Source organism: Streptomyces sp. Mut1 (assembly GCF_030719295.1).
GTDB classification, from domain to species: Bacteria; Actinomycetota; Actinomycetes; order Streptomycetales; family Streptomycetaceae; genus Streptomyces; species Streptomyces castrisilvae.
The window spans coordinates 172,555-230,225 of record NZ_CP120998.1; the positions used below are offsets into that span (position 1 = coordinate 172,555).

General features: G+C 73.6%; 11 protein-coding genes and 1 pseudogene (2 of these 12 only partly in view). 5 read left to right on the forward strand and 7 right to left on the reverse strand.

Annotation, left to right across the window (positions count from 1 at the left end):
* The 7 genes and pseudogenes from P8A18_RS33660 to P8A18_RS33685 all read right to left on the reverse strand — a co-directional run.
* Positions 1 to 1,100, reverse strand: partial view of a type I polyketide synthase gene (locus P8A18_RS33660; protein ID WP_511101562.1) — the 5' portion only. Its footprint begins 5,266 nt before the window's first position; 1,100 of the gene's 6,366 nt are visible here — the first part of the coding sequence; the start codon lies at positions 1,098 to 1,100; the stop codon falls past the left edge of the window.
* A 159-nt stretch (positions 1,101 to 1,259) separates the two neighbouring features.
* A pseudogene (locus P8A18_RS34495) lies at positions 1,260 to 3,833 on the reverse strand (type I polyketide synthase); the annotation flags it as partial.
* A 41-nt stretch (positions 3,834 to 3,874) separates the two neighbouring features.
* Positions 3,875 to 27,814 carry a type I polyketide synthase gene (locus P8A18_RS33665; protein WP_306061535.1) on the reverse strand — a complete coding sequence of 7,980 codons (23,940 nt, stop codon included), beginning with the start codon at positions 27,812 to 27,814 and terminating at the stop codon, positions 3,875 to 3,877.
* 56 nt (positions 27,815 to 27,870) lie between these two features.
* The gene (locus tag P8A18_RS33670) at positions 27,871 to 41,748 is read right to left on the reverse strand and encodes a type I polyketide synthase (RefSeq protein ID WP_306061537.1); all 13,878 of its coding nucleotides are present in this window, start codon (positions 41,746 to 41,748) and stop codon (positions 27,871 to 27,873) included.
* Position 41,749: 1 nt separating this feature from the next.
* Complete coding sequence (locus P8A18_RS33675; RefSeq protein ID WP_306061712.1) at positions 41,750 to 51,685, reverse strand: type I polyketide synthase; 9,936 nt, start codon at positions 51,683 to 51,685, stop codon at positions 41,750 to 41,752.
* 137 nt (positions 51,686 to 51,822) lie between these two features.
* Positions 51,823 to 52,068 (reverse strand): DUF5988 family protein, encoded by a 246-nt coding sequence (locus P8A18_RS33680; protein ID WP_306061539.1) that lies wholly within the window; start codon positions 52,066 to 52,068, stop codon positions 51,823 to 51,825.
* 58 nt (positions 52,069 to 52,126) lie between these two features.
* Positions 52,127 to 53,512, reverse strand: a complete 1,386-nt coding sequence (locus P8A18_RS33685) for an NDP-hexose 2,3-dehydratase family protein (RefSeq protein ID WP_306061541.1) — start codon at positions 53,510 to 53,512, stop codon at positions 52,127 to 52,129.
* 372 nt (positions 53,513 to 53,884) lie between these two features.
* On the opposite strand from P8A18_RS33685, the gene P8A18_RS33690 reads away from it, so the two are divergent.
* The 5 genes from P8A18_RS33690 to P8A18_RS33710 all read left to right on the forward strand — a co-directional run.
* Positions 53,885 to 54,892, forward strand: coding sequence for an ATP-binding cassette domain-containing protein (locus tag P8A18_RS33690; protein ID WP_306061543.1), 1,008 nt, complete (start codon positions 53,885 to 53,887; stop codon positions 54,890 to 54,892).
* A complete protein-coding gene (locus tag P8A18_RS33695) occupies positions 54,889 to 55,695 on the forward strand; it encodes an ABC transporter permease (RefSeq protein ID WP_018554531.1) in 807 nt (268 codons plus the stop codon). The genes P8A18_RS33690 and P8A18_RS33695 overlap by 4 nt, the downstream gene beginning before the upstream one ends.
* A gap of 33 nt (positions 55,696 to 55,728) precedes the next feature.
* A complete protein-coding gene (locus P8A18_RS33700; protein WP_306061546.1) occupies positions 55,729 to 56,943 on the forward strand; it encodes an aminotransferase class I/II-fold pyridoxal phosphate-dependent enzyme in 1,215 nt (404 codons plus the stop codon).
* Between the two features lie 62 nt (positions 56,944 to 57,005).
* On the forward strand, positions 57,006 to 57,449 hold the full coding sequence (locus P8A18_RS33705; RefSeq protein ID WP_306061548.1) for a sugar 3,4-ketoisomerase: 444 nt from the start codon (positions 57,006 to 57,008) through the stop codon (positions 57,447 to 57,449).
* A gap of 29 nt (positions 57,450 to 57,478) precedes the next feature.
* Positions 57,479 to 57,671 carry the 5' portion of a DegT/DnrJ/EryC1/StrS family aminotransferase gene (locus P8A18_RS33710; RefSeq protein WP_306061714.1) on the forward strand. It continues 887 nt past the right edge of the window, so the window shows 193 of its 1,080 coding nt (coding positions 1-193); its start codon is at positions 57,479 to 57,481; the stop codon falls past the right edge of the window.

Genomic DNA, 57,671 nt, shown 5'->3' on the forward strand with positions numbered 1-57,671 from the left:
GCACCACCCCACACACCAGCAGCCGACGAGAACAACACGAACGCGTCCAGCTCACGACCCAACGACGCGTGATGGAGATTCCAGGCCCCTGTCGCCTTGGCGTCCCAGACCCCAGCCACCCGCTCCGGAGTCAGACCGTCAACCACACCGTCGTCCAGAACCCCGGCCGTATGCACCACAGCCGAGACGTCGAACCGCTCGAAGAGGCCCTCCACCTCCGCCCGCACGGCCACATCACAGGCCACCACGTCGACCTCGGCACCCAGGGCCTGAAGTCCCTCCCGCAGCTCCTGCGCGCCCTCCGCCTCCGGGCCGCGCCGGCTCACGAGCACGACGCGCTCGGCACCGCGCTCCACCGCCCAACGCGCCACCCGGGCGCCCAACGCACCCGTACCACCCGTGACCAGCACCGTTCCGGCGGGCGACCACGCCGCGTCGCCGGACCGCGCGGGCGCCAGACGACGACCGAGCACCGCCCCGGCCCGCACCGCGACCTCGTCCTCATCCCCACAACCACCGGCCAGCACCTCAAGCAACCGGCCGACAGCGCCCTGCGCCACCTGATCCGGAACGTCAACGAGACCACCCCAACGCCCCGGCTCCTCCAACGCGACAACCCGGCCCAGACCCCACACACCAGCCCGCACCGGACGCGTAACCACATCACCAGGACCCACCGACACCGCACCCGACGTCACCCACCACACCGGGCAAGCAACCCCCGCGTCACCCAACGCCTGCACGAGGACAGCCGACGCGGCAACGCCACCCGACCCCGACTCCTCCTGGCCCAGGAACGACACCACACGCGCGTAATCCGCGGACTCCCCGAGCCGAGCCGCCAGCGCCGAACGGTCCAGATCCGCCGCGCCCAACTCCAGCCGGGCGACCTGCCCACCCCGCCCCGCCAGCTCCTCAGCAAGCGCATCCGCCCACGACGCCTCCTCAGCACCAGCCGGCTCAACAATCAACCAGTCGCCCGACACATCGGCACCGGCGGCGCCGACAGCCCCCAACGGGGTCCAGGACACCTCATAGGTCAGGCCGTCCCCGGGTTCCCGTTCCTGCCGCTGGGGCTTGGCCCCTTCGGGGTTCTGCATCCAGTAGCGGTCCCGGGCGAAGGGGTACGTCGGCAGGTCGGTGCGCTGTGCGTCCGTGGCGGCGTAGAAGTGGTGCCAGTCGACCGGGTGGCCGTCGGCCCACAGCTGGGCCAGGGCGCGCACCGGCGTATCGGACTCGGGCCGCTTCCGGTTCAGCGCCGCCACGGTGAGGGCGTCGCCCTCGCACGTCTCATCGATGGCACCGGTCAGCGTGGCGTCCGGGCCCAGCTCCAGGAACCGGGTGACGCCCAGGGACTTCAGGTGGGTGATGGCGTCGGCGAAGCGGACCGTGCCCCGGACCTGATCCGTCCAGTACGAGGCGGTGAACCCGGTGACCGGCTCACCCGTCAGCGTGGAGACGATCGGGATGTGCGGGGCGTCGTACGTCAGCTTGCCCGCAGCGGCCGCGAATTCGGCGAGCATCGGGTCCATCAGCGCCGAGTGGAACGCGTGGCTGACCTCCAGCCAGCGCCCCTGGCGGTCGGCGAGCTGAGCGGCCACCGCCTCGACGGCCTCGCGCGTACCGGAGACGACGACCTGACCGGGGGCGTTCACCGCCGCCACCGAGGCACCCTCCACCAACAGCGGAGTCACCTCGTCCGGCGTCGCCCGTACCGCCCACATCGCCCCGCCCGCCGGCAGCGCCCGCATCAAACCCGCACGCGCCGACACCAGCCCGCACGCATCCGCCAGCGAGAAGACCCCCGCCACATGCGCGGCAGCCAGCTCACCCACCGAGTGACCGACCAGATAATCCGGCCGCACCCCCCACGACTCCACCAGCCGGAACAACGCCACCTCGACCGCGAACAACGCCGGCTGCGCCCAACCCGTGTTCTTCAACGCCTCCGCATCACCGAACATCACCTCACGCAGGCCCTCGAAATGCCCACACACCTCATCCAGCGCCGCCGCGAACACCGGGAACGCCTCCGCCAGCTCCCGGCCCATCCCGACCCGCTGACCACCCTGACCCGAGAACACGAACGCCAGCCGCCTCCGGCCGCGTCCGCCCCGGCCCGCGGCCGTGCCCCGGACCACGCGGCCGGCGGTCGCGTTGCCGGTGGCGAGGGCGGTCAGGTCGGCGAGGGCCGATTCCGCGTCGGGGGCCAGGACCACGGCCCGGTGTTCGAACGCGGCGCGGCCCGTGGCCAGGGTGTGGCCGACGTCCTGGAGGCGGGTGTGCGGGTGGGCGGTCAGGGAGGTGCGGAGGCGGGCCGCGAGTTCGGGGAGGGCTTCCGGCTGACGGGTGGACAGCGGCCAGGGCAGGACCGGCGGGGTCACTGTGTCCGTGCCTGCGCCTGTGCCTGTGCCCGTGTCCGTGCCCGTGTCGGCGTCCGTGCCGGCCCGTTCCCGCTCCGCCGGGGCGGGGGCCTCCTCCAGGATGACGTGGGCGTTCGTACCGCTGATGCCGAAGGACGAGATGCCCGCCCTGCGCGGGCGTTCGCCGCGCGGCCAGTTCCTGGCCTCCGTCAGGAGTTCGACCCCGCCCTCCGACCAGTCCACGTGGGTCGAGGGCTTCTCCGCGTACAGGGTCTTCGGGAGCGTCTCGTTCCGCATCGCGAGGACCATCTTCATGACACCCGCGACACCGGCAGCGGCCTGCGTGTGCCCGATGTTCGACTTCACCGAGCCCAGCCACAACGGCTGGTCCGCAGGACGCTTCTGCCCGTACGTGGCAAGGAGTGCCTGCGCCTCGATCGGGTCGCCCAGCTTGGTGCCCGTGCCGTGCGCCTCCACCGCGTCCACGTCCGTCGGCGCGAGGTGGGCGTTGTCCAGCGCCGACCGGATGACCTGCTGCTGCGAGGGACCGTTCGGGACGGTGAGGCCGTTGGACGCGCCGTCCTGGTTGACGGCTGTGCCGCGCACCACCGCCAGGACGCGGTGTCCGTCGCGGACGGCGTCGGACAGGCGGCCCAGGACCAGCAGGCCGGCGCCCTCGGACCAGCCGGTGCCGTCGGCGTCGTCGGAGAACGCCTTGCAGCGGCTGTCGGCCGACAGGCCCTGCTGGCGGCTGAACTCCAGGAACATGCCGGGCGTCGACATCACGGTGACGCCCCCGACGAGGGCGAGGGAGCATTCGCCGGAGCGCAGCGACTGGACGGCCATGTGGAGCGCGACCAGGGAGGAGGAGCAGGCCGTGTCGACGGTGACGGCGGGGCCCTTGAGGCCGAGGGTGTAGGCGATGCGGCCGGAGGCGACGGCCATGGAGTTGCCGGTGAGGAGGTAGCCCTCGACGCCCTGCGGGAGTTCGGTCAGGTGTGATCCGTAGCCGGTGGAGGCCGCGCCGACGAAGACGCCGGTGTCGCTGTTCTTCAGGCCGGTGGGGTCGATGCCGGCGTGTTCGAAGGCCTCCCAGGAGGTCTGGAGCAGCATCCGCTGCTGCGGGTCCATCGCGAGGGCTTCGCGCGGACTGAGGCCGAAGAAGGCGGGGTCGAACTCGGTGGCGTCGTAGGTGAAGCCGCCTTCGCGGGCGTGGCTGGTGCCCGGCAGGCTGGAGTCGGGTCCGAAGAGCCGTTCCAGGTCCCAGTCCCGGTCGACGGGGAAGGTGGACATGCCGTCGCCCGCCCGGTCGAGGAGCTGCCACAGCTCCTGCGGGGAGCGGACGCCGCCGGGCAGCCGGCAGCCCATGCCGATGATGGCGATCGGTTCGGTGCTCGCCGCCTCGATCTCCCGCAGTCTGCGGTGTGCCTGGCGGAGGTCGCCGGTGACCTTCTTGAGGTAGCCGAGCAGTTTCTCCTGCTCGCCGTCGGCGCTGACAACCCGGTTCTCGCTCAAGACGTCCCACCAAATTCGCCGTCGATCATTTTGAAGAGTTCGTCAGCCGTCGCCGACTCGAGTGCGTCGGTCTCGTCGTCACCCGTGGGTTCGCCGATCGCCACCGCCGTCACCGTCGCTGTCCCGCTCGCGGCAGCCCATTTCTCCGCCAGGGCCCGCAGGCGTCGCTGCACCGAGTCGTCCCCGGTCGCGGCGGCACCGGAGCCGGCCAGCCGGTCCAGGGTCTGTTCCAGCCGCTCGATCTCGTCCAGGGCCGTGGAACCGTCCGCGACCGGGCCCGGCGCACCGGCCGTGTCGTCGTCCGGGCCGCCGTCGGGGACGAGTTCGGCCAGCAGGTACTCCACGAGCGCGGCCGGTGTCGGGTAGTCGAAGACCAGCGTCGCGGGCAGCCGGGTGCCGGTCATGACGCCCATCCGGTTGCGCAGTTCGATGGCCGTCAGGGAGTCGAAGCCGAGGAAGGCCTCTTCCGGTTCGATGTCGTCGGCCGAGCCGTGGCCGAGGACCGCGGCCGCCTGTCCGCAGACCAGGTCGAGCAGATGGTCGGCGCGGTCGGCCGCGGGCAGGGCCCGCAGCCGGCCCGCGAGTGCGGCGCCCGGTTCGGGGGCGGCCGCGGCTGCGGCCTGGGTGCGCCGGGGTGCGGCGCTGCCCGCGAGGTGGCGCAGCATCGGCGGTACGGGCCCGGCGGTGAACGCCTGCGGTGAGGTGTCCAGCCGCATCGGAAGCAGGGCGGCCTCGTCGGCGGTCAGCGCGAAGTCGAGCAGGGCGAGCCCCGCCTGCGCGTCGAGCGGCCGGAGCCCGGCCTTCGCCATGCGGGCGATGTCGTTGTCCGTGAGGTGCCCGGTCATGCCCCGGTCGGCTATCCACGGCCCCCAGGCCAGCGCCACGGCGGGGACTCCGCGGTGGCGTGCCCAGCGGGCGAACTCGTCGAGGAAGGCGTTCGCGGCGGCGTAGTTGGCCTGGCCCGCACCGCCCAGGGTGCCGGCCGCGCCCGAGAAGAGGACGAAGGCGGCGAGGTCGCTGTCCTTCGTCAGCTCGTACAGGTTGAGCGCGGCGTCCGCCTTGGGGCGCAGGGTGGTGTCCAGCCGTTCGGGGGTGAGGAAGGGGATGACCCCGTCGTCCACCACTCCGGCGACGTGCACGACCGCGGTGAGCGGGTGCTCCTTCTCGACGGTGGCGAGGGTACGGGCCAGCGCGTCCCGGTCGGCGGCGTCGCACGCCTCGATCCTGACCCGGGCGCCGAGCTTCTCCAGCTCGGCGACAAGGCCCTCGGCGCCCTCGGCCCGCGCTCCCCTGCGGCTGGTGAGCAGCAGGTTGCGCACTCCGTACCGTTCGACCAGGTGGCGGGCCACATAGTGGCCGAGGCCCCCGGTGCCTCCGGTGACGAGCACGGTGCCGTCCGGGTCGGGGCGGCTGGGCAGGGTGAGGACCACCTTGCCGATGTGCCGGGCCTGGCTGACGTGCCGGTACGCCTCCGGCGCGCGGCGCACGTCCCAGGTGGCCAGGGGCAGCGGGCGCAGCGCGCCCTCCCCGATGAGCCGCAGCACCTCGACGAGCATCTCGCCGATGCGTTCGGGTCCGGCCTCGATGAGGTCGAAGGCCGCGTAGGCCACGCCCGGGTGCGCCTCGGTGAGGCTTTCGGGGGTGCGGACGTCGGTCTTGCCCATTTCGAGGAACCTGCCACCGCCGCCGAGCAGCCGCAGCGAGGCGTCCACGTATTCGCGGGCCAGCGAGTTCAGTACGACGTCGATGCCGTCCGTCCCCGCCGTCGTACGGAAGTGCTCCTCGAAGTCCAGGTCGCGGGAGGAGGCGAGGTGGGCGTCGTCGATGCCGAGGGAGCGCAGCGTGTCGTGCTTGGCCGGTCCCGCCGTGCCGAACACCTCGGCCCCGAGGTGCCGGGCGAGCTGTGCGGCGGCCATGCCGACACCGCCGGCGGCGGCGTGCACGAGGACCGACTCACCGGGCTTGAGCCCTGCCAGGTCGACCAGTGCGTAGTAGGCGGTCAGGAAGACCACCGGCACGGAGGCGGCCTGCTCGAAGGTCCAGTCCTCGGGCATCCGGGCGATCATGCGCCGGTCGGCGACCGAGACCGGCCCGAATGCCTTGCCGAACATGCCGAGTACGCGGTCTCCCGGGGCGAACCCGGTGATTCCCGGGCCCACTTCGGTGATCACGCCGGCGCCCTCGACGCCCATCGGCCCGGGTTCCCCGGGGTACATGTCGAGCGCGTTCAGTACGTCCCGGAAGTTGAGCCCGGCCGCGCGCACGGCCACCCGGACCTGGTCCGGGCCGAGCGGTTCCAGCAGCTCGGGGTCGGCGGCGAGGGTCAGGTTGCCCAGGCTGCCGCGTCCGGTGCTGTCGAGCCGCCAGGCCTCCGTGTCCGCCGGGGGCAGCAGGGTGTCGTCCGGGGCGGGGCGCACGAGCCGGGCGGCCCGTATCGCGCCGTCGCGGATCACGACCTGCGACTCGTCGGATTCGGCGAGCGCGGCGAACAGGCCGGCTGCCGTGCCGGCGGTCAGCGTGTCCCGGTCGAGGTCGGCGAGCACGAACCGGCCCGGCTCCTCCGACTGTGCCGAGCGGACCAGCCCCCACGCGGCGGCGGCCGCCGGATCGCCCGGCCCTTCGAGGTCGCCGGCGGCGATGGCGCCGCTGGTGACGAGGACGAGCCGTGCGGAGGCGAACCTGCTGTCCGCGAGCCAGCGCTGGAGCAGGTCCAGGACGCGGACGGTCAGGGCCCGGGTGTCGGCCGCCATCGTGCCGGCGGTGACCTCGCCCGTGGGGTGCGTGCCCGTGCACGGCACGAACAGCACCTCGGGGACCGGCCCTTCGGCGCCGAGCGCGTCCAGGTCGGGGACGAGTCGGGCGTCGAGCGCCTCCGCGAGCCCCAGGGCGTCGAGCCCCGTCGCCGCGTCGCCGAGCACCGCCCACGGCCGGCCCGCGACCGGGTCCGCGGCGGGCTCCGGCAGGGACACCGGAAGCCAGTCGAGCCGGAAGATGTCCTGCGGGGCCGTCGTGCGCGAGGAGCTGTGCAGCTGGGCCGCCGACACCTGGCGCATGGCCAGGGACTCGACGTGGGCGACCGGCTGTCCCGTACCGTCCGCGATGGCCAGGGCCAGCGCGTCGGGTCCGGCCTGCGCCAGCCGTACGCGCAGGCTCGACGCGCCGTACGCGTACAGGGAAACACCGGACCAGGAGAACGGCAGCCTGCTGCGGCCGCTCCCGTCGAGCGCGAGGAAGGTCAGCGCCTGGAGCGCCGCGTCGAGCAGCGGCGGGTGCAGCCCGTAGGCGGCGGCCTCCTCGGCGTGCGGCCCGTCGAGCGACACCTCGGCGAACACCTCGTCCCCGCTGCGCCAGGCCTGGCGCAGCCCCTGGAACGAGGGGCCGTAGGCGAATCCGCCCTGCCGGTACATCTCGTAGAAGTCGGACACGTCGATGGTCTCGGCGCCGGGCGGGGGCCAGGCGGTGAGGTCGAACGCCGCTTCGGGCCGGCCGCCGCCGAGGAGCCCCGTCGCATGCAGGGTCCACGGGTCGTCGGCCGGCGCGTCGTCGCGCCGCGCGTGCAGCTTCAGCGGACGCAGGCCGGTCGCGTCGGGCGCGCCGACCTGGAGCTGCAACCGCACCGTGCCGTCGGCGGGCAGCACCAGCGGGGCCGCCAGGGTCAGTTCCTCCACACGGTCGCAGCCGACCTCGTCGGCCGCCCGCATCGCCAGTTCCAGGAAGCCGGTGCCGGGGAAGAGGATGGTGCCCATCACCTCGTGGTCGGCGAGCCACGGCAGATCCCGTACGCCGATCCGTGCGGTGAACAGCCGCCCGTCGTCCCCGGCCAGTGTCACGGCGGCGCCGAGCAGCGGGTGCCCCGCGTCGTCGAGCCCGGCCGCGGACACGTCGCCCGGCCGGAATACCGGCGGCTGCGGCCAGTAGCGCTGGTGCTGGAAGGCGTACGTCGGCAGGTCGACGGTACGGGCCCCGGTCGGGGCGTAGAACGCCGCCCAGTCGACGTCGGCTCCGTCCGCCCAGAGCCGGGCGAGCGCCGTGACGGCGGTTTCGGGCTCGGACTGCTTACGGTTCAGCACCGCCACGGCCAGGGCGTCACCGTCGTACGTCTCATCGATGGCACCGGTCAGCGTGGCGTCGGGGCCCAGCTCCAGGAACCGGGTGACCCCGAGCGCCTTGAGCCGGGTGGTGGCGTCGGCGAAGCGGACCGTGCCTCGGACCTGGTCGGCCCAGTAGGCGGCGGTGAACTCGGCAACCGGCTCGGCGGTGAAGGTGGAGACGATCGGGATGCGCGGGCTGTCGTACGTCAACTCGCCCGCCGCGTTGGTGAATTCGGCCAGCATCGGGTCCATCAGGGACGAGTGGAAGGCGTGGCTGACCTCCAGCCAACGGCCCTGGCGGCCCTCGAAGGCCGAGGCCACCGCTTCGACGGCCTCCCGCGTACCGGACAGAACCACCTGACCGGGAGCGTTCACCGCCGCCACCGAGACACCGTCCACCAGCAGCGGGGTGACCTCGTCCGGCGTGGCCCGTACCGCCCACATCGCACCGCCGGCCGGCAGTGCCTGCATCAGACCCGCTCGGGCCGCGACCAACCGGCACGCGTCGGCCAGGGACAGCACCCCGGCGACATGCGCGGCGGCCATCTCGCCGACCGAGTGGCCGACGAGATAGTCCGGACGGACGCCCCACGACTCGACCAGCCGGAACAACGCCACCTCGACCGCGAACAGCGCGGGCTGCGCCCAGCCGGTGTTCTTCAGGGAATCCGCGTCCGTGAACATCACCTCACGGAGCGACCGGTCGAGCAGCCCGTCGAAGTGCGCGCACACCTCGTCCAGGGCGGTGGCGAACACCGGGAAGGTGTCCGCCAGCTCCCGGCCCATGCCGACCCGCTGACCGCCCTGACCGGAGAACACGAACCCGGTGGAGCTGGAGCGGGCGCGGCCGGTGACGGTGTGCGGTGCCGGTTCGCCGGCCGCCAGCGCCGACAGGGCCGTCCGCAGCTCGTCGGTGCCGGCGCCGAGCACGACGGCGCGCTGGTCCAGCGCGGCGCGGGTCGTCGCCAGGGACAGGCCGACGTCGGCCGCGTCCAGGCCGTCCACCCCGGCCGCAAGCCGTTCGGCCTGCGCGGTCAGCGCGTTGGCCGTCTTCATGGCCACCGGCCAGGGCACCACCGGCAGAACGACGTCCGGCGTCGCCACCGGAGCCGGGTCGTGGGCCGGTGCCTCCTCGATGATCACGTGCGCGTTGGTGCCGCTGATGCCGAACGACGACACACCCGCGCGGCGCGGGCGCTCGCCGCGCGGCCACGGACGGGACTCGGACAGCAGCTCCACGGCGCCGGACGCCCAGTCGACGTGCGACGACGGCTCGCTCACATGCAGCGTGCCGGGCAGTTCCTCGTGCCGCATCGCCAGCACCATCTTGATCAGGCCCGCGACCCCGGCCGCGGCCTGGGTGTGCCCGATGTTCGACTTGATCGAGCCCAGCCACAGCGGCCGGTCGGCGGGCCGGTCCTGCCCGTAGGTGGCGAGCAGCGCCTGCGCCTCGATCGGGTCACCGAGCGTCGTGCCCGTGCCGTGCGCCTCGACCGCGTCCACCTCGGCGGCCATCAGGCCGGCGGTGGCCAGGGCCTGCCGGATGACGCGCTGCTGGGACGGGCCGTTCGGGGCGGTCAGGCCGTTCGACGCGCCGTCCTGGTTGGTGGCGCTGCCGGTGACGAGGGCGAGCACCTGGTGGCCGTTGCGGCGGGCGTCCGAGAGCCGTTCGAGGACGAGGATTCCGACGCCTTCGGCCCAGCCGGTGCCGTCGGCGTCGTCGGAGAACGCCTTGCACCGGCCGTCGACGGCGAGCCCGTGCTGCCGGCTGAAGCTGACGAACGGGGTGGGCGTGGAGATGAGCGTGACACCGCCGGCCAGGGCGAGATCGCACTCGTCGCCGCGCAGGGCCTGCGCCGCCAGGTGCAGGGCGACGAGCGAGGAGGAGCAGGCCGTGTCGACGGTGACCGCCGGGCCCTCAAGGCCCAGCGCGTACGAGATCCGGCCGGACAGGACGCTGGAGGCGTTGCCCGTCATGAAGTAGCCGTCGGCGCCCTCCGGGGAGGCCATCAGCAGGCCGCCGTAGTCGGAGCCGTTGCCACCGGCGAACATGCCGGTCCGGCTGCCGGCCAGGGACAGGGGGTCGATGCCCGCCCGTTCCGCGGCCTCCCAGGCGGTCTCCAGGAGCAGCCGCTGCTGCGGGTCCATGGACAGCGCCTCGCGCGGGTTGATCCCGAAGAGTCCGGCGTCGAACTCGCCGACGCCCCGCACGAATCCGCCGTGCCGGGTGTAGGTCGTACCGGCGTTGTCCGGGTCGGGGTCGTACACCCCGTCGATGTCCCAGCCGCGGTCGTCCGGGAAGTCGGATATCGCGTCGATGCCCTCGGACACCAGCCGCCACAGCTCCTCCGGCGAGGAGACCCCGCCGGGGAGGCGGCAGCTCATGCCGACGATGGCGATCGGGTCGTCGTCCTGGCCGCCGGCGTCACCGGCCGGAACCGGGGTGGCGGGCGCCGGGTCGGCGAGACCGACGAGTTCCTGGCGCAGCAGGCGCGTGAGGGCGGTCGGGGTCGGGTGGTCGAAGATCAGCGTGGCGGGCAGGCGCAGCCCGGTGGCCGCGTTGAGCCGGTTGCGGAGTTCGATCGCCGTCAGCGAGTCGAAGCCGATGTCGGAGAACACGCGTGCGGGTTCCACGTCGGTGGGTGCGGCGAATCCGAGCACCGCGGCGACGTGGCCGCGCACCAGGTCGAGCAGTTCGCGTTCCCGTTCGGCCTCGGTGAGCCCGGCGAGCCGGGCGGCCGGCGAGTCGCCGCCCGCGGCGGTGTCGCCGCTCGCGGCCTCCAGGGCCTTGCGGGCCTCCGGAATGCCGTCGAGGAGCGTGCTGCGGCGGCTCGCGGTGAGGGCGGGCGCGTAGACGGCCCAGTCGATGGAGGCCACCGTGAGCGTGGCCTCTCCCCCGCCGACCGCCTGCCGCAGTACGGCGACCGCGGACTCGGGGGCCAGCGAGTGGACACCGCCCTTGCGCTGCCTGGCCTCGACGGCCGCGCTGTCCGCCATGCCCGCGTCGGACCAGGGGCCCCACGCGATCGATGTGGCGGCGAGGCCGTCGGCCCGGCGGCGTTCGGCCAGGGCGTCGAGGACCGCGTTGGCGGCCGCGTAGTTCGCCTGCCCGGGGCCGCCCCAGATTCCGGCGGTGGAGGCGAACAGGACGAACGCGTCGAGTTCCACGCCGAGTGCCCGGGTCGTCTCGTCCAGGAGCAGCGCGGCGTGTGCCTTGGGCGCCATGACCTGGGCGATGCGTTCGGCGCCGAGCGAGTCGAGGATGCCGTCGGCCAGGACACCGGCCGCGTGCACGACCGCCGTCAGCGGGGCCGTCTCGTCGGTGAGCCCGGAGAGCAGCGCGGTGACCTGCGCGCGGTCGGCCATGTCGCAGGCGGCGAGGGTGACCCTGGCGCCGGTTTCCTCCAGTTCCCGGGCGAGTTCCGGCGCGCCGGGCGCGTCCGCGCCGCGCCGGCTGGTCAGCACCAGGTGCGCGGCGCCGTTGCCGGCCGCCCAGCGGGCCATCCTGGCGCCCAGGGCGCCGGTGCCGCCGGTGATCAGGACCGTGCCCGACGGCGTCCACGCCGTGTCCGCGTCGCTCGTGTGCGGGGCGCGCACGAGGCGCCGGCCGAACAGGCCCGACGCGCGCAGGGCGACCTGGTCCTCGTCGCCCGCGGCGATGGCGTTGAGCAGCCGCCGCGCGGACCGCGCGTCGGCCTCTTCCGGTACGTCGACCAGTCCGCCCCAGCGGTCCGGGTGCTCCAGCGCTGCGACGCGCCCGAGCCCCCACACCGCCGCCTGGCCCGGCCGGGTCACCGTGTCCCAGCGGGCGGCCGAGACCGCTCCGGAGGTCAGCGACCAGAGCGGTGCGGCGATGCCCGCGTCCCCGAGCGCCTGGAGCAGTACGGCGGTCAGCGCCAGGCCCCGGGGCAGCCCGGGAAGCCCGTCGGTGTCCCGCTCGTCCCAGGCCAGCAGGGAGACGACCCCGGCGAACTCGGCGGGTCCGGCGGCCTCTTCGGCCCCCTTGTGTCCGGCGGCTTGCGCGGTTTCGGTGAGCAGGGCGGTGAGTGCCGTGCGGTCCTGGGCGGTCCCGTCCAGCCGCAGGGGCCGGACGGTCGCGCCCCGGGCGGTCAGCTCGTCGGCGATCGTGTCCGCCCAGTTCCGGGCGGCGTCGCCGTTGCCGTCCGTGCCGGCGGAGGTCACCACCAGCCAGTCGCCGGTGAGCGGCTCCCCGTCCGCCGGGGCGAGCGGGGTCCAGTTGATCCGGTAGCGCCAGGAGTCGGTGGTGTCCTGCTCGCGCTGCTTGCGCCGCCAGTCGGCGAGCGCGGGCAGCAGCGAATCGATGACCGATGCCTCGGCGTCCAGCGTGCCGGCCAGCGCGTCCGTGTCGGCCCGCTCGACGGCCGCCCAGAACTCCCGGTCCGCCGCCGTGCCCCCGTCGGCGGCCACAGCGGCCGGCTCGGTGTCGAACTCCGGCCAGTACGGGCGGCGTTGGAAGGCGTACGTGGGCAGGTCGACGAGAGCGGGACGGGCTTCGGGGAAGGCGGCCGTCCAGTCGACGTCCACACCGTTGACCCACAGCTCGGCGACTCCGGCCAGGAACCGGTCCAGGCCACCGTCGTCGCGTCGCAGCGAACCGGTGACCACGCTCTCGTCCGCGATCTCCTGAACGGCCGCGGACAGCACGGGGTGCGAGGAGACCTCCACGAACACGCCGTAGCCCTCGGCCGCCAGCTTCTCGATGGCCTCGGCGAAACGGACCTGGGAGCGAAGGTTCGTCACCCAGTAGTTCGCGTCCATCTCGGAGCCGTCGATGAACTCACCCGTCACCGTCGACAGCAACGCGGTCCTGCCGCCGCGCGGGGTGGTTCCCGCCAGGCTCGTGGTCAGCTCGTCGTGCAGTACGTCCATGGCCGGGGAGTGCGAGGCGTAGTCCACCGCGATCCGCCGCGCCCGGAATCCCAGCTCCACACACCGGGCAACCGCCTCCTCGACCGCGGCGACCTCACCCGAGATCACCACCTGCGAGGGGCCGTTGACGGCAGCGACCGACACCCGGCCGTCCCAGGCGGAGAGAATCTCCTCCACCTGAGCGGCTCCGGCACCGACCGACGCCATCGTCCCGTCCCCGCTGGCCAGCCCGGCAATGGCCCGGCTGCGCACGCAGACGATCCGCAGCGCGTCCTCCAGGGACAGCACGCCCGCCACGTAAGCGGCGGCGATCTCGCCCTGCGAGTGCCCCACCACAGCCGCCGGCACCACACCGAACGACCGCCACACCGCCGCCAGACCCACCATGACGACAAACGAGGCGGGCTGGACCACGTCGACCCGCTCAAGGGACTCCGCCCCGCGCAGCACCTCGGTGACCGACCAGTCCACGAGCCCCGCCATCGCGGTCTCGCACTCGGCGACCACGCCCGCGAACACCGGAGACTCCTCCAGCAACCGGGCACCCATCGACACCCACTGCGCCCCCTGACCAGGGAACACGAACACCGGCCGGCCCACCGGACCGGTCACCCCGGACACCACCGACGCCGACGGCTGATCCGCCGCCAGCGCGCCCAGCCCGGCCCCGTACGAACCCAGCACCACAGCCCGGTGCTCGAACCGCGCACGCGTCGTCGCCAGCGACCACCCCACCGACACCGGATCGGCGTAGGCCAAGGCGCCCAGCGCGCCTGCCTGGTCCCGGAGGGCATCGGCACTGCGCCCCGACAGAATCCACGGCACCACCGAGGGGGGCTCGGCCGCGATCCGCTGCTCGGCGGGCGCCGCCTCTTCGGGGGCCTCCTCCAGGATCACGTGCGCGTTCGTCCCGCTCATCCCGAACGCCGACACTCCCGCACGCCTCGGCTGCTCACCACGCGGCCAGTCCCGCGCCTCGGCCAGCAGTTCGACCGCGCCTTCTGTCCAGTCCACGCGTGACGACGGCGTGCCCAGGTGCAGCGACTTCGGCATCAGGCCGTGCCGTATCGCCTGGACCATCTTGATCACACCTGCCACACCGGCAGCCGCCTGCCCGTGGCCGATGTTCGACTTGATCGAGCCGAGCCACAGCGGGTCGTCCTCCGGCCGGTCCTGGCCGTAGGTCGCGAGTACGGCCTGCGCCTCGATCGGGTCACCGAGCGAGGTACCCGTGCCGTGCGCCTCCACGACGTCCACGTCCGCGCCCGTCAGGCCGGAGTTGGCCAGGGCCTGCCGGATGACGCGCTGCTGCGACGGGCCGTTCGGAGCCGTCAGACCGTTCGAGGCGCCGTCCTGGTTGACCGCCGTGCCGCGCACGACCGCCAGCACCTGGTGGCCGTTGCGCCGGGCGTCCGAAAGACGCTCCAGGAGCAGCATGCCCACGCCCTCGCCCCAGCTCGCCCCGTCCGCGGCCTCGGAGAACGGCTTGGAGCGGCCGTCGGTGGCGAGGGCGCGCTGACGGCTGAACTCGATCAGCGAGATCGGGGTGGACATGACCGTCACACCACCGGCCAGCGCCATCGTGCAGTCGCCCTCCCGCAGGGCCTGGCAGGCCGAGTGCAGCGCGACCAGGGAGGAGGAGCAGGCGGTGTCGATCGTGACGGCCGGGCCTTCGAGACCGAAGGAGTACGACACCCGGCCGGACAGGATGCTGGGCGAGTTGCCGGTGCCGAGGAAGCCCTCGGAGCTCTCCTTCGCCACGGCGAGCAGGCCGCCGTAGTCCTGGTAGGTCACCCCGGCGAAGACACCCGTGCTGCTGCCGCGCAGCGTGTGGACGTCGAAGCCGGCGTGTTCCATCGCCTCCCAGGACGTCTCCAGGAGCAGCCGCTGCTGCGGGTCCATGGAGAGGGCCTCGCGCGGGCTGATGCCGAAGAAGCCCGCGTCGAACCGGCTCGCGTCGTGCAGGAACCCGCCCTCGTGGACGTAGCAGGTGCCGGGGTTGTCCGGGTCCGGGTCGTACAGCGCTTCCAGGTCCCAGCCACGGTCGGTCGGGAAGCCGGAGATCGCGTCGGTGCCGTCGGCGACCAGTTGCCACAGGTCCTGGGCGGTCTGGATGCCGCCCGGGTAGCGGCAGCTCATGCCGATGATGGCGATCGGGTCGTCCCGGTCCGCGATCGCCCGGGTCCGGACCGCCGGCGCGGTGGCGGGCTCGTCGCCGCCGAGGAGTGCGTCGCGGAGGTGGTCGACCAGGGCGCGCGGTGTCGGGTAGTCGAAGACGAGCGTGGCGGGCAGCCGCAGGCCGGTCTCCTCTCCGATCGCCTCGCGCAGCTGCACGGCGGTGAGGGAGGTGAAGCCGAGTTCGCGGAACGGCAGTTCGGCGTTCATCGCCTGCGTGGGCGGCTGCTCCAGCACGATCGAGGCGCGGCGGCGCACGATCTCCAGCAGGGCGTCACGCTGTTCCTGCCGGGGCAGGGCGGCGAGACGGTCGCGCAGGGCCTGACCGCCGCCGGACACGGCCGCGGCGGCCTTGCGGCGTGCGGTGGGGCGGGGCGCCGGCGTCTTTGCCGCGGCCTCGGGGGCCTCGGCCGCCGGCTGCTCCTGGGCGGGGGCGGAGAACGGGGTGCCGTCGTACGGCCGCAGGGTCAGCGCGTCCGCCGTCAGCACGGGTTCGCCCGAGGTGTCCGCGACGGTGACGGTGTACGCGCCGTCCGCCGCGCCCGGCGTGATGGCGACGCGCAGCAGGGACGCGCCGCTCGCGTGCAGGGTGACTCCGCTCCAGACGAAGGGGAGCCGGGCCGCTCCGGCGGCGCTCTCGTCGTACGAGAGTGCCTGGAGTGCGGCGTCGAGTACGGCGGGGTGGAGGCCGAACCGGTCGGCCTCGCCCCGGAATTCGTCGCCGAGCACGACCTCGGCGAACAGTTCCCCGTCGCGCCGCCAGACCGCGGTCAGGCCCTGGTAGATCGCCCCGTAGCCGAAGCCGTTCTCGGCGCGGGCCGGGTAGTGGCCGTCGATGTCGACCGTGGTGGCCCCGGCGGGCGGCCAGGCGGTGAGCCCGGTGTGCTGCCGTCCGGGCGCGGTGCCGAGGACGCCGCTCGCGTGGCGGATCCACGGCTGTCCGGCGGTGCGGGAGCTGATCCGGAAGGAACGGCTGCCGGCCGCGTCGGCGGTGTCGACCACGACCTGCACCTGGACCGACTGCCGTTCCGGCAGGACCAGCGGCGCTTCGAGGACGAGTTCGTCGATCCGGTCGCAGGCCAGGTGGTCGCCGGCCCGGACCGCGAGTTCCACGTAGCCGGTGCCGGGGAAGACCGCGTCCCCCGCGACCTGGTGCTCGGCGATCCACGGGTGAGTGCGGGCGGATATCCGGCCGGTGAACACGTGCCCGTCACCGTCGGAGAGCTCCACCGCCGCGCTCAGCAGCGGGTGCTTGAGCGGCTCGGCCCCCAGCGCGCCGGCATCCGTGGCGCCGGCTCCCCCCTCCAGCCAGTAGCGCTGGTGCTGGAAGGCGTACGTGGGCAGGTCGACGGTGCGGGCCCCGGTCGGGGCGTAGAACGCCGCCCAGTCGACGTCGGCTCCGTCCGCCCAGAGCCGGGCGAGCGCGGTGACGGCGGTGGCCGGTTCGGACTGCTTACGGTTCAGCGCCGCGACGGCGAGGGCGTCACCGTCGTACGTCTCATCGATGGCACCGGTCAGGGTGGCGTCCGGGCCCAGCTCCAGGAACCGGGTGACGCCGAGCGCCTTGAGCCGGGTGACCGCGTCGGCGAAGCGGACCGTGCCTCGGACCTGGTCGGCCCAGTAGGCGGCGGTGAACTCGGCGACCGGCTCGGCGGTGAGGGTGGAGACGATCGGGATGCGCGGGATGTCGTACGTCAACTCGCCCGCCGCGTTGGTGAATTCGGCCAGCATCGGGTCCATCAGGGACGAGTGGAAGGCGTGGCTGACCTCCAGCCAACGGCCCTGGCGGCCCTCGAAGGCCGGGGCCACCGCTTCGACGGCCTCCCGCGTACCGGACAGAACCACCTGACCGGGAGCGTTCACCGCCGCCACCGAGACACCCTCCACCAGCAGCGGGGCGACCTCGTCCAGCGTGGCCCGTACCGCCCACATCGCGCCGCCGGCCGGCAGCGCCTGCATCAGCCCGGCGCGCGCGGCCACCAGCCGGCATGCGTCCGCCAGGGAGAAGACCCCGGCGACGTGCGCGGCGGCCAGCTCACCCACCGAGTGACCGACGAGGTAGTCCGGGCGGACCCCCCACGACTCGACCAGCCGGAACAACGCCACCTCGACCGCGAACAGCGCGGGCTGCGCCCAACCGGTGTTCTTCAGGGAATCCGCGTCGGTGAACATCACCTCACGCAACCCGTCGAAGTGCTCACACACCTCGTCCAGGACCGTGGCGAACACCGGGAAGGAAGCCGCCAGTTCCCGGCCCATCCCGACCCGCTGACCACCCTGGCCCGAGAACACGAACCCGGTCAGACCCTCGCGGGAGATGCCCGACACCTTGCCGGGCGTCGGCTCACCGGCCGCCAGCGCCTCCAGTCGCGTGCGCAGTTCGCCGGCGTCGCCGCCGAGGACGACCGCCCGGTGCTCCAGGGGCGAGCGGGTGGTGAGGAGGGACAGACCGACGTCGGTCACGTCCTGATCCGTCACCGCTTCGGCCAGCCGGCCGGCCTGTGCGGCCAGGCCCTCCGCCGAGCGTGCCGATACGGCCCACGGCACCACCGGCAGGGCGGTGCCCGCGGCCGTCACGGGCGCCGGCTCCTGCTCGGGGGCCTCTTCCACGATCACATGGGCGTTGGTGCCGCTGACTCCGAACGCCGACACACCCGCGCGGCGCGGGCGTTCGCCGCGCGGCCACTGCCGGGCCTCCGCCAGCAGCTCCACCGCGCCTTCCGTCCAGTCCACGTGCGAGGACGGTGTCTGCGCGTGGAGCGTCCTGGGCAGCTCGGCGTGGTGCAGAGCGAGGACCATCTTCATGATGCCCGCGACACCCGCCGCCGCCTGGGTGTGCCCGATGTTGGACTTGATCGAGCCGAGCCACAGCGGCTGACCGGCCGGCCGGTCCTGCCCGTACGTGGCGAGGAGTGCCTGCGCCTCGATCGGGTCACCGAGTGAAGTGCCGGTGCCGTGCGCCTCCACGGCGTCCACGTCCGCGCCCGTCAGGCCGGAGTTGGCCAGGGCCTGCCGGATGACGCGCTGCTGCGACGGCCCGTTCGGGGCCGTCAGACCGTTCGAGGCACCGTCCTGGTTGACCGCCGTGCCGCGCACGACGGCCAGCACCTGGTGGCCGTTGCGCCGGGCGTCCGAAAGACGCTCCACCAGGAGCAGGCCGACCCCCTCGGACCAGCCGGTGCCGTCGGCGTCGTCGGAGAACGCCTTGCAGCGGCCGTCGGTGGCCAGTCCGCCCTGGTGGGCGAAGTCGATGAACGCGTCGGGGCCCGCGATGACCGTGGCACCGCCCGCGAGAGCGAGTGAGCACTCCCCGGAACGGAGCGCCTGCACGGCGAGGTGCAGGGCGACGAGCGAGGAGGAGCAGGCCGTGTCGACGGTGACGGCCGGGCCTTCGAGGCCCAGCGCGTACGAGATCCGGCCGGACAGGACACTGCCCGAGTTGCCGGTGATCAGGTGGCCGCCGACCCCGTCGGGCACGTCGTTCACCTGGCTGAGGTAGCCGGAGCTGCCGGCTCCGACGAAGACGCCGACCTTGTCGCCCTTCAGGGACAGCGGGGCGATGCCCGCGCGTTCCAGGGACTCCCAGGCGACTTCGAGGAGCAGCCGCTGCTGCGGGTCCATAGCCAGGGCCTCGCGCGGCGAGATACCGAAGAAGGCGGCGTCGAAGTCGGCGGCACCGGGGAGGAAGCCGCCTTCCCGCGTGAAGGCGGAACCGGCGGCGTCGAGGGCCTCCAGGTCCCAGCCCCGGTCGGTGGGGAACGGGGTGATGGCGTCGGCCGCCCCGGAGACCAGCTGCCACAGGCTCTGCGGGTCCGTGGCGCCGCCGGGGAAGCGGCAGCCCATCGAGACGATCGCGACCGGCTCGTCCAGGGCCGCGTGGGCGGCCTCGACCTGCTCGGGCCGCTGCTCGGTACCGAGCAGCCGGTCGACCAGGAAGTCGGCGAGCACCGCCGACGTGGGGTGGTCGAAGACCAGCGTGGCGGACAGCGAAAGGCCGGTCGCCACGCGCAGCCGGTCACGGAACTCGACCGCGGTGAGCGAATCGAACCCGAGCTCGCGGAAGGCGTGCTCCGGTGCGATGGCCGAGGCGCTCGCGTGGCCGAGGACCACCGCGGCCTCGTCTCGCACGAGGGCGAGCACGTGGCGGTGCCGCTCCCGGCCGTCGAGGTCGCGCAGCTGCTCGCGGAGTCGGGCGGAGGTGTCGTTCCCGTCGGCGGCGGCACCGTCGCTCCGGTCGTGGCCGGTGGCGGGCGCCGTGTCGAACGCGGCGAACAGCGCGCTCGGCCGGCGCAGGGTGAACGTCGGCAGGAAGCGTTCCCAGTCGACGTCCACGACCGACACGCAGGGCTCGCCCGCGGACAGCGCCGACTCCAGCGCGGCCATCGCGTCGTCCGGTGACAGGGCGGGCAGTCCCCGCCTGCGCAGATCGTCCTGGGCGCCCTCGGCGGCGGCCATGCCGCCGCCGTCCCACGGGCCCCAGGCGACAGCGGTGGCAGCCCTGCCCTGGCCACGGCGCCGGGTCGCGAGGGCGTCGAGGTAGGCGTTGGCGGCCGCGTATCCGCTCTGTCCGCCGCTGCCCCAGGTGGCGGCGATCGAGGAGTAGAGCACGAACGCGTCGAGGTCCCGGTCACCGAGCAGTGCGTCGAGGTTCGCCGCCCCGGCCGCCTTGGCGCCCAGCATCACGGCGAGCGAGTCGGTGTCGGCGTCGCCGAGAGCCACGCCCTCGGTGAGGCCCGCCGCGTGGAAGACGGACCGGATCGCGGGCCCTGCGGCCTCGATCCGGTCGAGGGCCGACGCGAGGGACGTACGGTCGGCGAGGTCGCAGCCGGCGAACGTGACGGTCACGCCACGCGCTTCCAGCTCCGTACGGAGTTCGAGGGCGCCCGGGGCTTCCTCGCCCCGGCGGCTGACGAGGCCGAGGTGCTGCGCGCCCCGGTCGACCGCCCAGCGCGCCAGCCTGCCCCCCAGCGCCCCGGTGCCACCAGTGATCAGGACCGTGCCCGAGGGCGTCCACCCGGCGTCCGCGCTCCGCGGCGCCAGGGACAGCGACGCGGGAACAAGCCGCCGTCCGAGCAGGGCCCCGCCGCGCACGGCCAACTGGTCCTCGCCATCGGCGCCACCGGCCAGTGCCTCCACCAGCCGGGCGACAGCGCCACCGGCCGGCCGCTCCGGCACATCGACCAGACCGCCCCAGCGCTCCGGCTCCTCCAGCGCGACGACCCGGCCCAGGCCCCAGACGGCGGCCCGTGCCGGATGCGCGAGTTCATCGCCCGCGCCCGCGGACACGGCGCCCGAGGTCACGGACCACACCCTGACCTCCGCCCCGGCATCGGCCAGGGCCTGCATCAGCGTGGTCGTGGCCGTCAGACCGTACGTGAGACCGGGACGCCCCGCGTGCTCCCGCTCGTCCTGGCCGAGGAACGACACCAAGTGCGTCGTACGGCCGGAGGACTCGACGGACTCCGCGAGACGCCCGGCCAGCGCGGCACGGTCCAGATCCCCGGCGTCCAGCCGCAGCCGGGTGACCCGGGCACCGCGCGCCGCCAGCTCCTCGGCGACGGCATCCGCCCAGAGGCCGTCTGCGTCCGCCGGTTCCGGCTCCACGAGCAGCCAGTTCCCGGACACCTCCGTGCTGTTGGCCGGGCCGGTGGGCGTCCAGTCGATCCGGTAACCGAGCCGGTCGACGGCGGCGCCCTCGCTCCGGCGGCGCTGCCACGCGCTCAGGGCTTCCAGGACACGGCCGGGGTCGGCATCGGGTGCGAGCCCGAGCGACTGCGTGAACGCGTCCGGGTCGCCACCCTCGACGATCTCCCAGAACGCGGCGTCCGCGCTGCCTCCGGCGACGGGTTCGCCCGCCCGGAGCTGCGGCCTCGGCCAGTAGCGCTCCCGCTGGAAGGCGTACGTGGGCAGGTCGACGGTGCGGGCGCCGGTCGGGGCGTAGAACGCCGCCCAGTCGACATCCGCCCCGTCCGCCCAGAGCCGGGCGAGCGCGGTGACGGCGGTGGCCGGTTCGGGCTGCTTACGATTCAGCGCCGCCACGGCGAACGCGTCCTCGTTGCTCTCACCGATCGCACCCACAAGGCTCGCGTCGGGGCCCAGCTCCAGGAACCGGGCGACGCCGAGCGCCTTGAGCCGGGTGACCGCGTCGGCGAAGCGGACCGTGCCTCGGACCTGGTCGGCCCAGTAGGCGGCGGTGAACTCGGCGACCGGCTCGGCGGTGAGGGTGGAGACGATCGGGATGCGCGGGATGTCGTACGTCAACTCGCCCGCCGCGTTGGTGAATTCGGCGAGCATCGGGTCCATCAGGGACGAGTGGAAGGCGTGGCTGACCTCCAGCCAACGGCCCTGGCGGTCGGTGAGCTGGGCAGCCACCGCTTCGACGGCCTCGCGCGTGCCGGAGACGACGACCTGGCCGGGGGCGTTCACCGCCGCCACCGAGGCACCCTCCACCAGCAGCGGGGTGACCTCGTCCAGCGTGGCCCGTACCGCCCACATCGCGCCACCCGCCGGCAGCGCCTGCATCAGACCCGCTCGGGCCGCGACCAGCCGGCACGCGTCGGCCAGGGACAGCACCCCGGCGACATGCGCGGCGGCCAGTTCGCCAACGGAGTGGCCGACGAGGTAGTCCGGGCGGACACCCCACGACTCGACCAGCCGGAACAACGCCACCTCAACCGCGAACAGCGCGGGCTGCGCCCAACCGGTGTTCTTCAGGGAATCCGCATCAGCGAACATCACCTCACGCAGGCCCTCGAAGTGCTCACACACCTCGTCCAGGACCGTGGCGAACACCGGGAAGACCTCCGCCAGCTCCCGGCCCATCCCGACCCGCTGACCACCCTGGCCCGAGAAGACAAACCCCGTCAGACCGTCCCGGGCCACGACCGGCGCCAACTGCTCGCCCAGCCGCGTACGCAGCTCGTCCGTGTCTGCGCCAAGGACGACAGTCCGGTGCTCCAGCCCGGCACGGGTCGTCGCCAGCGACAGGCCGACGTCCACCACGCCCAGGCCCTGTGTCCCGGCCGCCAGCCGCCGCGCCTGCTCCGCGACACCGGCCGCCGTCTTGGACGACACCAGCCACGGCACCACGGGCAGCGCGAAGTCCGGGGCCACCGGCTCCCGCGTAAGCTCCGGCGCCTCCTCGATGATCACGTGCGCGTTCGTCCCACTCACGCCGAACGCGGACACACCCGCCCGCCTCGGCCGGTCACCCGGCGACCACTCCCGCGCCCGGTCCAGCAGCTCAACCGCACCCTCCGACCAGTCCACGTGGGACGACGGAGCCCCCACGTGCAAGGACTGCGGCAGAGTCCCGTTCCGCATCGCCAGAATCATCTTCATGACACCCGCGACACCGGCAGCGGCCTGCGTGTGACCGATGTTGGACTTGATCGAACCGAGCCAGAGCGGCTGACCGGCCGGCCGGTCCTGGCCGTACGTGGCCAACAGCGCCTGCGCCTCGATCGGGTCACCCAGCTTCGTACCCGTACCGTGCGCCTCCACCGCATCCACCTCAGCGGCCGACAGACCAGCCGTAGCCAACGCCTGCCGAATCACCCGCTGCTGCGACGGACCATTCGGCGCCGTCAGACCATTCGACGCACCATCCTGATTCACCGCACTGCCCCGCACCACCGCCAGCACCTGGTGGCCCTTGCTGCGGGCATCCGACAGGCGCTCCAGGACCAGAACGCCTACGCCCTCGCCCCAGCCCGTACCGTCCGCATCCTCCGAGAACGCCTTGCACCGACCGTCCCCGGCCAAGCCCCCCTGCTTCTCGAACTCGATGAAGGCCGCAGGCGTGGACATGATCGTCACACCGCCGGCCAGGGCGAGATCGCACTCACCCGACCGCAACGCCTGCGCGGCAAGGTGCATGGCCACCAGCGACGACGAGCACGCCGTATCGATCGTCACCGCCGGACCTTCGAGCCCCAGCGCGTAGGAGACCCGCCCCGACAGCACACTGCCCGAGCTGCCCGTACCGCCGTAACCGTCACCCGACTCACCGGTCAGGCCGAGCAGCGCCGGGTAGTCCTGGCCGTTCGTCCCCGCGAAGACGCCCACCGGGAGTCCGCGCAACGACGAGGGCGCCAGACCGGACTGTTCCAGCGACTCCCACACGACCTCCAGCAGCAACCGCTGCTGCGGGTCCATGGCAAGCGCCTCACGCGGCGAGATTCCGAACAGGCCGGCATCGAAATCCGCCACGCCTTCGACGAACCCGCCGACCCGGGCGTATTCGCCGCCGGCGAGGCCGATCTGTTCCCAGCCACGGTCGGCGGGGAAGCCGCCCAGCGCGTCGGTGCCCTCCGCGAGCAGCCGCCACAGCTCCTCCGGGGAGTTCGCACCACCGGGGAAGCGGCAGCCCATACCCACCACGACCACCGGGTCATCGCCCACGGCCTGGCGCACCGGCACCACACCCGGTGCCGCCGGCTCCTCGTCCGATCCGAAGAGCCGGGACAGCAGTTCGTCGGTCAGTGCCTCGACGGACGGGAAGTCGAAGACCAGCGTCGAGGGCAGCTTCAGCCCCGAGGCCGTGGTCAGAGCGTTGCGGAGTTCCACCGCCATCAGCGAATCGAGGCCCAGGTCGCGGAAGGCCGTGGACACTCCGACGGCCGTCGAGTCCTCGAATCCCAGCACCGTCGAGGCCAGGCCCCGTACGGTCTCCATGAACTTCGCCCGGCGGGCGGCGGGTGCAAGACCGGCGAACCGCTCCTTCAGCTCCCCGGCGGCCGTACGCGGTTCGGTCGTGGTGGTGGTGCTGCGCGGTGCGACCTCGTCCCACAGACGGTTCGCACGCAGCGCGGTCATCCCGGGAACGAAGCGCTCCCAGTCCACATCCGCGACCGTCACACAACCCGACGCCGAACCAAGGACGTTGAGCGCGGTGTCGGGGTCGAGCGGTCGTACGCCGCCACGGTCCATCCGGGCCAGGACGGTGGCGTCGTCCGCCATCCCGCCTTCCGCCCACGGCCCCCACCCGATCGAGGAACCGGCAAGACCCTGCGCACGCCGGTACTCCACCAGCCCGTCCAGCGCCGCATTCGCCGCCGCGTACGCACCCTGCCCCGCACCACCCCACACACCAGCAGCCGACGAGAACAACACGAACGCGTCCAGCTCACGACCCAACGACGCGTGATGGAGGTTCCAGGCTCCTGCTGCCTTGGCGTCCCAGACCCCGGCCACCCGCTCCGGAGTCAGACCGTCAACGACACCGTCGTCCAGGACCGCAGCCGTGTGTACGACCGCCGAGATGTCGAACCGCTCGAAGAGCGCCTCCACCTCCGCCCGCACGGCGACATCACAGGCCACCACGTCGACCTCGGCACCCAGCTCGCGAAGGCCGGCGCACAGCTCTTGCGCGCCTTCGGCTTCCGGGCCGCGCCGGCTGATCAGGACGACATGCTCAGCGCCCCGCTCCGCCGCCCAACGCGCCACCCGGGCACCCAACGCACCCGTACCACCCGTGACCAGCACCGTTCCGGCGGGCGACCAGACCGCATCCCCGGACCGCGCGGGCGCCAGACGACGACCGAGCACCGCCCCGGCCCGCACCGCAACCTCGTCCTCATCCCCGCAACCACCGGCCAGCACCTCAACCAGCCGGCCAACAGCGCCCTGCGCCACCTGATCCGGAACGTCAACGAGACCGCCCCAACGCCCCGGCTCCTCCAGAGCGACAACCCGGCCCAGACCCCACACACCAGCCCGCACCGGACGCGTAACCACATCACCAGGACCCGCCGACACCGCACCCGACGTCACCCACCACACCGGGCAAGCAACCCCCGCGTCGCCCAACGCCTGCACGAGGACAGCCGACGCGGCAACGCCACCCGACCCCGACTCCTCCTGACCCAGGAACGACACCACACGCGCGTAATCCGCGAACTCCCCGAGCCGAGCCGCCAGCGCCGAACGATCCAGATCGCCGGACTCCAGCCGCAACCGAGTGACCTGCCCACCCCGCCCCGTCAGCTCCTCAGCAAGCGCATCCGCCCACGACGCATCCTCAGCACCGGCCGGCTCAACAATCAGCCAGCCACCACCCGACACATCAACAACCGCAGACCGCAACGGAGCCCAGGACACCTCGTAACGCAGCCGGTCACTCGCCTCACGCTCCCGACGAACCCTCGGCCAGAAACGCTGGTGCTGGAAGGCGTACGTCGGCAGGTCAACGGCCTCGGCCCCGGTGGGCGCGAAGAACGCCGCCCAGTCCACAGAGCCGCCCTCCGCCCAGAACCGGGTCAGCGCGGTCACCGCCGTAGGTCCTTCGGGCTTGTCCCTGCGCAGCAGCGAAACGGCGAACACCGCGTCGTCGCTCGCCTCGCCCACGGCCCCGACCAGGGAGGCATCCGGCCCCAGCTCGACCAGACGCGTGACGCCCAGCGCCTTCAGCCGGGTGATGGCGTCGGCGAAACGGACCGTGCCCCGGACCTGGTCCACCCAGTACGCCGCGCTGAACTCCTCGGTCAACTCACCCGTCAACGTCGACACGATCGGGATGTCCGGGGTGCCGTACGTCAACTCACTGGCAACAGAGCCGAATTCGGCCAGCATCGGGTCCATCAGGTGCGAGTGGAACGCGTGGCTGACGTCCAGCCAACGCCCCTGTCGGTCGCCGAGCTGGGCGGCCACCGCTTCGACGGCCTCGCGGGTGCCGGAGACGACAACCTGGCCGGGGGCGTTCACCGCTGCTATCGAGGCACCGTCGGTCAGTAGCGGGGTGACCTCGTCGGGGGTGGCCCGTACCGCCCACATCGCACCGCCGGCCGGCAGCGCCTGCATCAGACCCGCTCGGGCCGCGACCAGCCGGCACGCGTCGGCCAGGGGCAGGACCCCGGCGACGTGCGCGGCGGCCAGCTCACCCACCGAGTGGCCGACCAGGTAGTCCGGCCGCACCCCCCACGACTCCACCAGCCGGAACAACGCCACCTCGACCGCGAACAACGCCGGCTGCGCCCAACCCGTGTTCTTCAACGCCTCCGCGTCACCGAACATCACCTCACGCAGGCCATCGAAATGCCCACACACCTCATCCAGCGCCGCCGCGAACACCGGGAACGCCTCCGCCAGCTCCCGGCCCATCCCGACCCGCTGACCGCCCTGACCCGAGAACACGAACCCGGTCAGACCGCCACGGGCCGCCACGGGTGCGAGCTGCTCGCCCAGTCGTGCGCGCAGTTCCTCCGTGTCCGCGCCAAGGACGACGGCTCGGTGCTCCAGGGCGGCCCGGGTCGTCGCCAGCGACAGGCCGACATCGGCCGCGTCCAGACCCTCCACCCCGGCCGTCAGCCGGCGCACCTGCTCCGCGACACCGGCCGCCGTCTTGGACGACACCAGCCACGGCACCACGGGCAGCGCGAAGTCCGGGGCCACCGGCTCCGGCGCGTCGTCCGGTGCCTCCTCGGCGGCCGGCGGCTCCTCGATGATCACGTGGGCGTTCGTCCCGCTCACGCCGAACGCGGACACACCCGCCCGCCTCGGCCGGTCACCGGGCGCCCAGTCCCGCGCCCGGTCCAGCAGCTCGACCGCGCCCTCCGACCAGTCCACGTGGGACGACGGCGTCTGCGCGTACAGGGTCTTCGGCAGCGTCTCGTTCCGCATCGCGAGGACCATCTTCATGACACCCGCGACACCGGCAGCGGCCTGCGTGTGCCCGATGTTCGACTTCACCGAACCCAGCCACAACGGCTGGTCCACAGGCCGGTCCTGGCCGTACGTGGCGAGGAGCGCCTGCGCCTCGATCGGGTCGCCCAGCTTCGTGCCCGTGCCGTGCGCCTCCACCGCGTCGACATCGGCCGACGACAGGCGGGCGTTCGCGAGGGCCGCCCGGATGACGCGCTGCTGGGAGGGGCCGTTCGGGGCGGTGAGGCCGTTGGACGCGCCGTCCTGGTTCACCGCGCTGCCGCGTACCACCGCCAGGATCCGGTGGCCGTTGCGCTGGGCGTCGGACAGGCGCTCCAGGACCAGGACGCCCACGCCCTCGCCCCAGCCCGTACCGTCCGCGTCGTCCGAGAACGCCTTGCACCGGCCGTCCCCGGCCAGGCCCCCCTGCCGCTCGAACTCCACGAACGCGCCGGGTGTCGACATGATCGCGGCGCCGCCGGTCAGGGCGAGTTCGCACTCGCCCGCGCGAAGGGACTGCGCTGCCAGGTGGAGTGCGACCAGCGAGGAGGAGCAGGCCGTGTCCACGGTCACCGCCGGGCCTTCGAGGCCCAGGGCGTACGAGATGCGGCCGGACAGGACGCTGCCGGCGCTGCCGGTCATGATGTAGCCGTCGACGCCCTCGTCGGCGCCGAGCAGGATGTCGTAGCGGGACGGGGAGCCGCCCATGAAGACGCCGACCTTCTCGCCCTTCGTGGACATCGGCGCTATGCCCGCACGCTCCAGCGACTCCCACACGACCTCAAGGAGCAGCCGCTGCTGCGGGTCCATGGCAAGGGCCTCACGCGGCGAGATCCCGAACAGGGGGGCGTCGAAGTCGCCCACGCCCTCCAGGAATCCGCCCTGCGTCTCGGGGCCGACCCCGGGCAGGGTCAGGTCCCAGCCGCGGTCGCGTGGCACGGGGGACATGGCGTCCACCCCGTCCGCGACGAGCTGCCACAGGTCTTCGGACGAGCGGACCCCGCCCGGGAACCGGCAGTTCATCGCGATGATCGCGATAGGTTCCCGGGCCGCGTCCTCCACTTCACGGAGCCGCTTGCGGGTCTCGTGAAGGTCGGCCGTCGTCCACTTGAGATAGTCGCGAAGCTTGTCCTCGTTCACCGTACGGACCGTCTCCTGTTGGCGTCGCCACGGGAGACGGTAGCTTCGGCTTTCGCTCAGGAAGACTTACCGAACTCCCTGTGGATGAATTCGAACAGCTCGTCGTCAGTCGCTGTCTCCAACTTGCGGGTTACGGGCACCTCGTCATCCACGGTCTGCCTGTCCCCCAGCGCCGACAGTAGGCTGCGCAGCCGCGCTTGAACGGCGTCGAGGTCTTGGTCTGGGGAAAGAGCTGAAATTCCGGCTTCAATCTTGTCCAGCTCCTGAAGAACTGCCTGGTCCGGCGAGAGCTGTTCGGGCTGCTCGCCGAGGAGCCCGGTGCGCAGCCTTCCGACGAGGTCCAGGGCCGTGGGGTGGTCGAAGACCAGCGTCGCGGGCAGCTTCACGCCCGTCGCCGCCGTCAGCCGGTTGCGCAGCTCCACCGAGGTCAGCGAGTCGAACCCGAGGCTCTTGAAGGGCCGGTCGACCTCGATGGCGTCGGCCTCGTCGTGGCCCAGTACGGCGGCGACGGCGGAGCGTACGAGTCCGAGCAGGGCCGCGTCCCGTTCCGCCGCCACCATGGAGCGCAGCCGGTCGGCGAAGTCCGCGTCCGGCTGGGCGGGCGCGGCGGAGCCGGGTTCGTCGTCCGCGGCGGGCCGGCCGGTCGGCAGCTCGGTGAGGAGCGGCCGGGGCCGGGCGGCGGTGAAGCCGGTCGCGAAGCGCGGCCAGTCGATGTCGGCGACGGTGAGCAGCGTCTCGTCGTGCTCCAGGGCCTGGCGCAGTGCGGCGACGGCCCGTTCCGGGGCCATGGCGTTGACGCCCCGGCGGCGCAGCTGTTCCTCGGCCGCCGGGTCGGCGGCCATGCCGCTGCCGGCCCAGGCGCCCCAGGCGACGGAGGTCGCGGTGCGGCCGCGCGCCCTGCGGGACTGGGCCAGGGCGTCGAGTGCGGCGTTCGCGGCGGCGTAGGCGGCCTGGCCGCCGCTGCCCCAGACGCCGGCGTTGGACGAGAACAGCACGAACGCGTCCAGGTCGGCCTCGTCGAAGAACTCGCCGAACAGTTCGTCCAGATGGGTCGCGCCCAGGGTCTTCGCGGCGAGCACGTCCGCGCACTCGGCGAGGCTCATCTCGGGGAGCGGGGTGGCCTGGACGACTCCGGCGGCGTGGACGACGGTACGGATGCGCAGGCCGTCGTCGCGCAGTTCGGCCAGCAGGGCGGCCAGCGCGGCCCGGTCCGCGACATCGCAGGCGGCGATGGTCACGCGGGCGCCCAGCTCGGTCAGCTCCTTGCGGAGTTCCTCGGCGCCGGGTGCGTCGGGTCCCCGGCGGCTGGTGAGCACGAGGTGCCCGGCGCCGGATTCGGCCAGCCAGCGGGCGACGCGGGCGCCGAGTCCACCGGTTCCCCCGGTGATGAGGGCGGTGTCCCGGGGCTCCCAGGCCCGTGCGGGCGGGGTGTCGCCGAGCGGCGCCGGTACCAGCCGTCGTACGAGGACGCCTTGGCGGCGCACCGCGATCTGGTCCTCGTCGCCGCTGTCGGCCAGCACCTGGCGCAGCCGCTCCGCTTCGGGAACTTCGGGCCCGTCGAGTGCGGCGGGCAGGTCGATCAGGCCGCCCCAGCGGTCGGCCTGCTCCAGGCCGATGACCCGGCCCAGGCCCCAGATCTGCCGGCCGGCGGTGTCGGTGAGCCGGTCGGCGGGGACGGCCAGTTCGGCGGCGCGGGTCAGCAGCCACAGGGGCGCGTCGCCGTCCGTGTCGGTGAGCGCCTGGGCGAGTCGCAGGGTCGCGGCGACGCCCGCGGGTGCCGAGGGGTGCTCCGGGTGGGGGCGTACGTCGGTGCCGAGCAGGGAGACGATGCCGCGCAGGGGCCCGGATTCCGTCTGGTGGGTGCGCAGCAGTGCGGCGAGCATGTCACGGGTCGACGCGGCCGTGTCGACGGTCACGGTCCGCAGGGTGACGCCGGGGGCCGCTGCCAGGGCCCGGCCGACCGTTTCGCACCAGGCCGCGACCTCGCTGACGGCCGCGCCGGGGAGCGCGGGGGTGAGCAGGAGCCAGGTGCCGGACAGGCGCGCGGGCCGCTGCTCAGGGAGCGGGCGCCACACGGCGCGGTAGCGCCAGGCGTCCAGCTCCGCGGCGTCCCGCCGGGTGCGTCGCCAGGCGGACAGCTGCGGCAGCACCTCGCCGAGTGCGGCGGCCCCGATGCCGAGGGTGTCGGCGAGGGCGTCGGTGTCCTGCTGCTCGACAGCCGTCCAGAACGTGTCGTCGACCGGGTCGGCGGCGGCCCTCCGCGGGGCGGCCGTTGCCGGGCGCGGCCAGTAGCGGCGGTGCTGGAAGGCGTACGTCGGCAGCTCCACCCGGGCGGCTTCGCCGTCCTGGGAGCCCGCGGTGACCGCGTACCGGTCGATGTCCATGCCGGAGCAGTACGCCTCGGCGAGCGAGGTCGCGAACCGGCGCGGGCCGCCGTCGTCGCGGCGCAGCGAACCGCCGACGAAGACCTGCCCGCCGGCCGGTGCGCCGTCCGCCAGGTCGTCCACGGTCTCCCGGACGGGGACGGTCAGGACGGGGTGCGGGCTCATCTCCAGGAAGCCTCGGTGGCCCTGCCCGGCGAGGGCGCGTACGGCGGGGTCGAGCATCACGGGGCGGCGCAGGTTGTGGAACCAGTAGGCGGCGTCCATCTCTTCGCCTTCGATCCACTCGCCGGTGACGGTGGACAGCATGGGAATCGTGGGGCGCTGCGGATGAATCGGGCGGAGCGCCGCGCGGACCTCCTCCTCGATGCGGTCGACGTGGGCGCTGTGCGAGGCGTAGTCGACGGGGATGCGCCTGGCCCGTATGCCGTTGCTCTCGCAGTGGGCCAGCAGTTCGTCCAGGGCGTCCACGTCGCCGGAGATCACCACGGACGCGGGTCCGTTGACCGCGGCGACCGAGCAGCGTCCGTCGTATCCGGCGACCAGGTCGGCGGCGGGTTCGGGGGCGAGCATCACGGAGACCATGCCGCCGCTTCCGGCGAGTGCGGTCAGGGCGCGGCTGCGCAGGGCGACGACCCGGGCGGCGTCGCTCAGGGAGAGCGCGCCGGCCACGCAGGCGGCGGCGATCTCGCCCTGGGAGTGCCCGATCACGGCGTGCGGGCGGACCCCGCAGGACTGCCAGAGTTCCGCGAGGGAGACCATCACCGCGAACAGCACGGGCTGGACCACGTCCACCCGGTCGTACCCGGGGGCCCCGGGCGCACCGCGCAGTACGTCGGTCAGTCTCCAGTCCACGTGCGCGGCGAGCGCCTCCTCGCACTCGGCGAGTTTCGCGGCGAACACCGGGGAGGACGCGGCCAGTTCGGTGGCCATGCCGGCCCACTGGGCGCCCTGTCCCGGGAAGACGAACACGGTCCTGCCGGGCGAGCCGGCCGTCGCGGTGACGACGTGGGCGGCCTCCCGGCCGTCGGCGAGCGCGGTCAGACCGGCCACCAGCTCGTCGGGGCCGGTGCCGATGACGGCGGCGCGGCGGTCGAGCGCCGCGCGGGTGGTGGCCAGGGCCCGCGCCACGGCCGCGGGGGCCGGTGCGTCCGGGCCGGTGGCGCCGGACAGCAGCCGGGTGGCCTGGTCGGCGAGCGCCTGCGGGGTCTTGCCGGACAGGGTCCACAGCACCGCGTCCGAGAACGGGGCGGTGCGGGGGGCTTCGTCCGGGTCCGGGAGTGCGGGCTCGGGTGCCTGCTCCAGGATGACGTGGGCGTTGGTGCCGCTGACGCCGAAGGCCGAGACCCCGGCGCGGCGCGGTCGGCCGAGGTCGGGCCAGGCGCGCTGCTCGGTGAGGAGCCGTACGCCCCCGCCCGGCGCGCTCTCCCAGTCGACGTGCGAGGTGGGGGCGGACACGTGGAGGGTCTTCGGCAGGGTGGCGTGCCGCAGCGCCAGGACGGTCTTGATGACTCCGGCGACTCCGGCCGCCGCCTGGGTGTGCCCGATGTTCGACTTGAGCGATCCCAGCCACAGCGGGCGGTCGTCGGGCCGGTCCTGCCCATAGGTGGCGAGGAGCGCCTGCGCCTCGATCGGGTCGCCCAGTGTGGTGCCCGTGCCGTGCGCCTCCACCGCGTCCACGTCCTGCGGGGTGAGGCGGGCGGCGGCCAGCGCCTGGCGGACGACGCGCTGCTGGGCGGGGCCGCTGGGTGCGCTGAGGCCGTTCGACGCGCCGTCCTGGTTGACGGCGGTGCCACGGATCACGGCGAGCACGGGGTGCCCCTTGCGACGCGCTTCGGACAGGCGTTCCACCATGACGACGCCCGCGCCCTCGCCCCAGCCGGTGCCGTCGGCGTCCTCGGAGAACGCCTTGCAGCGGCCGTCGGGCGACAGCGCGCGCTGCCGGCTGAACTCCACGAACGCGCCGGGGGTGCTCATCACGGACGCGCCCGCCACCAGCGCGGCGCTGCACTCCCCGGCCCGCAGCGCCTGGCAGGCCAGGTGCAGGGCGACCAGGGAGGCGGAGCAGGCGGTGTCCACGGTCATGGCCGGGCCCTCCAGCCCGAACGTGTACGAGATCCGGCCCGAGAACACGCTCGCGGAGCTGCCGGTGGCGACGTAACCGGCGACGTTCTCCTCGGAGTTGTACAGGGCCACCGGGTAGTCCTGGCCGTTGGTGCCGGCGAACACGCCGATGCGGCTGCCCCGTACGGAACGCGGGTCGATGCCGGCCCGCTCGAACGCCTCCCAGGAGCATTCGAGGAGGAGGCGCTGCTGCGGGTCCATCGCCAGCGCCTCGCGCGGGTTGATGCCGAACAGGTCGGCGTCGAAGTCCGCCACCCCGTGCAGGAAGCCGCCCTCCCGCGCGTACGAAGTCCCTTCGTGGGCGGGGTCCGGGTGGTACAGGCCGGCGGTGTCCCAGCCCCGGTCCTCGGGGAACGGGCCGATGCCGTCCGCCCCGTCGGTGAGCAGCCGCCACAGCTCCTCGGGGGTGCGGATGCCGCCGGAGAACCGGCAGCTCATGCCGACCACGGCGATCGGTTCGTCGTCGGCCACGGCCGCCGGGAGGAGGCTGTCGTCGGGGGCGTCGTCGGCTCCGGTCAGCTCCTGGAGGAGGTGGCGGGCGAGCGCGTCGGCGTTGGAGTGGTCGTAGACGAGGGTGGCGGGCAGGACGAGGCCGGTGAGTGCGGCGAGCCGGCCGCGCAGGTCCAGGGCGAGCAGCGAGTCGAAGCCCAGTGCCGAGAACGCGGCCTCCGGTTCGACGGCGGCGGCGGACTCGTGCCCCAGCACCTCGGCGGTCTGTGCGCGCACCGCGTCCAGCAGGGCGGCGTGCCGGGCGGGCTCGGGCAGGGCGAGCACCTCGCGGCGCAGCGTCGGTGCGTCGTCCGCCGGGTCTGCGGCGGTGTCCGCCGGTCCGCCCAGTTCCGCGAGGAGACCGCGGGGCCGGCCGGCGGACAGCCGCGCCCAGTCGGCGTCGGCGATGACCGAGCAGGGCGTGGCGGCGGTCAGGGCGTGCTCCAGCGCGGCCAGTGCGGCGGGGGCGTCCATCGGGTTGAGCCCGGTGTGCCGCATCCGCTCGGCGAGGCCGTCGTCGGCGGCCATGCCGTCACCGGCCCAGGGGCCCCAGGCGACCGAGAGCGCGGGCCGGCCGGAGCGCCGGCGCGTCTCGGCCAGTGCGTCCAGGTAGGCGTTGGCCGCCGCGTAGCCCGCCTGGCCGACGGCGCCCAGGGTGCCGGCCAGCGAGGAGAACAGGACGAAGGCGGCGGGTTCCCGCTCGCCGAGCAGCTCGTCCAGATGTGTGGCCGCGGCGGCCTTCGCCGCCCACATGCCGTCCAGCTGACGGCGGGTCATCGTGTGCAGCAGCCCGTCGTCGACCACCCCGGCGGCGTGCACGACGCCGTCGATACGGACGCCGTCGCTTTCGAGTCCGCCGAGCAGCGCGGCGAGCGCGTCCCGGTCGGAGACGTCGCAGGCCGCGAGGGTGACGCGGATTCCGGTCCCGGCCAGTTCGTCGCGCAGTGCGGCCGCGCCGGGCGCGTCCGGCCCGCGACGGCCGACGAGTACGAGGTGCTGGGCGCCGTGCCCGGCCAGCCACCGGGCGACATGCGCGCCCAGCGCTCCCGTACCTCCGGTGACCAGGACGGTGCCGCCCAGCGGCGGAGCGCCCGTGTCACCGGCCGGGCGGGCGGCGCGCTCCAGGCGCCGCGCGGAGATGCCCGCGGAGCGGATGGCGATCTCGTTCTCGCCGGTTGTCCCGGCCAGCAGCCCGGCCAGCCGTTCGAGGTCCCGTGCGGAGGGCTGTTCCGGCAGGTCGACCAGTCCGCCCCAGCGGTCGGGGTGTTCCAGCGCGGCCACCCGCCCCAGGCCCCAGACGGCAGCCTGCTCGGGGTCCGGAGCCGCGTCGGCGTCCCCGGTGGCGACGGCGCCGCTGGTGACGCACCACAGCGGCGCGCTGACCGAGGCCTCGCCGAGCCCGCGCACCACGTCCGCGAGCCAGCCGGCCCGAGCCGGTCCGGTCCCCGCGGCGCCTGTCGGCAGGCAGACGACCCCGGCGGCTTCGGTGTACGCGCGAAGCAGTTCCGCCGGGTCGGTGTCCGGGGCGAGGGCGACCTGTTCGGGCTGCGCACCGTGGGCCCGCAGCCCTTCGGCGAGCGCGGCGGCGAACGGGTCGCCGTCCTCGGGCGCCAGCAGCAGCCAGCGTCCGGCGAGCCGGCCTTGCCGTTCGGTGATCCGGCGCCAGACGACCTGGTGGTTCCAGCCGTCCCCGGCCCCGGAGGGTTCCGCGCCGAGCCAGTAGCGCCGGCGCTGGAAGGCGTACGTGGGCAGGTCCGTGATCCGTGCTCCGGCCGGGGCGAAGAACGCCTCCCAGTCGGCCTCCGCGCCGGCCGCCCACAGGTGGGCGAGGGCGGTGACGGCGGTGACGGGCTCCGGCTTGTCCCGGCGCAGCAGCGAGACCACCGAAGCGGCCTCCTCGTACGTCTCCTGGACGGCCCCGACCAGGCTCGCGTCCGGCCCGAGTTCCACGAAGCGGGTCACGCCCAGGGTCTTCAGCCGGGTGACGGCGTCGGCGAACCGCACCGTGCCCCGGACCTGGTCCGCCCAGTAGGCCGCCGAGAAGTCCGTGATCTGCTCGCCGGTCAGCGTCGACACGATCGGGATGCGCGGGCTCTCGTACGTCACCTCACCTGCCGCAGAGGTGAATTCGGCGAGCATCGGGTCCATCAGGTGCGAGTGGAAGGCGTGGCTGACGTCGAGCCGGCGGCCCTTCCGGTCGGCGAGTTGCGCGGCCACCGCTTCGACGGCCTCGCGCGTGCCGGAGACGACGACCTGCCCGGGGGCGTTGACCGCCGCGACGGAGGCGCCGTCCACCAGCAGCGGGGTGACCTCGTCGGGGGTCGCCCGTACCGCCCACATCGCACCGCCGGCCGGCAGCGCCTGCATCAGTCCCGCTCGGGCCGCGACCAGCCGGCACGCGTCCGCCAGGGACAGCACCCCGGCGACATGCGCGGCGGCCAGCTCACCCACCGAGTGGCCGGCCAGGTAGTCCGGGCGGACCCCCCACGACTCGACCAGCCGGAACAACGCCACCTCGACCGCGAACAGCGCGGGCTGCGCCCAGCCCGTGTTCTTCAGGGAATCCGCATCCGTGAACATCACCTCGCGCAGCGGCCGGTCCAGCAGCCCGTCGAAGTGCGCGCACACCTCGTCCAGCGCGTCCGCGAACACCGGATGGGCAGCCGCCAGCTCCCGGCCCATGCCGACGCGCTGACCGCCCTGGCCGGAGAACACGAAGCCGGTCAGGCCGTCACCGGCCGTCGCCGTCACCGTGCCCGGCGTCGGCTCACCGGCGGCCAACGCCCCGAGTCCCGCGAGGAGTTCGTCCACGTCGCCGCCGAGCACGACCGCCCGGTGCTCCAGGGCCGCACGGGTCGTCGCCAGGGACAGACCCACGTCCGCCGCGCCCGACTCCGCGACCCCGGTCCGCAGCCGGCCGGCCTGGGCCACGACGCCCTCGCGGGTCCGGGCCGAGACCAGCCACGGCACGACCGGCAGCGGGTCCTCGTCCCGGACGGGTTCCGGTTCGGCGGGCGCCTCTTCGAGGATCACGTGCGCGTTGGTGCCGCTGATGCCGAAGGCGGAGACACCGGCCCGCCTCGGCCGGTCGCCGGCAGGCCACTCGCGCGCCTCCGCAAGCAGTTCGACCGCGCCCGCCGACCAGTCCACGTGCGACGACGGCGTACCGACGTGCAAGGACCGAGGCAGGGTCTCGTGGCGCATCGCGAGGACCATCTTCATGATGCCCGCGACGCCTGCGGCGGCCTGTGTGTGGCCGAGGTTCGACTTCACCGAACCCAGCCACAGCGGCCGGTCGTCGGGCCGGTCCTGGCCGTAGGTGGCGAGCAGCGCCTGCGCCTCGATCGGGTCGCCCAGCCTGGTGCCCGTGCCGTGCGCCTCCACCGCGTCGACCTCGGCGGCCGAGACGCCGGCCGTGGCCAGCGCCTGCCGGATGACGCGCTGCTGGGCGGGGCCGCTGGGCGCGCTCAGGCCGTTCGACGCGCCGTCCTGGTTGGTGGCGGTGCCGCGCACGACGGCCAGCACCCGGTGGCCGTTGCGCCGGGCGTCCGAGAGCCGTTCCAGGACGAGCACCCCCGCGCCCTCGCCCCAGCCGGTGCCGTCGGCGTCCTCGGAGAACGCCTTGCAGCGGCCGTCGGTCGCCAGACCGCCCTGGCGGCTGAACTCGGTGAAGCTGTCGGGTGTGACCAGCACGGCCACACCGCCCGCGAGGGCCATCGTGGACTCGCCGGAGCGCAGCGACTGGGCCGCCCAGTGCAGCGCGACCAGGGAGGAGGAGCAGGCGGTGTCGAGGGTGACCGCCGGGCCCTCAAGCCCGAGGGTGTAGGCGACCCGGCCCGAGACGACGCTCGTGGCGTTGCCGACGAGGAGGTGCCCCTTGACCTCTTCGGGGACGGACGGCAGCCCGGTGCCGTATCCCATGCCGTTGCAGCCGATGAAGACGCCCGTACGGCTGCCGCGCACCGACGACGGGTCGATGCCGGCGTGTTCGAAGGCCTCCCAGGCCGTTTCGAGCAGCAGCCGCTGCTGCGGGTCGGTGGCCAGGGCCTCGCGCGGGCTCATGCCGAAGAAGCCGGCGTCGAAGTCGATCGCGTCGTGGACGAACCCGCCCTCGCGGACCCCGCCGATGTCGGACGGCCAGCCCCGGTCGGACGGCAGCGGCGACAGCGCGTCCGTACCGGCGGCGAGCAGCGCCCAGAAGTCCTCGGGCGAGCGGATGTCGCCCGGGTAGCGGCAGCCCATGCCGACGATGGCGATCGGCTCGTCGGCCGCCGCCCGGCCGCCGGCCGGTGTGCCGGTGTCCTGTGCGGCGCTCACGTCGCCGACGAGTTCCGTATGGAGGAAGGAGGCGAGCAGCCGGGGCTGGGCGTGGTCGAAGACCAGGGTGGCGGGGAGCCGGAGGCCGGTGGCGGCGTTCAGCCGGTTGCGCAGTTCCAGGGCGGTGAGCGAGTCGAAGCCCAGCTCGCGGAAGGCGCGGTCCTGCTCGATGGCGTCACCGTTCGCGTGGCCGAGCACCGCGGCGGCGTGGGCGCGCACGAGGTCCAGCAGTTCGCGCTGTTGCTCCGCCGGGGTCAGGGCGGCCAGCCGGCGGCGCAGTGTGTCGTCGGCCCGGTCCTCTCCCGTCTCCGGCTGCCCGGCCGCCAGGGCCTTCGCGGCCTCGGGGAGTTCGTCGAGCAGCGGGCGGGGGCGGGCCGAGGCGAAGGCGGGGGCGAACCGCTCCCAGTCCATGTCGGCCACGACCGCGGCGGTCTCCTCGCGCTCGACGGCGGCGAGCAGCGCGGCGAAGGCGGAGGCGGGCGGCATCGGCCGGATGCCCCGGTCGCCCAGGTGGCGGGCCATGGTGTCGTCGGCCGCCATGCCCGCGCCGCCCCAGGCGCCCCAGGCGATGGAGGTCGCGACCCGGCCGCGCGAGCGCCGGTCGTGGGCGAGCGCGTCGAGGTGCGCGTTGGCGGCCGCGTAGACCGCCTGGCCGCCGCTGCCCCAGACACCCGCGCTGGAGGAGAACAGCACGAACGCGTCCAGCGGCCGGTCGCCGAGCAGGTCGTCCAGGTGGGTGGCGCCGAGCGTCTTCGCCGCCAGGACGTTCGCGAGGTCCGTGGGGCCGTGCTCGGCCAGCGGTGCGAACTCACCGACGCCCGCCGCGTGCACGACCGCCGTCAGCGGATGCGCGTCGGGCACCAGGTCCAGTACCCGGGCGAGAGCCGTACGGTCCGCGACATCGCAGGCGGCGAGCGTGACGCCCACGCCCTGCGCGGTCAGCTCGTCGTGGAGTTCCGTCGCCCCGGGCGCGTCGGCACCGCGCCGGCCGGCCAGGATCAGGTGGTCGACGCCCTCGGCCGCGAGCCACCGGGCGAGTTCCGCGCCGATCCCGCCGGTACCGCCGGTCACCAGCGCGGTGCCGTGCGGCCGCCAGCGGCGGGCCCGTGCGTCCTCGGGCCTGGCGTGCACGAGGCGTCGTACGAAGGAGCCGGACGCGCGCACCGCGATCTGGTCCTCGGAGCCGTCGGCCAGCGCGGCGGCGAGCCGCTCGGCGCCCCGGGCGTCGAGGAGTTCGGGCAGGTCGACCAGCCCGCCCCAGCGGTCCGGGTGCTCAAGTCCGACGACCCGGCCTAGCCCCCAGACGGCTGCCTGCCGCACGCTGCGCTGCGGGTCGGACGAACCGATGCCGACCGCGCCGCGCGTGGCGAGCCACAGCGGTGCGGCGATGTCCGCGTCACCGAGCGCCTGGACCAGCGCGACCGTGGCCGCAAGACCGGCCGGCACGGCGGGCTGCCCGGGGAGCGGGCGTTCGTCGAGCGCCACGAGGGACAGCACCCCGGCCGGCTCCGGCACGAGGGCGCGCAGCCGCTCGGCGATGACCTGCCGTTCGGCACCGTCGTCCGGCTGCACCAGGGTGTGGACGTCGGCCCCGTGCGTACGCAGGGCGTCGAGGAGCGCGGCGGTGTGCTCGGTGCCCGCCTCGCTCTCCGGCAGGACCACCAGCCACGACCCGGTCAGTTCGGGCCGCCCGTCGCCGGTGCGCCAGGGGCGCCACTTCACCTCGTAGCGCCAGGAGTCGGTGGTGTCCTGCTCACGCTGCTTGCGCCGCCAGTCGGCGAGCGCGGGCAGCAGCGAATCGATGACCGATGCCTCGGCGTCCAGCGTGCCGGCCAGCGCGTCCGTGTCGGCCCGCTCGACGGCCGCCCAGAACTCCCGGTCGGCGGCTGTCCCCTCGGCGGTGCCGGCGGAGTCGTCGGTGCTGAACTCCGGCCAGTACGGCTGGCGTTGGAAGGCGTACGTGGGCAGATCGACGAGGCCGGGACGGGCCTCGGGGAAGGCGGTCGTCCAGTCGACGTCCACACCGTGGACCCACAGCTCGGCGACACCGGCCAGGAACCGGTCCAGACCGCCGTCATCGCGTCGCAGGGAACCGGTGACCACACTCTCGTCCGCGATCTCCTCGACTGCGGCCGACAGCACCGGGTGCGAGGAAACCTCCACGAACACCCCGTACCCCTCGGCCGCCAACTTCTCGATGGCCTCGGCGAAACGCACCCGGGAACGGAGATTGGTCACCCAATAGCCGGCGTCCATGCCGGACCCGTCGATGAACTCACCCGTCACCGTCGACAGCAGCGGAATCGTGCCCGCACGCGGAGTGACACCCGCCAGACTTGCGGTCAGCTCGTCATGCAGTACATCCATGGCAGGCGAGTGCGAGGCGTAATCCACCGCGATACGGCGCGCCCGGAATCCCAGCTCCACACACCTGGCAACGGCCTCCTCAACCGCCTCGACCTCACCCGAGATCACCACCTGCGAAGGACCATTCACGGCGGCCACCGACACCCGGCCGTCCCAGGCGGAAAGAATCTCCTCCACCTGAGCCACCCCGGCGCCGACCGACGCCATCGTCCCGCCCCCGCTGGCCAGGCCCGCAATCGCCTGACTGCGCACACAGACCACCCGCAGCGCATCCTCCAGCGACAACGCCCCCGCCACATACGCGGCAGCGATCTCACCCTGCGAATGCCCCACCACGGCGGACGGCACCACACCGAACGACCGCCACACCGCAGCCAGACCCACCATCACCACAAACGAAGCGGGCTGAACCACATCAACCCGCTCAAGGGACCCAGCCCCACGCAGAACATCCGTAACCGACCAGTCCACCAGCCCCGCCATCGCGGCCTCACACTCGGCCACAACCCCCGCGAACACCGGAGACTCCTCCAGCAACCGGGCACCCATCGACACCCACTGCGCCCCCTGACCAGGGAACACAAACACCGACCGGCCCACCGGACCAGCAACACCGGAGACGACGTGCCCCGACGGCTCACCCGCCGCCAACGCGCCCAGCCCGGCCCCGTACGAACCCACCGCCACAGCCCGGTGCTCGAACCGCGCACGCGTCGTCGCCAGCGACCACCCCACCGACACCGGATCAGCATCGGTCAGGCCATCCAGCGCGCCCGCCTGACCCCGCAGGGCCTCCGCACTGCGCCCCGACAGAATCCACGGCACCGCCGCAGGCACCGGGGCCACCGGCTCGGCCGTCTCCGGTTCCTCGGGCGCCTCCTCCAGGATCACGTGGGCGTTCGTCCCGCTCATCCCGAACGCCGACACACCCGCACGCCTCGGCTGCTCACCACGCGGCCAGTCCCGCGCCTCGGCCAGCAGCTCCACCGCACCCGACGACCAGTCCACATGGGACGAAGGCGTGCCCACGTGCAGCGACTTCGGCAGCACACCGTGCCGCAGCGCCTGGACCATCTTGATCACGCCCGCAACGCCCGCGGCGCCCTGCGCGTGACCGATGTTGGACTTGATCGAGCCCAGCCACAGCGGCTGACCGGCGGGCCGTTCCTGGCCGTAGGTCGCCAGCAGCGCTTCGGCCTCGATGGGGTCACCGAGGGTCGTGCCCGTGCCGTGCGCCTCCACCGCGTCCACGTCCGCGGGGGTCAGCCCGGCATTGGTGAGTGCCTGGCGGATCACGCGCTGCTGGGCGATGCCGCTCGGGGCGGTGAGGCCGTTGGACGCGCCGTCCTGGTTCGTGGCGGTGCCCCGGACGACGGCCAGCACGCGGTGACCGTTGCGCCGGGCGTCCGAAAGGCGTTCCACCAGGAGCAGGCCGACGCCCTCGCTCCACGCCGTACCGTCGGCGTCGTCCGAGAACGGCTTGCACCGGCCGTCCGGGGCCAGTCCGCGCTGGCGGCTGAACTCGCGGAAGGTGGAAGGGCTCGTCATCAGCTGGGCGCCGCCGGCCAGGGCCAGCGAGCATTCCCCGGAACGCAGGGACTGCACGGCCAGGTGCAGCGCCACCAGGGAGGTCGAGCAGGCGGTGTCCACGGTCACCGCGGGGCCTTCGAGGCCCAGGACATAGGCGATGCGGCCGGAGGCGACGCTCGTGGCGACCCCGGTGGCGAGGTAGCCCTCGGTGTCGATGCCCGACTCGTGGACGAAGGGCCCGTAGTCCTGGCCGGTGGCTCCGGTGAAGACGCCCGTGGCGGTCCCGCGCAGGGTCGCCGGGGAGATCCGGGCGCTCTCCAGCGTCTCCCAGGCGACCTCCAGAAGGAGCCGCTGCTGCGGGTCCATCGCGAGGGCCTCGCGCGGGCTGATGCCGAAGAAGCCGGCGTCGAACCGGTCGGCGTCGTGCAGGAAGCCGCCCTGGGTGACATAGGTGGTGCCGCGCCGGTCGGGGTCCGGGTCGAAGAGCGAGTCGAGTTCCCAGCCGGGCCGGTCCGGGAACGGCGAGATCGCGTCCTCGCCCGCGGTGAGGAGCTGCCACAGCCGCTCGGGGCTGTCGACGTCGCCGGGGAGCCGGCAGCCCATGCCCACGATCGCGATCGGCTCCCGCGCGACCTGCTCCAGGCGCTGGTTGCGCTGCTTGAGCCGTTCGTTGTCACGCAGTGCGGCGCGCAGCGCGTCGACGATCTTGTCCGAAGGTGCGGTCATGTCAGCTTTCCCGTACGTGGGTGTCGGTGCCGAGTGCCAGTTCGACGAGGTCGGCCACGTTCATGTCGTCAATACGGTCCACGGCGCCGGCCTCGGTGTCCGGCTCCGGCGCGTCGGGCTGGGGCGAGGTCTCGGTCAGCTCCAGCAGGGCATCGAGCAGCCCGGTCTCGCGCAGTTTGCTCAGCGGGATGGTGCGCAGCGCCGACCAGGTGGCCGCCTCCTCCGGGCTCTGCGCCGCCGCCTCGCCCCCGGTGCCGAACAGCCGGGTCGTCAGGTAGCGGGCCAGGGCCGGGAAGGTGGGGTGGTCGAACACCAGGGTGGTGGGGAGCTTCAGGCCGGTGATCGCGGACAGCCGGTTGCGCAGGGCGACCACGGTCAGCGAGTCGAAGCCCAGGTCCCGGAAGGACCGGTCGGACTGCAACTCGGTGACGGAGTCGTGCCCGAGCGCCACCGCGGCCTCGCGCCTGACCCGGTCGAGCAGGAGGCGTTCCAGCTCGCCGGCGTCGAGCCCGGACAGTTCGCGGACGAGTTCGGTCGCGTCGTCGCTCCCCGACGCGGCCTCCTCCACCGCGGTGAGCGCCTCGCGCGCCTCGGGCACGCCGAGGATCAGCGGCCTGGGGCGGGCCGCGGTGTACGCGGGGGCGAAGTCCTGCCAGCCGATGTCGGCGACGACCAGGTTGTGGTCCCGGCGGCCGACGGCGTCGGCGAGCGCGGAGATGGCGAGGTCGGGGTCCATCTGCCGGTTGCCGGACCGGCGCAGATGGGTGGCGGTCTCCGCGTCGACCATGCCGCCGCCGTCCCAGGCGCCCCAGGCCAGGGACACGAACGGCAGGCCCGCGGCGCGGCGTTCGGCGGCGAAGGCGTCGAGGTGGGCGTTGGCCGCCGCGTAGCCGATCCGGCCGGAGTTGCCCCAGGTGCCGGCGCTGGAGGAGAACAGGACGAAGGCGTCGAGTTCGAGGTGTTCGGTGAGGTCGGCGAGGTGGCGGGTGCCGGTCACCTTCGGCGCCAGCACGGCGGCCAGCTCGGCCGGGGTCAGCTCCTCGGCGGGCAGTTCGCGACCGCTGGTGCCCGCGGCGTGCAGGACCGCGCGGATCGGCGGGCCGTCGGAGCCGATCTTGTCGAACAGGTCGCCGAGGGCGGCCCGGTCGGCCAGGTCGCAGGCGGCGATGACGACATCGGCGCCCGACTCGACCAGTTCGTTGAGCAGTTCGGGCATGCCTTCGGCGGCCTCGCCGCGCCGGCTGACCAGGACGATGCGGTCGGCGCCCGACCGCGCGGCCCAGCGGGCGGCGCGGCTGCCGAGCGCGCCGGTCCCGCCGGTGATCACCACGGTGTCCCGGGGCTGCCAGGGCGTCGCCGGGCCGTCGGCGGGGGCGCGGACGAGGCGGCGGGCCAGCAGGCCGGACGGCCCGACCACCAACTGCTCCTCGCCCGTGTTGCCGAGGAGCGCGGCGGTCAGATGACGGGCGCTGTCGGCGTCGAAGTCGTCCGGCAGGTCGACCAGCCCGCCCCAGCGGCGCGGCAGATCGAGGCCGAGCACCACGCCCGCGCCCCAGACCAGTGCCTGCGCCGGGCGGCGCGGCGGGTCGTCGGGGCCGGTTCCCACGGCACCGGAGGTGGCCAGCCACAGCGGGGCGTCCAGGCCGAGTGCGCTCAGCGCCCCGACCGTGGCCAGGACCGAGGTGAGCCCGGCGGTCACGGCCGGGTGGTCCGGGTGGGGGCTGTCGTCGAGGCCGGTGAGGCAGAGCACGCCCGAGGGGCGCCGGTCGCCGAGCGCGTCCGTGATCCGCCGGACGAGCCCGGCGGTGTCGCTCCCGGCGGTGTCCACCGGTACGTCGATCACCTCGGCGCCCGCCAGGTCCAGGGCCCCGGCCGCGGCGTCCGGGAGGCGGGGGTCGCCCCCGGCGGGGCGCAGCACGAGCCAGCTTCCGGGCGCCGTGTCCGGGTCCGTCGCCGGGACCGGCTCCCACCGGGTGCGGTACCGCCAGCCGTCCAGCGTGGCGCGGACCTGGTGGCCGGTGTGCCAGCGGGACAGCGCGGGCAGTACGGGTTCCAGCTCGCCGCGCGCCAGTCCGGTGTGCTCGGCGAGCGCGTCGAGGTCCTGGTGGCGTACGGCCCGCCAGAATTCGGTCTCGACCGGGTCGGCGGCCCGTACCGCGGTCTCCTTGAAGTCGGGCCACAGGCGGCGGCGCTGGAAGGCGTACGGGGGCAGGTCGACGCGGCGGGCTCCGGTGCCGTCGAAGACCTGGGCCCAGTCGACGCTCACGCCCGCCGCGTGGGCGGCGCCGACCGAGCGCAGGAAGCGGGCGGGCCCGCCGTCGAAGCGGCGCAGCGAGCCGATGGCGACGACGTCGTCGCGGTCGGCAAGGGTCTCCTCGACGGCGCCGGTCAGCACGGGGTGGGCGCTGACCTCGATCAGCGGCCCGAAGCCCTCGTCGGCGAGGGCCCGCACGGAGTCGGCGAAGCGCACGGGCAGGCGCAGGTTCCGGAACCAGTACGAGGCGTCGAACACCGGGCCGTCGGCCCAGTCGGCGGTCACGGTGGAGAAGAACGGCACCTCGGGCGCCGAGGGGGTGATGGGTGCGAGGACTTCCGCGAGGCGTTCCTCGACGGCGTCCGCGTGCGGGGAGTGCGAGGCGTAGTTGATCGGGACGGTCCTGGTGCGGATCTCGTGGGCCGCGCACTCGGCGGCGAACTCCTCCAGGGCGTCCGCGTCCCCGGAGACCACCAGGGCGCCGGGGCTGTTGACCGCGCCGATGTGCAGCCGGCCCTCGTACGGGGTCAGCAGTTCCTCGATCCGGGCCTGCGGGGCGGCCACCGAGAGCAGGCCGCCGAGCCCGGCGAGCGCGGTGACCTCCCGGCCGCGCAGGCAGACCACCAGGGCGGCGTCGCGCAGGGTCAGCGCACCCGCGAAGCAGGCGGCGGCGATCTCGCCCTGCGAGTGGCCGACGACGGCGGCCGGCTCGACACCGTAGGAACGCCACAGCTCGGCCAGCGACACGGTGACGGCGAAGGTCGCGGGCTGCACCACGTCGTCGCTGTCGAGACCCGGGGCACCCGGCGCGCCGCGCAGGACGTCGGTGAGCCGCCAGTCCACGAATTCGGCGAGCGCGGCCTCGCAGCGGGCGATGCTCCGCGCGAACCGGGGTGAGGCGTCGATGAGTTCGGCGGCCATACCGGCCCACTGGGAGCCCTGGCCGGGGAAGACGAACACCGGGCGGCCCGCCGGGCGGGCCACCGCATCGACGACGTGCGCGCTGGGTTCGCCGGCGGCCAGGGCCTGGAGTCCGTCGAGCAGTTGGCCCCGGTCGGCTCCGACGATCACCGCACGGTGGTCGAAGGCGGACCGGGTCGTGGCCAGGGTCAGTCCCACGTCCACGGCGGCGGTCTCCTGCACCGCCGGCAGCAGGTGCCGGGCCTGGGCCCGCAGCGCCGGTCCGGTGGGCGCGGACAGCGTCCAGGCGACGGCCGCCGGGGGCGCCGGCCGCTCGTCGGTCCGCTCGTCCCGTGTCTGCGGGGCCTGTTCGAGGATCACATGGGCGTTGGTGCCGCTGATGCCGAACGAGGACACCGCGGCCCGGCGCGGCCGCCCGGTGTCCGGCCAGTCCTGGTTGGTGTCCAGCAGTCGCACGGCGCCGGAGTCCCAGTCGACCCGGGTGGACGGCTCGTCCAGGTGCAGGATCTTCGGCAGGACGCCGTGGCGCATGGCCAGGACGGTCTTGATGATTCCGGCGACCCCGGCGGCGGCCTGGGTGTGCCCGAGGTTCGACTTGAGCGCGCCCACCAGCAGCGGGGCGCCGTCGTTGCGTTCCTGGCCGTAGGTGTTGAGCAGCGCCTGCGCCTCGATGGGGTCGCCGAGCGGGGTGCCGGTGCCGTGGGCCTCGACGGCGTCGATGTCCGCCGCTTCGAGCCCGGCGTTGGCGAGGGCCTGGCGGATCACCCGTTGCTGCGAGGGGCCGTTGGGGGCGGTGAGTCCGTTGGATGCGCCGTCCTGGTTGAGGGCGGAGCCGCGTACGACACCGAGCACGGTGTGGCCGTTGCGACGGGCGTCGGACAGCCGTTCGAGGAGCAGCAGGCCGACGCCCTCGCCCCAGCCGGTGCCGTCGGCGCCCTGCGCGAAGGGCTTGCAGCGGCCGTCGGTGGCCAGTCCGCGCTGCCGGCTGAACTCGACGAAGACCGTCGGGGTGGACATGACGGTGGTGCCGCCGGCCAGGGCGAGCGAGCACTCACCGGTCCGGAGCGCGGCGACCGCCATGTGCACGGAGACCAGGGAGGACGAGCAGGCGGTATCGACGGTAACGGCCGGGCCCTCAAGGCCGTATGTGTACGAGAGGCGCCCGGAGGCGACACTGCCGGCGGTACCGATGCCGAGGTGGCCCTCCAGATCGTGGTCGCGGCCCTGCATCAGGTTCGCGTAGTCGCTGTACATCAGGCCGATGAACACGCCCGTGCTGCTGCCCCGCAGGGAGCGGGCCGGGAGACCGGCCCGTTCGAAGAGTTCCCAGGAGGATTCGAGCAGCAGCCGCTGCTGGGGGTCCATGGCCAGGGCTTCGCGGGGGGAGATGCCGAAGGGGGTGGGGTCGAACCGGTCGGCGCCGTCGAGGAAGCCGCCCTCGGACGCGTAGCTGGTGCCGGGCCGGTCGGCGTCCGTGTCCAGGAGCGCGGCGAGGTCCCAGCCCCGGTCGCCGGGCATCGGCCCCACGGCGTCCCCGCCGCGCAGCACCAGCTCCCACAGCTGTTCCGGGGTTTCGACGCCGCCGGGCAGCCGGCAGGCCATGGACACGATGGCGATCGGCTCGTCGTCGGCCGCCCCGGTGGACGCCGGGACGGGCGCGGTCCGGGCGGCGGGCGCCGTCCCGGGGCCGGCCGCCAGGGACTCCAGGTGTTCGGCCAGGGCGGCGGGGGTCGGCTGGTCGAAGATGATCGAGGCGGGCAGCCTGAAGCCGGTCTGCTCGCTGATCGCGTTGCGGAGTTCGACCGCCATCAGCGAGTCGAAGCCCAGCTCGGAGAAGGCCCGGTCGGGGTCGACCGCCCCCGCCGACGCGTAGCGCAGCACAGCCGCCACCCGGGCCCTGACCACGTCGATCATCCGGGCCGGCCGGGCCGCCGCCACCGGTCCGGGGACGGGCCGGTCGGTGCGGACCAGACCGCGCAGCAGGGCGTGCATCGTCTGGTTGCCGTCCTGCTCGCGCAGTACGGGGAAGTCGAAGGCGGCCGGCACCAGGTTCGCCTCGGGGCGGCCGAGAGCCGTGTCGAAGAGGGCGAGCCCTTCGGGGCCGCTCAGGGTGAGGACACCGTAGGTGGCGACGCGCTGGAGGTCGACGTCGCTGAGGCCGCCGACCATGCCGTCCTGGCCCTCCCACAGTCCCCAGGCCAGCGACAGGCCGGGAAGCCCCTCCCGGTGGCGCTGTGCGGCGAGGGCGTCGAGGTAGGCGTTGGCGGCGGAGTAGTTGCCCTGGCCGGGGCCGCCGAAGGGGCCCGCGGCGGAGGCGAACAGGACGAACGCGGAGAGGCCGAGGTCCCGGGTCAGCTCGTGCAGGTTGATCGCGCCGTGGACCTTCGGGGCGAGTACGGAGTCGATGCGCTCGGGGGTCAGCGACTGGATGATGCCGTCGTCGAGGACACCGGCCAGGTGAACGACCGCGGTCAGCGGGTGCTCGGGCGGCACGGTGGCGAGCAGCGCCGCCACCGCGTCCCGGTCCGCGACGTCGCACGCCGTGAGCGTCACCTCGGCGTCCAGCGCGGTCAGTTCGCCGGCGTCCGGCGCGGCGGGCCCGGACCGGCTGGTCAGCAGCAGGTGCCGGACGCCGTGCTCCTCGACCAGGTGCCGGCACAGCGCGCGGCCGAGGCGGCCGGTGGCGCCCGTGACCAGTACCGTGCCCTCGGGGTCGAGGGCGGGCGCCGTCTCCTCGGCGCGGGGCTCGGGCCGCACGAGGCGGGGCGCGTACCAGTGGCCGTCGCGCCACAGGAGCGACGGCTCGTCGTAGGGAAGGGCCTCCGTCGGAATCCGGGGCTCGTCGCCGGTGGCGTCCACGAGGACGAACCGGTCCGGGTTCTCCGACTGCGCGGAGCGCACCAGGGCCTGTACGGCGGCGGCGACCGGGTCGATGTCCCCGCTCTCCCCGGGCAGCCGGGCCGCGCCGCCGGTGCGCAGCACGAGCGGGGTGAGGCCGTCGGTCTCCGGCTCGGCGAGTACGTCCCGCAGCAGCGCGAGGGTGCGGTGCAGGGCCTCGCGCACCGCCTCGTGCGGCTCCTCCGGAAGGGCGGGGCCGCCCGGCAGGTCCACCACGTCCGGCAGCGCGCCCTCGGGGGCGGGCCCGGCGGGGACCTCCACCCAGTCGACGCGGAACAGCGTGTCGCGGTGGCGGGAGGGTGTGCGCAGCCGCTCGCCCGGCAGGGGGCGTACCAGCAGCGATTCGACGGAGACGACCGGTGTCCCGGCCGGGTCCGTCGCGGTCAGTGTGAGCACGCCCTGTCCGGACCGGCGCAGGGTGACGCGCAGTGCGGTGACACCCGGGGTGTGGACGCTGACGCCGGTCCAGGTGAAGGGGATCGCCCCGGTGGCCGAGCCGTCGGCGGCGAGGGCGGAGGCGTGCAGGGCGGCGTCCAGGAGGGCGGGGTGCACGGCGAAGCGTTCGGCCTCGATGTGCCGGGACTCGGGCAGCCCGACCTCGGCGTGGATCTCGTCGCCGAGCCGCCAGGCGGCCCGCAGCCCGCGCAGCAGCGGCCCGTACTCCAGGCCGCTCAGCGCGAATTCGTCGTAGAGGTGCCCGATGTCCACGGGGGTCGCACCGGCCGGCGGCCAGTGGGCGGGCGCGGGCGTGACGGGGTCCGGCGCGGCGGTCAGGGTGCCGGTGAAGTGACGGGTCCACGGCAGGTCCCGATGCTCCGGGGCGTCCTGCTCCGGGCGCGCGTAGCCGGTGACGGGGCGGCGGCCGGACGGGTCCGCGGCGCCGACCACCACTTGCACGGCGATCCGGTCGGTGGGGTCGAGGACCAGGGGCTCGGCGAGCACGAGTTCGTCGACCCGGGGGAAGCCGGTGCGGGCGCCCGCGCACAGCGCGAGGTCCAGGAAGGCGGTGCCGGGCACCAGGATGCGGTCGGCGACGCGGTGGTCGGCCAGCCAGGGGTGGGCGAGGACGGAGAGTTCGCCGCCGAAGACGAAGCCGTCCGCGTCGGCGCGTTCCATCCGTATGTCGAGGACGGGATGGCCGGGCTCCGGGTCGCGGCGGGCGATGGGCGCGTCCAGCCAGAAGCGGCGGTGCTGGAAGGCGAACGTGGGCAGGTCGGCGCGGCGGGCACCGCTGCCCTCGTGGAAGGCGGACCAGTCGACCGCGACGCCGCAGGTCCAGAGGCGGGCCAGCGTCTCGACGAGGGTTTCGGGCTCCGGCCGGTCCTTGCGCAGCAGCGGCTCGACCAGGTTCGGGGCGGCCAGGTCGGCGGCGACGGCCCCGCAGAGAGTGGCGCCGGGGCCCACTTCGAGGAACTTCCGCGTGCCGAGCGCGCGCAGCCGGTCGATGCCGTCGGCGAAGCGGACCGTCTCGCGCACATGCCGCACCCAGTGGCCGGCGGTGAACTCCTCGACCGGCTGCCCCGTCAGGTTCGACACGACGGGAATCTCCGGCCTGCGGTACTCCACCGTCTCCGCCACCGCACGGAATTCCTTGAGCATCCCGTCCATGTGGGGGGAGTGGAAGGCGTGGCTGACGTTGAGGCGGCGGGTGTCGCGGTCCGGGAACCGGGCGGCGACGCGCAGCACTTCCGCCTCGTCGCCGGATATCACCACGGAACCGGCCGCGTTGATCGCGGCGATCGAGACGCGCTCGCCGAGCAGCCCGGCGACCTCCGCCTCCGTGGCCCGTACGGCGACCATGGCGCCGCCGGCCGGCAGCGCCTGCATCAGCCGGGCGCGGGCCGCGACCAGCCGGCAGGCGTCCGGCAGGGACAGGACACCCGCGACATGTGCGGCGGCGAGTTCGCCGATGGAGTGGCCGATGAGGTGGTCCGGCCGCACGCCCCAGGACTCGACCAGCCGGAACAGGGCCACTTCGAGCGCGAACAGGGCCGGCTGGGTGTACTCGGTGCGGTCCAGCAGGCCGGTGTCCTCGAACATGACCGTCTTCAGCGGGGTGCCGGAGCCGGTGTCGAAGTGCGCGCAGACCTCGTCCAGCGCCCGTGCGAACACGGGGTGGGCGGCGTACGTCTCACGGCCCATGCCGGGGCGCTGGGAGCCCTGGCCGCTGAACATCAGGGCGACGGGTCCGCCGAGCGGCGGCCCGGCCACCACCCCGGGCCCACCGGCCGCGCCGTCCGCGATGGCGGTGAGGGCGGTCCGCAGCTGCTCCTGGTCCGTTCCGACCGCCACCGCCCGCCGCTCCAGGGCGGCGCGCGTGGTGGCCAGGGAGAAGCCGATGTCCTGGGGGGTGTGCCCGCCGACGCCGGAGAGCAGCCGGCGGGCCTGGGCGGCGAGTCCTTCGGCGGTCTTCGCGGAGACCACCCAGGGCACGACGGGGAGCGGTGCCCCGCTCTCCTTGGGGGCGTCGGACTCCTGTTCCGCCGGGGCCTGTTCCACGATCACATGGGCGTTGGTGCCGCTGACGCCGAACGCCGAGACCCCGGCGCGGCGAGGACGCTCCGCCTCGGGCCACGGCTGGGCCTCGGTGAGCAGGCGTACCCGGCCGGCGGACCAGTCGACGTGCTGGGAGGGCTCCGCCACGTGCAGGGTCTTCGGCAGGCTGCCGTGCCGGATCGCCTGCACCATCTTGATCACACCGGCCACACCGGCGGCGGCCTGGGTGTGCCCCAGGTTCGACTTGAGCGATCCGAGCCACAGCGGCCGCTCCCGGGGGCGGTCCTGGCCGTACGTCGCGATGAGCGCCTGGGCCTCGATCGGGTCGCCGAGCCGGGTGCCGGTGCCGTGCGCCTCGACGGCGTCCACATCGGCGGTGGTGAGCCCGGCGCTCGTCAGCGCCTGCCGGATGACGCGCTGCTGGGAGGGCCCGTTCGGTGCGGTGAGGCCGCTGCTCGCGCCGTCCTGGTTGATGGCGCTGCCACGGATCACGGCGAGCACCGGGTGGCCGTTGCGGCGGGCCTCCGACAGCCGTTCCAGGGCGAGCAGGCCGACGCCCTCGGACCAGCCCGTGCCGTTGGCCCCCTCCGCGAAGGACTTGCAGCGCCCGTCCGGTGACAGGCCGCGGTGCCGGCTGAACCCCACGAAGGCGACCGGGGTGGACATGACGGTCACCCCGCCGGCCAGCGCGAGGGTGGCCTCCCCCGACCTCAGGGCCTGGCAGGCGAGGTGCAGGGCCACCAGCGACGAGGAGCACGCCGTGTCCAGCGTCACCGCCGGCCCCTCCAGGCCGAGGGTGTAGGCGACCCGGCCGGAGGCGATGCTCGGCGAACTGCCGTTGCCGATGTAGCCCTCAAGGCCGCGCGGGGCCTGGCGCACCCGGGTGGCGTAGTCGTTGTACATCACGCCGACGTACACACCCGTACGGCTGCCGCGCAGCGAGGCGGGGTTGATCCCGCCGCGTTCCAGCGCCTCCCAGGAGGCTTCGAGGAGCAGCCGCTGCTGCGGGTCGGTGGCCAGGGCCTCGCGCGGGCTCATCCCGAACAGCTCGGCGTCGAACTCGGCGGCGTCGTGCAGGAATCCGCCCTGCGTGGAGTAGCACGTGCCGGGCTGGTCCGGGTCCGGGTCGTACAGCGATTCGATGTCCCAGCCGCGGTCGGACGGGAACTCCGAGACCGCGTCGGTGCCCTCGGTCACCAGCTGCCACAGCTGCTCCGGCGAGGCGACCCCGCCGGGCAGCCGGCAGCTCATGCCGACGATCGCGATCGGCTCGGAGTTCTTCTCCTCGTACTCCGCGATCTTCTGGCGGGAACGCTGCAGATCGGAGGTGGCGCGCTTCAGATACTCGCGCAGCCGTTCCTCATTCATAGGACTCATCGGTTTCCCCCTCGTCCGGACCGCGTGGCCTGATGCACGTCGTGCTCCTCCATTCGCCGCTCACGTGCCCAGCCCGCCGGAGAACCGGAAGTCTCCGAGACGGAGGCCATGGGGCGCGCTGATCCCGCCTATTCCGCGATCTTGGTGAACCCGGTCCAGCGGAAGGTCCTCGACGACCGGCCGTTGCCGCCCGCCTCGTCGGAGGGCTCGAAGTGCTGGTATCCGCCGTAGTACTTGATCTTGATCTTCTGCTGGGCCCGGTCCGCGTCGATGTGCAGCGTCCGCTGCGCCTGCGGGAGGTCGGCCGGCCCGCCGACCAGTTCGACGCGGACCTTTCGCTCGTTGTCGGTGCGCTGCTCGATGCTTCCGCTCATGGGATGCCCCTTCTCTCTGCCGGATGTGTGACGGTGCGTTGTCAGGTGCCGGATGGGATCAGTCCGCGCAGGCGTGCAGGCAGGCGATGAGACTGCGGGCCTGCACATTGAGGTAGTGCCGGTGCTGGAGCAGCCAGGTGATCTGAGGCAGCGTCATCCAGCGGAATCCGGGCGGTTCCTCGTCGAAGTGGTCGTCGCCCACCTCGATGATCATGTAGCGGCTGCGGGAGTGGTGGAAGCGGCCTCCCTCCTCCGACATCTCGGCGTCGTACAGCACGCGGTCGGTACCCAGGCGGCGCTCGATGTCGAGCAACTGCTCGTGGACGGCTCCCCCCAGCCGCGCGTGGTTCTCGGGGGTGCCCTGCACGGTGGGTGCGAGTTCGATGGCGTCGATGTAGCCGGGTTCGATACGGGCCCGCAGCAGCACGTGGAGGACTCCGCCGAACCGTTTGACCAGCAGGGCGGCGATGCCGACGCCGTGCGGTTCGAACAGCGGCTGGGTCCAGCCGCCCACCTCCCGGCTGTTGGCGACGACGTCCACGGCGGTGACGCTGAAGAAGAGTCCGCTCTCGTGCGAGATCGACCAGTCCGACTGCCGCCAGCCCGGCAGGTCCCGCAGGCCGACGACGGTGGAGTCCACGTCGTGGACGGCCTGGTTGGAGGTGATCCAGCTGAGGATCTCGGTCTCGGTGTGCAGGCCGCCCTGCTCGCCGTCGTCCCCGAATCCGGGCAGGCAGGACAGGACCGTGCGGGTGTCCATGTTCACCCGGTGGTCGATGCGCAGCTGCTCCTGCACCTGGCCGAGGGTCAGCCAGCAGAAGTCCTCGCCGGCCTCGACCTCGGGCCCCACCTCGATGACCATGTTGCGGTTGCGTTTGCGGTAGAACCAGGCGCCGTGCTCGGACTGGAGGACGTCGGCGACCACGCTGCGCGGCTCGGCCTCGGCGAAGTGCTTCACATAGGGCACGAGCCGCCCCTGGTGCACTCCGGTGTAGTTGCTCTTGGTGGCCTGCACGGTCGGCGACAGCTGCACCCCGTTGGGGTTGCCCGGCTCCGCCTTCGCCTGCATCAGCAGGTGCAGCACCCCGTCGATCTCACGTACGGCGATGCCGAGCAGCCCGATCTCCCGCTGCACGATGATCGGCTGGGACCACTCCTTCACGGGTCCCTCGTCGACCTCCACCTTCAGGCCCGCCACCGTGAAGAAGCGGCCGGTGTCGTGCACCAGGTGGCCGCTGTTCTCGGCGAACGACCAGTTCCGCAGCCGCGAGAACGGAATCCGGTTGACCTCGTGCACCTGCGCGGCGCAGCGCTCGGCGAACCACTTCTCGAACTGCTCCGGGCTGGTGGCCACGCCTCCGGTGGCACGCGCCGACTCCGCGAGCCGCGTGCTCAGGGTCGAGTCCGCATGACGCAGAACGTCGGTTCCGATGGTCCGCGGCATAGTGTCTCCCCGGTTCGTCTGTCAGTGAGGCGCTCCTGTTCCGGTCGGGTGACCGGGTCCGGCCCATGGCGTCGCGTACCAGGTGAACACGGCGGCGGGAACTGACCCAGGGGGGCCGGACCGGTCTAGGTGTTCACTCAGATCCCCGCCGATGAGCTGCCGCGAGCGCGATCCGCCGACTTCCCTAGAGACCGACGGCCGACGGGACATGGGTTCCCGTCCTCCCCAGATGCCGGCCGTACGCATGGATACGCCGGGCCACCGGAAGGCCGGCCCGAGCCTCGCAGCCGACCGCCGACCGGCTGCCCCGTCCTTCCCGAAGTCTGGAGAACCCATGAAGCACACGGCGCCGCCGAGAAGCGCGGCCGGCCGATGACGTACGCCATCGAAACCGAGGGCCTCGTCAAACGGTTCGGCAAGGTCAACGCGCTCAGCGGCCTCGACCTCACGGCGCGCCGGGGCACCGTGCTCGGCGTCCTCGGCCCGAACGGGGCGGGGAAGACGACGGCGGTGCGCATCCTGGCCTCGCTGATGCCGCCGGACGGGGGCATCGCCCGGGTCTGCGGGTACGACGTCGCGCGCAACCCCCACGAGGTCCGCCGGATCATCGGCCTCACCGGTCAGTACGCGGCCATCGACGAACACCTCACCGGGGCGCAGAACATCTCCCTGGTGGCGCGGCTCCTGGGCTTCAAGCGCGCCGCGGCCAGGCGCCGGACCTCGGAGCTGCTGGAGCGGTTCGGGCTGACCCATGCCGGTGACCGCAAGGCGCAGACGTACTCCGGCGGTATGCGCCGCCGGCTCGACCTCGCGGTCAGCCTGGTCGGTGAGCCCTCGGTGCTGTACCTGGACGAGCCGACCACGGGACTGGACCCGGAGAGCCGCTACGAGCTGTGGGACATCGTGCGCAAGCTCGTCACCAACGGCTCGACGGTCCTGCTGACCACGCAGTACCTCGACGAGGCCGACCGGCTCGCCGACGACATCGTGGTGATCGACGGAGGCGTGGCCGTCGCCACCGGCACCCCCGCGGAGCTGAAGGCGAAGACGGAACGGCAGACGCTGGAGATCCAGCTCGCCCCGGGCGGCGACGTCGAGACCACCCGGCGGATCATCGAGGAACTCAGCGGGAACCGGCCCGTCACGGACGGCACCCAACTGCGCACCCAGGTCAATGACACGGCCCTGCCGAGCGCGGTCCTGCGCCGCCTGGACGAGTCGGGCATCGAGGTCGTCGAGCTGGCGCTGCGCCGGCCCAGCCTGGACGAGGTGTTCCTGTCGCTGACCGGGAGCCGGGGCAAGGACGACCACGACGTCCTGGCGGACCGGCCGGCCGGCGAGCCGGTGCTCGCGGGCCGGGCGGAAGGGGTCGGCTCATGACCGCGCTCGCCCCGCTCCTCCCCGTGAAGCACCGGCTCGGCCCGGTGACGACGGTCCGGCACTGCCTGACCCTGGGCGGGCGCAATCTGCTGCACCTCAAGTCGAACCCGGGCGAGATCATCGGCTTCGCCGTCGTGCAGCCGCTGATGGTGATCGCGCTCCTGGTGTACGTGTTCGGCGGGGCGATCGCCGGGGACACCGCGACGTATCTCCAGTACGCCCTGCCGGGGCTGATCGTGCAGTCGTCGGTCACCTCCGTGCTCGCCACCGGCACCGGACTGCACCAGGACATCAGCAACGGTCTGTTCGACCGGCTGCGCAGCCTGCCCATCGCCCGGATCGCGCCCCTGATCGGCCATCTGATCGGCACCCTGGTACGGGTCATGGCCGGGCTGCTCATGCTGCTCGTCGTCGGCGCGGCGCAGGGCTTCGAGATGCGCACGGGGTTCGGGTCCACGCTGGGCGGGCTGCTGCTGATCGCGCTGTTCGCCACGGGGATGGCGTGGGTCTCGATGCTGGTCGGCCTCGCCGCCAAGTCCGCCACCACGGTGCACATGCTCACCGGCATGCTGGCGATCCCGCTCACCTTCTGCAGCAACGTGTTCGTCAAGACGGACACCATGCCCGGCTGGCTGCGGACCTGGGCGGACATCAATCCGATCTCGCAGGAGGCGACGGCGCTGCGCGCGCTGACCTCCGGCGGGCCGGTGGGCAACTCGGTCTGGTGGACGCTGGCGTGGACCGTGGTGTTGACGGCCGTCTTCGCCCCCCTGGCCATCCAGGCGTACCGAAGACGGGTCTGACATGGTCCCGCGCTCCCGGAGGGGGACATTCGGATGAAGCACAGCACACAGGATCTGGCACTTTTCGGCGGCGGACCCGCCTTCCTGGAGGACCGGCGAGTGGGCCGGCCCAACCAGGGCGACCGCCGGCTCTTCCTCGACCGGATGAACCAGGTCCTGGACAACGAGTGGCTGTCCAACATGGGCCCGCTCATGCACGAGTTCGAGGCGCGGGTCGCGAAGCTCGCGGGCGTGCGGTACTGCGTCTCGCTGTGCAACGCGACCGTGGCCCTGCAGATGCTGGTCGGGGACCGGGCGACCGGCGGCGAGCCCGGGGACGAGGTCATCGTCCCGGCGCTGACCTTCCCGGCCACCGCACACGCCGTGCGGTGGCGTGGTCTGCGGCCGGTGGTCTGCGACGTCGACCCGGTGACCGGTCTGATCGACCCGGACCGGGTCGAGGCACTGATCACGCCCCGGACCCGGGCGATCATCGGCGTCCATCTGTGGGGACAGGCCTGCGACGTACGGCGGCTGGAGAAGATCGCCGACACGAACGGGCTGCGGCTGTACTTCGACGCGGCCCCCGCACTGGGCTGCACCCACGAGGACACCCCGATCGGGGGCTTCGGAGACGCGGAGGTGTTCAGTTTCCACGCCACGAAGATCGTCAACTCCTTCGAGGGCGGTGCGATCGTCACCGACGACGACGCGCTGGCCGCCCGCATGCGGGCCGTACGCAACTTCGGCTTCGGGGCGGGCGGCAGGGTCGAGGAGGTGGGCACCAACGGCAAGCTGAACGAGGCCGCCGCCGCGATGGGCCTCACCTCGCTCGACGCGCTGGAGTCCACCGTCGCGCACAACCGCGCCAACTACGAGACCTACCGGGCCGCGCTCGCCGCGGTCCCGGGGGTGCTGCCGCTGGAGTACGACGCGCGGCACCGCAACACCCACCACTACATGATGGTCACCGTGGACGAGGAGGCCGCCGGCCTGCACCGGGACGTGCTGCTCGACGTGCTGCGCGCGGAGAACATCGTCGCCCAGCCCTACTTCCCGGAAGCCATGCACCAACTTCAGCCGTACGCCGACGAGTCGACCGTGCCGCTCCCCCACGCCGAGGCGCTGTGCGAGCAGCTGCTCGCACTGCCCACCGGCCCGGGGGTCAGCGCCGACGACATCGGGATCATCAGCGATGTCGTACGGGCCGCCGTCGCACACGGGCCCGAGGTGACCGCTCGACGGCGTACCGAAACCACCGCGCAGTAGCGGACCCGGACCCGGCACAGCCGTGCCCAGCGCACGCCGGACAGGAACGAGGAGTGGCTGCCATGGCAGCGAGCACCACCGAGACGCCCGTCGGCAGGGTCAAGCCCAGCCGGCTCATCGATCTCGAACAGCACAAGGACGAACGCGGCTGCATCTCGGTCGCCGAGTCGGAGTGGACGGCCGGATTCCCGATCCGGCGTGTCTACTACCTCCACGACCTGACGGGCGGTACGTCCCGGGGCGGGCACGCGCACCGCGAGCTGGAGCAGCTCTTCATCGCCGCCCACGGCGGCTTCACCATCCGCGTCGACGACGGCCACCAGCAGTCCTCGTACCGCCTGGACACCCCCGGGACCGCCCTGTACGTCGGGCCGATGGTGTGGCGGGACCTCAGTGACTTCACCCCGGGCGGGGTCTGCCTCGTCCTGGCGTCGCACCACTACGACGAGGCGGACTACTACCGCGAGTACGAGGAGTTCCTGCGAGACAGCCGGAGGCAGGCGTGACCAAGGTTCCCTTCTTCGACCTGCGGGACATGCACGCGGCCACCGGCACCCAGGAGGAGATCGACGCGGCCGTGCTGCGGGTGTCGCGCTCCGGCCGCTACATCCTGGGCCGCGAGCTGGAAGCCTTCGAGGCGGCCTACGCCGCGTACTGCGAGAACACCCACTGCGTCGCGACCGGCAGCGGTCTGGCCGCCCTCGAACTCGCGCTCAGGGCGCTCGGGA

Excerpts from the sequence above, each read along its gene's own strand:
- P8A18_RS33705 (WP_306061548.1), top strand. The coding sequence starts at position 57,006 with ATGGCAGCGAGCACCACCGAGACGCCCGTCGGCAGGGTCAAGCCCAGC.
- P8A18_RS33670 (WP_306061537.1), bottom strand. The coding sequence starts at position 41,748 with ATGACCGCACCTTCGGACAAGATCGTCGACGCGCTGCGCGCCGCACTG.
- P8A18_RS33700 (WP_306061546.1), top strand. The coding sequence starts at position 55,729 with ATGAAGCACAGCACACAGGATCTGGCACTTTTCGGCGGCGGACCCGCC.
- P8A18_RS33690 (WP_306061543.1), top strand. The coding sequence starts at position 53,885 with ATGACGTACGCCATCGAAACCGAGGGCCTCGTCAAACGGTTCGGCAAG.
- P8A18_RS33680 (WP_306061539.1), bottom strand. The coding sequence starts at position 52,068 with ATGAGCGGAAGCATCGAGCAGCGCACCGACAACGAGCGAAAGGTCCGC.
- P8A18_RS33685 (WP_306061541.1), bottom strand. The coding sequence starts at position 53,512 with ATGCCGCGGACCATCGGAACCGACGTTCTGCGTCATGCGGACTCGACC.
- P8A18_RS33695 (WP_018554531.1), top strand. The coding sequence starts at position 54,889 with ATGACCGCGCTCGCCCCGCTCCTCCCCGTGAAGCACCGGCTCGGCCCG.
- P8A18_RS33675 (WP_306061712.1), bottom strand. The coding sequence starts at position 51,685 with ATGAATGAGGAACGGCTGCGCGAGTATCTGAAGCGCGCCACCTCCGAT.